Source organism: Dyella sp. KRB-257, assembly GCF_049445995.1.
Lineage (GTDB): Bacteria > Pseudomonadota > Gammaproteobacteria > Xanthomonadales > Rhodanobacteraceae > Dyella_A.
Window position 1 is genome coordinate 1 of the sequence record NZ_JBMSDZ010000018.1, and the last position, 55,450, is coordinate 55,450.

At 67.4% G+C, this 55,450-nt stretch carries 58 protein-coding genes (1 of these 58 cut by a window edge); 35 read left to right on the forward strand and 23 right to left on the reverse strand.

Annotated elements, in window-relative coordinates; genetic code table 11:
- The first annotated feature begins 104 nt into the window (after window positions 1-104).
- The 20 genes from ACO2Q2_RS13275 (at window position 105) to ACO2Q2_RS13370 (ending at window position 19,493) form a co-directional block, all read left to right on the forward strand.
- The gene (locus tag ACO2Q2_RS13275; protein WP_423256262.1) at window positions 105-320 is read left to right on the forward strand and encodes a hypothetical protein; all 216 of its coding nucleotides are present in this window, start codon (window positions 105-107) and stop codon (window positions 318-320) included.
- Complete coding sequence (locus tag ACO2Q2_RS13280) at window positions 317-511, forward strand: hypothetical protein (RefSeq protein ID WP_423256263.1); 195 nt, start codon at window positions 317-319, stop codon at window positions 509-511. The genes ACO2Q2_RS13275 and ACO2Q2_RS13280 overlap by 4 nt, the downstream gene beginning before the upstream one ends.
- A 112-nt stretch (window positions 512-623) precedes the next feature.
- Complete coding sequence (locus ACO2Q2_RS13285; RefSeq protein ID WP_423256264.1) at window positions 624-917, forward strand: hypothetical protein; 294 nt, start codon at window positions 624-626, stop codon at window positions 915-917.
- 3 nt (window positions 918-920) lie between these two features.
- Window positions 921-1,385, forward strand: coding sequence for a hypothetical protein (locus ACO2Q2_RS13290; RefSeq protein WP_423256265.1), 465 nt, complete (start codon window positions 921-923; stop codon window positions 1,383-1,385).
- Complete coding sequence (locus ACO2Q2_RS13295; RefSeq protein WP_423256266.1) at window positions 1,378-2,955, forward strand: hypothetical protein; 1,578 nt, start codon at window positions 1,378-1,380, stop codon at window positions 2,953-2,955. The genes ACO2Q2_RS13290 and ACO2Q2_RS13295 overlap by 8 nt, the downstream gene beginning before the upstream one ends.
- A gap of 11 nt (window positions 2,956-2,966) precedes the next feature.
- Window positions 2,967-5,417: a hypothetical protein gene (locus ACO2Q2_RS13300; protein WP_423256267.1), complete on the forward strand. Its 2,451-nt coding sequence runs from the start codon at window positions 2,967-2,969 to the stop codon at window positions 5,415-5,417.
- Window positions 5,414-6,610 carry a hypothetical protein gene (locus tag ACO2Q2_RS13305; RefSeq protein ID WP_423256268.1) on the forward strand — a complete coding sequence of 399 codons (1,197 nt, stop codon included), beginning with the start codon at window positions 5,414-5,416 and terminating at the stop codon, window positions 6,608-6,610. Before ACO2Q2_RS13300 ends, ACO2Q2_RS13305 begins: the two co-directional genes overlap by 4 nt.
- Window positions 6,611-6,787: 177 nt before the next feature.
- The gene (locus ACO2Q2_RS13310) at window positions 6,788-7,840 is read left to right on the forward strand and encodes a phage major capsid protein (RefSeq protein ID WP_423256269.1); all 1,053 of its coding nucleotides are present in this window, start codon (window positions 6,788-6,790) and stop codon (window positions 7,838-7,840) included.
- Between the two features lie 60 nt (window positions 7,841-7,900).
- Window positions 7,901-8,248, forward strand: coding sequence for a hypothetical protein (locus tag ACO2Q2_RS13315; protein ID WP_423256270.1), 348 nt, complete (start codon window positions 7,901-7,903; stop codon window positions 8,246-8,248).
- Window positions 8,248-8,604: a hypothetical protein gene (locus tag ACO2Q2_RS13320; protein WP_423256271.1), complete on the forward strand. Its 357-nt coding sequence runs from the start codon at window positions 8,248-8,250 to the stop codon at window positions 8,602-8,604. The genes ACO2Q2_RS13315 and ACO2Q2_RS13320 overlap by 1 nt, the downstream gene beginning before the upstream one ends.
- Before the next feature lie 72 nt (window positions 8,605-8,676).
- Window positions 8,677-9,207 (forward strand): hypothetical protein, encoded by a 531-nt coding sequence (locus ACO2Q2_RS13325; RefSeq protein WP_423256272.1) that lies wholly within the window; start codon window positions 8,677-8,679, stop codon window positions 9,205-9,207.
- Window positions 9,200-10,546, forward strand: coding sequence for an Ig-like domain-containing protein (locus tag ACO2Q2_RS13330; RefSeq protein WP_423256273.1), 1,347 nt, complete (start codon window positions 9,200-9,202; stop codon window positions 10,544-10,546). The genes ACO2Q2_RS13325 and ACO2Q2_RS13330 overlap by 8 nt, the downstream gene beginning before the upstream one ends.
- Window positions 10,546-11,319, forward strand: a complete 774-nt coding sequence (locus ACO2Q2_RS13335) for a hypothetical protein (protein WP_423256274.1) — start codon at window positions 10,546-10,548, stop codon at window positions 11,317-11,319. The genes ACO2Q2_RS13330 and ACO2Q2_RS13335 overlap by 1 nt, the downstream gene beginning before the upstream one ends.
- Window positions 11,316-13,142, forward strand: coding sequence for a hypothetical protein (locus tag ACO2Q2_RS13340; RefSeq protein ID WP_423256275.1), 1,827 nt, complete (start codon window positions 11,316-11,318; stop codon window positions 13,140-13,142). The genes ACO2Q2_RS13335 and ACO2Q2_RS13340 overlap by 4 nt, the downstream gene beginning before the upstream one ends.
- A 70-nt stretch (window positions 13,143-13,212) precedes the next feature.
- Window positions 13,213-13,689: a hypothetical protein gene (locus tag ACO2Q2_RS13345; protein WP_423256276.1), complete on the forward strand. Its 477-nt coding sequence runs from the start codon at window positions 13,213-13,215 to the stop codon at window positions 13,687-13,689.
- A gap of 3 nt (window positions 13,690-13,692) precedes the next feature.
- Window positions 13,693-14,316: a hypothetical protein gene (locus ACO2Q2_RS13350; protein WP_423256277.1), complete on the forward strand. Its 624-nt coding sequence runs from the start codon at window positions 13,693-13,695 to the stop codon at window positions 14,314-14,316.
- A gap of 2 nt (window positions 14,317-14,318) precedes the next feature.
- The gene (locus ACO2Q2_RS13355) at window positions 14,319-14,843 is read left to right on the forward strand and encodes a hypothetical protein (RefSeq protein WP_423256278.1); all 525 of its coding nucleotides are present in this window, start codon (window positions 14,319-14,321) and stop codon (window positions 14,841-14,843) included.
- A gap of 3 nt (window positions 14,844-14,846) precedes the next feature.
- A complete protein-coding gene (locus ACO2Q2_RS13360; protein ID WP_423256279.1) occupies window positions 14,847-15,512 on the forward strand; it encodes a hypothetical protein in 666 nt (221 codons plus the stop codon).
- Window positions 15,513-15,522: 10 nt separating this feature from the next.
- Complete coding sequence (locus tag ACO2Q2_RS13365; protein ID WP_423256280.1) at window positions 15,523-17,067, forward strand: hypothetical protein; 1,545 nt, start codon at window positions 15,523-15,525, stop codon at window positions 17,065-17,067.
- Entirely contained in the window at window positions 17,067-19,493 is a 2,427-nt protein-coding gene (locus ACO2Q2_RS13370; RefSeq protein ID WP_423256281.1) for a hypothetical protein, read from the forward strand. The genes ACO2Q2_RS13365 and ACO2Q2_RS13370 overlap by 1 nt, the downstream gene beginning before the upstream one ends.
- Here the strand turns inward: ACO2Q2_RS13370 and ACO2Q2_RS13375 are convergent.
- Complete coding sequence (locus ACO2Q2_RS13375; protein ID WP_423256282.1) at window positions 19,425-19,667, reverse strand: hypothetical protein; 243 nt, start codon at window positions 19,665-19,667, stop codon at window positions 19,425-19,427. The genes ACO2Q2_RS13370 and ACO2Q2_RS13375 overlap by 69 nt on opposite strands.
- 82 nt (window positions 19,668-19,749) lie before the next feature.
- Here ACO2Q2_RS13375 and ACO2Q2_RS13380 point away from each other — a divergent pair, with 82 nt between their 5' ends.
- From ACO2Q2_RS13380 to ACO2Q2_RS13410, 7 genes are all read left to right on the forward strand, one after another.
- On the forward strand, window positions 19,750-20,352 hold the full coding sequence (locus ACO2Q2_RS13380; RefSeq protein WP_423256283.1) for a hypothetical protein: 603 nt from the start codon (window positions 19,750-19,752) through the stop codon (window positions 20,350-20,352).
- 197 nt (window positions 20,353-20,549) lie between these two features.
- A complete protein-coding gene (locus ACO2Q2_RS13385; protein ID WP_423256284.1) occupies window positions 20,550-21,104 on the forward strand; it encodes a hypothetical protein in 555 nt (184 codons plus the stop codon).
- Window positions 21,101-21,400, forward strand: coding sequence for a tail fiber assembly protein (locus ACO2Q2_RS13390; RefSeq protein ID WP_423256285.1), 300 nt, complete (start codon window positions 21,101-21,103; stop codon window positions 21,398-21,400). The genes ACO2Q2_RS13385 and ACO2Q2_RS13390 overlap by 4 nt, the downstream gene beginning before the upstream one ends.
- A gap of 61 nt (window positions 21,401-21,461) precedes the next feature.
- Entirely contained in the window at window positions 21,462-21,674 is a 213-nt protein-coding gene (locus tag ACO2Q2_RS13395) for a hypothetical protein (protein ID WP_423256286.1), read from the forward strand.
- Window positions 21,671-21,916 (forward strand): hypothetical protein, encoded by a 246-nt coding sequence (locus ACO2Q2_RS13400; RefSeq protein ID WP_423256287.1) that lies wholly within the window; start codon window positions 21,671-21,673, stop codon window positions 21,914-21,916. Before ACO2Q2_RS13395 ends, ACO2Q2_RS13400 begins: the two co-directional genes overlap by 4 nt.
- Window positions 21,913-22,413: a lysozyme gene (locus tag ACO2Q2_RS13405; RefSeq protein ID WP_423256288.1), complete on the forward strand. Its 501-nt coding sequence runs from the start codon at window positions 21,913-21,915 to the stop codon at window positions 22,411-22,413. The genes ACO2Q2_RS13400 and ACO2Q2_RS13405 overlap by 4 nt, the downstream gene beginning before the upstream one ends.
- On the forward strand, window positions 22,410-22,919 hold the full coding sequence (locus ACO2Q2_RS13410; protein ID WP_423256289.1) for a hypothetical protein: 510 nt from the start codon (window positions 22,410-22,412) through the stop codon (window positions 22,917-22,919). Before ACO2Q2_RS13405 ends, ACO2Q2_RS13410 begins: the two co-directional genes overlap by 4 nt.
- A 136-nt stretch (window positions 22,920-23,055) precedes the next feature.
- On the opposite strand, the gene ACO2Q2_RS13415 is transcribed toward ACO2Q2_RS13410, so the two are convergent.
- On the reverse strand, window positions 23,056-23,661 hold the full coding sequence (locus ACO2Q2_RS13415) for a DUF1415 domain-containing protein (RefSeq protein WP_423256290.1): 606 nt from the start codon (window positions 23,659-23,661) through the stop codon (window positions 23,056-23,058).
- A 102-nt stretch (window positions 23,662-23,763) separates the two neighbouring features.
- Here ACO2Q2_RS13415 and ACO2Q2_RS13420 point away from each other — a divergent pair, with 102 nt between their 5' ends.
- Entirely contained in the window at window positions 23,764-25,326 is a 1,563-nt protein-coding gene (locus tag ACO2Q2_RS13420) for a protein adenylyltransferase SelO (RefSeq protein WP_423256291.1), read from the forward strand.
- A 40-nt stretch (window positions 25,327-25,366) separates the two neighbouring features.
- Here the strand turns inward: ACO2Q2_RS13420 and trxC are convergent, their stop codons facing one another.
- The 12 genes from trxC to ACO2Q2_RS13480 form a co-directional block, all read right to left on the reverse strand.
- The gene (gene trxC, locus ACO2Q2_RS13425; protein ID WP_423256292.1) at window positions 25,367-25,804 is read right to left on the reverse strand and encodes a thioredoxin TrxC; all 438 of its coding nucleotides are present in this window, start codon (window positions 25,802-25,804) and stop codon (window positions 25,367-25,369) included.
- 162 nt (window positions 25,805-25,966) lie between these two features.
- Window positions 25,967-26,902 carry a hypothetical protein gene (locus ACO2Q2_RS13430; RefSeq protein ID WP_423256293.1) on the reverse strand — a complete coding sequence of 312 codons (936 nt, stop codon included), beginning with the start codon at window positions 26,900-26,902 and terminating at the stop codon, window positions 25,967-25,969.
- Window positions 26,899-29,292 (reverse strand): LTA synthase family protein, encoded by a 2,394-nt coding sequence (locus ACO2Q2_RS13435; RefSeq protein ID WP_423256294.1) that lies wholly within the window; start codon window positions 29,290-29,292, stop codon window positions 26,899-26,901. Before ACO2Q2_RS13435 ends, ACO2Q2_RS13430 begins: the two co-directional genes overlap by 4 nt.
- Window positions 29,292-30,584, reverse strand: coding sequence for a YaiO family outer membrane beta-barrel protein (locus ACO2Q2_RS13440; protein ID WP_423256295.1), 1,293 nt, complete (start codon window positions 30,582-30,584; stop codon window positions 29,292-29,294). The genes ACO2Q2_RS13435 and ACO2Q2_RS13440 overlap by 1 nt, the downstream gene beginning before the upstream one ends.
- Window positions 30,581-32,092: a glycosyltransferase gene (locus ACO2Q2_RS13445; RefSeq protein WP_423256296.1), complete on the reverse strand. Its 1,512-nt coding sequence runs from the start codon at window positions 32,090-32,092 to the stop codon at window positions 30,581-30,583. Before ACO2Q2_RS13445 ends, ACO2Q2_RS13440 begins: the two co-directional genes overlap by 4 nt.
- Complete coding sequence (locus ACO2Q2_RS13450) at window positions 32,089-33,144, reverse strand: HEAT repeat domain-containing protein (RefSeq protein WP_423256335.1); 1,056 nt, start codon at window positions 33,142-33,144, stop codon at window positions 32,089-32,091. The genes ACO2Q2_RS13445 and ACO2Q2_RS13450 overlap by 4 nt, the downstream gene beginning before the upstream one ends.
- Window positions 33,145-33,315: 171 nt before the next feature.
- Window positions 33,316-34,818: a S10 family peptidase gene (locus tag ACO2Q2_RS13455; RefSeq protein WP_423256297.1), complete on the reverse strand. Its 1,503-nt coding sequence runs from the start codon at window positions 34,816-34,818 to the stop codon at window positions 33,316-33,318.
- 86 nt (window positions 34,819-34,904) lie between these two features.
- Complete coding sequence (locus ACO2Q2_RS13460; protein WP_423256298.1) at window positions 34,905-35,333, reverse strand: FKBP-type peptidyl-prolyl cis-trans isomerase; 429 nt, start codon at window positions 35,331-35,333, stop codon at window positions 34,905-34,907.
- Window positions 35,334-35,548: 215 nt separating this feature from the next.
- Window positions 35,549-36,019: a peptide-methionine (R)-S-oxide reductase MsrB gene (msrB, locus tag ACO2Q2_RS13465; protein ID WP_423256299.1), complete on the reverse strand. Its 471-nt coding sequence runs from the start codon at window positions 36,017-36,019 to the stop codon at window positions 35,549-35,551.
- 81 nt (window positions 36,020-36,100) lie between these two features.
- Window positions 36,101-37,378, reverse strand: a complete 1,278-nt coding sequence (locus tag ACO2Q2_RS13470; RefSeq protein ID WP_423256300.1) for an amino acid permease — start codon at window positions 37,376-37,378, stop codon at window positions 36,101-36,103.
- Window positions 37,375-38,463, reverse strand: a complete 1,089-nt coding sequence (locus ACO2Q2_RS13475) for an aromatic ring-hydroxylating oxygenase subunit alpha (protein ID WP_423256301.1) — start codon at window positions 38,461-38,463, stop codon at window positions 37,375-37,377. Before ACO2Q2_RS13475 ends, ACO2Q2_RS13470 begins: the two co-directional genes overlap by 4 nt.
- 273 nt (window positions 38,464-38,736) lie before the next feature.
- The gene (locus tag ACO2Q2_RS13480; RefSeq protein WP_423256302.1) at window positions 38,737-40,608 is read right to left on the reverse strand and encodes a 3'-5' exonuclease; all 1,872 of its coding nucleotides are present in this window, start codon (window positions 40,606-40,608) and stop codon (window positions 38,737-38,739) included.
- A gap of 211 nt (window positions 40,609-40,819) precedes the next feature.
- Here ACO2Q2_RS13480 and ACO2Q2_RS13485 point away from each other — a divergent pair, with 211 nt between their 5' ends.
- Window positions 40,820-41,995, forward strand: a complete 1,176-nt coding sequence (locus ACO2Q2_RS13485) for a GGDEF domain-containing protein (RefSeq protein WP_423256303.1) — start codon at window positions 40,820-40,822, stop codon at window positions 41,993-41,995.
- Window positions 41,996-42,139: 144 nt separating this feature from the next.
- On the opposite strand, the gene ACO2Q2_RS13490 is transcribed toward ACO2Q2_RS13485, so the two are convergent.
- Entirely contained in the window at window positions 42,140-43,093 is a 954-nt protein-coding gene (locus tag ACO2Q2_RS13490; RefSeq protein WP_423256304.1) for an oxygenase MpaB family protein, read from the reverse strand.
- Between the two features lie 328 nt (window positions 43,094-43,421).
- Between ACO2Q2_RS13490 and ACO2Q2_RS13495 the strand changes: the two genes are divergently transcribed.
- Entirely contained in the window at window positions 43,422-44,492 is a 1,071-nt protein-coding gene (locus tag ACO2Q2_RS13495) for a 3-deoxy-7-phosphoheptulonate synthase (RefSeq protein ID WP_423256305.1), read from the forward strand.
- Between the two features lie 18 nt (window positions 44,493-44,510).
- Here the strand turns inward: ACO2Q2_RS13495 and ACO2Q2_RS13500 are convergent, their stop codons facing one another.
- Window positions 44,511-44,936 carry an OsmC family protein gene (locus ACO2Q2_RS13500; RefSeq protein ID WP_423256306.1) on the reverse strand — a complete coding sequence of 142 codons (426 nt, stop codon included), beginning with the start codon at window positions 44,934-44,936 and terminating at the stop codon, window positions 44,511-44,513.
- Window positions 44,937-45,083: 147 nt separating this feature from the next.
- On the opposite strand from ACO2Q2_RS13500, the gene ACO2Q2_RS13505 reads away from it, so the two are divergent.
- Window positions 45,084-45,374: a GNAT family N-acetyltransferase gene (locus ACO2Q2_RS13505; protein ID WP_423256307.1), complete on the forward strand. Its 291-nt coding sequence runs from the start codon at window positions 45,084-45,086 to the stop codon at window positions 45,372-45,374.
- Between the two features lie 29 nt (window positions 45,375-45,403).
- Window positions 45,404-46,096 (forward strand): DUF1345 domain-containing protein, encoded by a 693-nt coding sequence (locus tag ACO2Q2_RS13510; protein WP_423256308.1) that lies wholly within the window; start codon window positions 45,404-45,406, stop codon window positions 46,094-46,096.
- Between the two features lie 110 nt (window positions 46,097-46,206).
- Here ACO2Q2_RS13510 and ACO2Q2_RS13515 read toward each other — a convergent pair whose 3' ends face one another.
- On the reverse strand, window positions 46,207-46,689 hold the full coding sequence (locus tag ACO2Q2_RS13515; protein WP_423256309.1) for a YajQ family cyclic di-GMP-binding protein: 483 nt from the start codon (window positions 46,687-46,689) through the stop codon (window positions 46,207-46,209).
- Window positions 46,690-46,865: 176 nt separating this feature from the next.
- Here ACO2Q2_RS13515 and ACO2Q2_RS13520 point away from each other — a divergent pair, with 176 nt between their 5' ends.
- From ACO2Q2_RS13520 to ACO2Q2_RS13530, 3 genes are all read left to right on the forward strand, one after another.
- A complete protein-coding gene (locus tag ACO2Q2_RS13520; protein ID WP_423256310.1) occupies window positions 46,866-48,047 on the forward strand; it encodes an NAD(P)/FAD-dependent oxidoreductase in 1,182 nt (393 codons plus the stop codon).
- Between the two features lie 81 nt (window positions 48,048-48,128).
- Window positions 48,129-49,019 (forward strand): NAD(P)-dependent oxidoreductase, encoded by an 891-nt coding sequence (locus ACO2Q2_RS13525; protein WP_423256311.1) that lies wholly within the window; start codon window positions 48,129-48,131, stop codon window positions 49,017-49,019.
- Window positions 49,020-49,135: 116 nt separating this feature from the next.
- Entirely contained in the window at window positions 49,136-50,515 is a 1,380-nt protein-coding gene (locus ACO2Q2_RS13530; RefSeq protein ID WP_423256312.1) for a class II fumarate hydratase, read from the forward strand.
- A gap of 26 nt (window positions 50,516-50,541) precedes the next feature.
- On the opposite strand, the gene ACO2Q2_RS13535 is transcribed toward ACO2Q2_RS13530, so the two are convergent.
- The 6 genes from ACO2Q2_RS13535 to ACO2Q2_RS13560 form a co-directional block, all read right to left on the reverse strand.
- Window positions 50,542-51,252, reverse strand: coding sequence for a DUF4386 domain-containing protein (locus ACO2Q2_RS13535; protein ID WP_423256313.1), 711 nt, complete (start codon window positions 51,250-51,252; stop codon window positions 50,542-50,544).
- Window positions 51,253-51,400: 148 nt separating this feature from the next.
- Window positions 51,401-51,829, reverse strand: coding sequence for a DUF6326 family protein (locus ACO2Q2_RS13540; RefSeq protein ID WP_423256314.1), 429 nt, complete (start codon window positions 51,827-51,829; stop codon window positions 51,401-51,403).
- A 32-nt stretch (window positions 51,830-51,861) separates the two neighbouring features.
- The gene (locus ACO2Q2_RS13545) at window positions 51,862-52,584 is read right to left on the reverse strand and encodes a DUF4386 domain-containing protein (RefSeq protein ID WP_423256315.1); all 723 of its coding nucleotides are present in this window, start codon (window positions 52,582-52,584) and stop codon (window positions 51,862-51,864) included.
- A 216-nt stretch (window positions 52,585-52,800) separates the two neighbouring features.
- A complete protein-coding gene (locus tag ACO2Q2_RS13550) occupies window positions 52,801-53,508 on the reverse strand; it encodes a hypothetical protein (protein WP_423256316.1) in 708 nt (235 codons plus the stop codon).
- Window positions 53,509-53,777: 269 nt separating this feature from the next.
- Complete coding sequence (locus ACO2Q2_RS13555; RefSeq protein WP_423256317.1) at window positions 53,778-54,773, reverse strand: hypothetical protein; 996 nt, start codon at window positions 54,771-54,773, stop codon at window positions 53,778-53,780.
- A protein-coding gene (locus ACO2Q2_RS13560) for an ABC transporter ATP-binding protein (RefSeq protein WP_423256318.1) crosses the window boundary here: on the reverse strand, window positions 54,770-55,450 show its 3' portion. Its footprint extends 177 nt past the window's final position; only the last 681 of its 858 coding nucleotides appear in the window; the start codon falls outside the window, past its right edge — the gene reads right to left on this strand; it ends in the stop codon at window positions 54,770-54,772. Before ACO2Q2_RS13560 ends, ACO2Q2_RS13555 begins: the two co-directional genes overlap by 4 nt.

The window sequence follows — 55,450 nt, forward strand, 5'->3', positions numbered from 1 at the left end:
CCTGCGCGACGAGCTGGCAAAGCCGGTGCTGACGAAAGCGGACGCTGCGGCAGACATCGCCGGAATGCCGCGTCCGGATCATCCGAGCGCCTGACGCTCTGACCATGCCGCGCAGCGCCGCCCACGACCACCAGCTGCGCCAGTGGCTCGCCGAGCTGGATCGACCAGCCCGGCCGGCCCTGGCCACGGTGTCGTGCGCGCGCTGCCGGCACTACGTGCCCGATTCCATCAACCCAGCCGCCGGCGCCGGACGCTGCGCGCCGCGCGGCCACCACTTCCCGATCGATCTGCACTGCCGCCACTACGAGGTCAACGCATGACCACGAGGCCCTGCACGAAACGGCGCTACGGCTCGGAGCGATCCGCGAAGCAGAAGCTGAAGGAACTGCGCAAGTCGCGGCGCCGTCGGCACGCGATCAAGGTTGAGGATCACGCCTACCACTGCCCGCACTGCGGCGCCTGGCACCTGACCAGCATGCCGCGTGAGGTCGTGAGCCTTGAGCGGCCTTGATCGTCCCGGGCGTCGCCGTATACGTGCCGCCTACAAGCGGCCCAACGCCGGGCCGCATCGGCGGTTCGCCGGAACGCTTACGCCCATCGGGCGCATGGACCCCTGCGACGACATGACTCCTCTGCTGCAAATCATCGCCGCGCGCATCGCTCGCTACCGCCACCAGACGGTGGCCGGAACATTTGTGCTCGGCGACGAGCAGGGCAACGTCTACGTCCTGGCCGAGGGCGCCAACTGCACCGCCTCGCTGGTGAGCCAGCACATGGACTGGTACGTCGGCAGCTACGGCTGCGGCGACAAGCCCATCTTCCCGACGGTGGAGGACCTGCTGGACGACCTGCGGGCCCACTTCGCGGAGATCGCGCCTGCGCTGCTGATGCGCAAGATCCGCAGCGTGGAGGGCTGAACCATGGCACCGCCGCGCAAGTACGACCGAAAGAAGATCGTGGACCGCATCTGCAAGGATCTTATCAACGGCAAGCCGATGACGATCGCATGCCGGGCGATCCCCATTCCGGTTCGAACGGTCAATCAGTGGCGCGAGGACGACATTGAGATCGCCAACCAGCTTGACGACGCCTTCGATGAGGGCATGGACTCGCTGGCGTGGCGCATGCGCATGACGGCGCGCGGAAAGAAGGCGAAGCAGGGCGGCGATTCGACCGGAGACACCGACCGCGACAAGCTGATCATCTACACCGAGGAGAAGCTGCTGGCGAACTGGAGCACGCGCTATAGCCGCCGCGTGACCCTGTCGGGCGACCCGAAGAACCCGCTGATGCCGCCGCCCACCCAGATGACCGAGGCGCAGCTGCTGGCGATCGCTGCACAGGGTGTGCGCGATCAGGGTGAAGACGGTGGCAAGGATGGCTGATGGCGGCATCACGCCGGCCGCAGCTGCCCGCGAGCTGCTTCGGCGCAAGCGCGCACGGCAGTCGCTGGTGGAGTTCAGCCAGGCGATCACGATCCCGGGCGCGCCGGTGAGCGAGGACGTGGACGAGTGGCTGTTCAAGCCCATCGAGACGCAGGTCGCCAAGCACCACATCGTGACGATGGAGGCGATCGAGCGCTGCATCCGCACCGACTACGGCCGCCTGATCATCTGCGAGCCTCCGGGCTCGGCTAAATCCACGTATGGCAGCGTGGTCGCCCCGACCTGGGCCATGGGTGCGTTCCCCGGCATCCGCGTGCTGATGACCAGCTACGCCGGCACGCCGATCATCCGCGCCAGCAAGAAGGCCCGGCAGATCGTGGCCAGCGCCGAGTACTCGAGCATCTGGGAGCGCGAGACGCGCCTGGTGGGAGGCAGCAACGCGGCCGACGAGTGGGAGCTGACCAACGGATCAGGCCTGTACGCCGCCGGCCTGCTGGGCGGCATCACGTCATCGCGTTGCGACCTGGGAATCATCGACGACCCGGTCGCCGGCCGCGAGGAGGCGGATTCGGAGACCATCCGGAAGAAGACGCGCGCCGCCTACGACGACGACTTCCTGACGCGCCTGAAGCCGAAGGCCTCGATCATCCTGATCCAGACGCGATGGCACGAGTCGGACCTGGCCGGCAGCATCCTGCCCGAGAACTACAAGGGCCAGTGCGGGCCCGTCGAATGCCGCGACGGCCAGGTGTGGGAGGTACTGAGCATCCCTGCGCAGTGCGAGAGCGCCGACGACCCGCTCGGCCGCCAGATCGGCGAGTACCTCTGGCCGGAATGGTTCAGCGAGCGGCACTGGAAGATCTTCAAGGCCAACTCGCGCACCTGGTCGAGCCTCTATCAGCAGCGCCCCGTGCCCGAGGACGGTCTGCATTTCAAGCGCGACCAATTCCACCGTTTCGCGCATGCGCCCGAAGGCTGCGCCTGGTACGAAGCCAGCGACTTCGCAGTGACGGAAGCCGCCGGCGACAAGACGGGGCACCTACCGTTCGGCATCGACGAGCAGGGCGACATCTGGATCGAGGACGGATTCAACGGCCAGGTCGCCTCGGACGTCGCGGTCGCCGAAGGCCTGAAGCTGGTCAAGCGCTACAAGCCGCAGCTGTGGCTGGGCGAGAAGGGTGTGATCGAGAAGGCTATCGAGCCCGAGATCCGCCGGCAGATGCGACGCACGCGCAATTTCGCCGCCCGCGAGCTGCTGCCCAGCGTGCACGACAAGCTGGCCCGTGTGCGTGGCTTCCAGGCGCGCGTGAGCGCCGGGACCGTGCACATCAAGGAGGGGCCATTCGGCGATGCCTTGATCGACCAGCTGATCGCCTTTCCGGCAGGTCGATTCGACGACTTGGTCGATTGCTGCGGCCTGATCGGCCGCGCGCTGGATCTGCTTCTGGATGGCCACGGAACCAGCGACGACGAGGAAGACCGCGTCGAGCCGTTCAGCCGCCGCCACATCGAGGGCCTGTATCGCCAGACCGAGCGCGAACAGATCCGCCGCCGCCGCTATTACGACTGAGGACCACCACGATGACCACCGAGAACACCCAGCCGCTGGAGCAGGGCATCGCCACGGCGAACGCCCAGGCGAATGGCCAGGATACGCAGGCCTACGCGCAGGAGTGCGCGGACGTGAAGCGATGGCAGAAGGCTATCAGCGACGCCCGCGAGTTCGACAAGGTGGCGCGCAAGCGCTACGCCCGGGATCGCAGCTATGCCCGCGCGGACAAGACGCACTTCGAGGTCGACGTGCCGATCGCCCAGAGCTACGTGGACGTGATGCGATCGTTCCTGTACGCGCAGGATCCGGATGTCGACGTCACGCCGTCGCCGCTCACCGAGCCGCCGCCGCACAAGGCGATCCTAGCGATGGCTGCCAAGGGCATGCAGCCGGGCCAGCAGCTTCCCTCGGCGATCGCCTCGCTGCTTGGCACGCAGGGCGGACAGGGTGCATCGCCAGCGCTCCCCGGCGGCCCCGCTCCGGCCGAGCTGGCGCAGGCTGGTGCGCAGGGGGCCGGCGGCGCCGATGCGGCCGGCGAAGACCAGTTGCGCCAGATGGTGTCCACGCTGCTGGAGCCCTACCAGCGCATGCGCGAGAACGCCGAGCAGTTCGCCGCGACGCTGGAGATCATCGTGCCGGCGCTCTGGCGCAAGGCGAAGCTGAAGGCGCAGGCCAAGGAGCTGGTCGGCTCGTCGCTGACGATCGGCCCGGGATGGCTGAAAGCGGTGTGGCTGCAGCGCATGGGGCGCGACCCCGAGATCGAGGCGCAGATCAACGACATCCAGGACAACCTCGCGCGCATGGCGCAGCTGCGCAAGGAGATCGCCGACGGCTCGGCTTCCGACATCGACGCCAGCGAGGCCGAGCTCAAGCGACAGGCCGAGGGGCTGGAGGCGAAGGTCGAGATCGTGGTGGCCAGGGGGTTCGCGATCGACTTCGTGGCCGGCGAGGACATCCAGGTGTCGATGGACTGCCGCGATCTGGCGTCCTACACCGAGGCATCGTGGATGGCGCACCGCTCGTTCCACCGGGTGGAGGATGCCAAGGCCGAGCACCCCGACATCGCCGACAAGATGAACAGGGCGATTACCTACTACCCCGTGAAGCCGCGCGACACCGACAAGGCCCGCGACAGCGGGTCGATGGACACGGGTGCCACCGCAGCCGACGCCGACGCCTTCACCACCAGCACCGGCAACACCAGCGAAGCTTCGACCATGAGCGGCGAAGCCTTCCTGTGCAAATGGGAGGTGTGGGACCGCACCACCAGCACCGTCGTGCAGTTCTTCGAGGGCATGGACTGCTACGCCAAGCCGCCGTTCCCGCCGTATCCGGCGACGACGCGGTTCTACCCGTTCTTCGGCTACTTCATCGGCCACGTCAACGGCGAGCGCCATCCGCGCTCGCTGATCACCCGGTCCGAGCGGCTGTTCGACGAGTACAACGCGATCCGCAGCAACTACCGCAAGCACCGCCGGCGCGCCATCCCGAAGTGCGGATTCGACGCGACCAACTACGACGACCAGCAGATCGCCAAGCTGGAGGGCGCAACGACCGGTGAGCTGGTGGGCCTGAAGCCGGTCAGGCCCGGCGAGCCCATCGACAAGTCGATCGTGCCGATCCAGTACAACCAAGTCGACATGGCGCTCTACGACACCGGCGTGATCCGCGCCGAGCTGGAAATGATCTGGGGCATCCAGGAGGCGCTGTCCTCGTCGATCCACACGGCCAAGACGGCCACCGAGGCCGAGATCCAGCAGCACGGCACCGAGTCGCGCACCGGCTACATGCGCGACGATCTGGACGAAATGCTGAGCGACCTGGCCACCTACACGGCCGAGGTTGCGCTGCAGGTGCTCGACGAAAACGACGTGACGGAGATCGCTGGGCCGTGGGCGCTGTGGCCCACCGGCATGACCGTCGAAGACCTGCAGTCGCTGGTGAAGGTGTCGATCCATGCCGGCTCGACGGGCAAGCCGAACACCGCGGCGCGCCGGCAGGCATGGGCCGCGATCCTGCCGCCGCTGCAGAACGCGATCGAGCAGGTGGCCAAGCTTCGCGGCTCGTCGCCCGACGACGTGGCCGACTGCATCGAGGCCATGATCGAGGAGACGATCGCCACCACGGGCGAGCGCATCGACGCCAACAAGTTCCTGCCCGACCCGCCGCGCACGCCGCCGGCACCCGTGCCGCCACCACAGCCGCCGATTGCCGAGACGGCGCTCAACGGCCTGCAGATCCAGGCGCTGACGCAGGTGCTGGCCGATGTGCGTGGTGGCGTGATCACAGGCGACTCGGCCATCGCGCTGATCCACGCCTCTGCGCCGCAGATCCCCGAGGACATCGTCACGCGCATGGTCAATGGATCCCTGCCGCAGCCCGGCGATGCACCGACTCAGCTGAAGGCACCGCACGCCACCACCGCAAACCCTCCGCCGGCCGCCGCGCCGGCCATGCCGACTGAAGGAGCTCCCGCATGAGCAAACAAGCCGCCACCCCCGCGCCGGACGAGACGCCGACCGACACCCAGACTGCCGCCGCGCCGGCGCCTGCCGCCGATGCCACGGCTGCTGATGCGGCCGACAACCCGCCGCCAGAACCGTCCGCCGATGGCGATGCCGCCGCGCTCGCTGCGTTCGACGAGGGCCTGAAGAAGCTGTCGGGCGAGCCGAAGACCGCGGCGGACGTGGCCGCCAAGGCTGCCGACGGCAAGGACACTGCTGCCGCACCCGCCCCAGCGGATGCGCCGGCCGCTGCACCTGCTGCTGCCGCACCCACGCCGGCTGCTGCCGAGCCCGACGAGGAGACGGAGAGGGCCGTCAAGGAGCTGGGCCTGAAGGGGCGCGCCGAGGAGCGCTTCCGCGAAATGGCCGGCACCATCCGTGAGGTCACCCCGCTGCGTGATGCCCTGGCCGAGCTGAAGATCACCAGTCCGGAGCAGATCAGGGAGCTGGCCGAAACGTCGCAGCGGGCGATCGAGTGGGAGGAGACGGTGATGGCCTCGACGGCCACGCCCGAACAGTTCGGCAGCGCCCTGAACGTGATCCGGGCCGTCAACTCCGGCGACCCCAAGGCCATGGGGGTGGCGTTCGACGCCATGCTGAACGAGGTGGTCGAGCTGGGCCGCAAGATCGGTCGCGAGGTGCCGGGCTTGGTCGACCCGCTGGCCGCGCACCCGGATCTGGCCGAGGAGGTCGAGCAGGGCGACATCACGCGCAAGCGGGCGCTGGAGATCATCAGCCAGCGCGTCAGCGCGCAGCACCTGCAGGAGGCGAACACGCGGCGCGAGACGCAGGAGCAGTGGAACACCGCGCGCGACGCGGCGCTGACCAACATCCAGCAGCTGAACGACACGCTCAAGGCGGCCGACCCGGACTTTGCCCGCAAGCTGCCGCTGCTGCAGCCGGCGCTGGACCTGATCACCACCACCATGCACCCGTCGCAGTGGCATGCGGCCGTGCAGCAGGCCTACGCAAAGATCCCGGCCCTGCCGCCGGTCGCCGCGGCACCTGCGCCGGCGCCAGCCCCGGCCCGCAGCAATGCTCGGCCGCCGGTGTCGCACATGCCGGCCAGGCCGACCGGCATCAATGCCTCGATGCAGGCCAAGCCCAAGACCGACCTGGAGGCGTTCGAAATGGGCCTCAACCGGTTGAAGGGCGTCGTCGAGCAGTAGGCCTTGACAGTCCCTCGCGGTGCGGCACTTTCGCGCCACACCACGCGGCCAGGTGGCCGCACCGCGATAGCTGTACGCCGGGGTCGCTGCCGGTAGCGCTGCAAGAGGGTTCGCGCTCCTCGAACGCGGAGAGAAACGGGCCGAAGGGCCCGCCCTTTCCATTCGAGGACGACGACGATGCCCGTCAATACCCAGCAGCTGTTGGCCGGTGCCAACTACCAGCTCGAGAGCTACGCCACCGGCGATCCGGTGGACCAGATCAACACCGCGCACGTCACGCTGAAGTGGTTCATGGACCACAAGCAGCCGGTGATCTTCAGCAACGGCATCTTCAACGAGAAGGTGCGCATCACCAACGACAGCAACTACCAGCGCTACACGGGCGACGACCAGGTCACCTTCAAGCGCAAGGACACCGCGCGCAAGGCGCCGTTCCAGCACTACGAGCAGCACGACGGTTTCACGCTCAACGAGACCGAGCTGGCGAACAACGGCATCGTCATGACCGACGACGACGAGGCCGAGCCCACCCAGGTCGAGAAGACGCAGCTGGTCAGCCTGATCAAGGAAGGATGGACCACGCTGAAGCTGGGCATGCAGGAGAACCTGGCGCTCGACGTGTTGCAGGACGGCTCGCAGTCGAGCAAGGCGTTCCCGGGACTGGACCTGATCGTCGCCACCGATCCGACCACCGGCATCGTCGGCGGACTGGATGCGGCGTCCTACACCTTCTGGCGCAACTACGCCAAGATGGGCATCAGCACCGCCACCGCCGGCACGCTGGTGGATGAGCTGGAAAAGGGCTGGCGCGCCTGCACCCGCTACGGCGGCATGCGGCCGGACTTCATCCCCTGCGGCTCGGCGTTCTACGACGCCCTGCGCAAGGACGCCCAGTCGGTGCACTCGGTCAACGTCTACCTGCCCAACGGGCAGCAGGTGACCATGGACCCAGCCACCAAGGAGATCAAGTGGAACGGCGTCCCGGTGGTCTGGGATCCGGACTTCGATCGCCTGGATGACGTGCTGGGCGTGATCACCTACCCCTGGGCGAAGCGCTGCTATTTCCTGCAGTCCAAGGCGATCGTCATGCGCCCCTTCAAGGGCCGCTGGATGATGGTCCGCAAGCCGGAGCGCGTGTACGACCGCTACACGCACTTCTTCGGCATGACCAACGACTGCGCGATCACCACCAACAAGCGCAACGCCCACGCCGTCTTCTCGATCGCCTGATCGGGAGCGGCTCCGCCACGTGCCGGCTGCGTCGTGCAGCCGGCCAAGGAGTAAAAGACCATGAGCAAAGCAATGATCTTGGCCCTGGCCACCGCGCTGGACATCACGGCCACCGGCCCGCAGGCGCCCGTCCTGCTCAACACGTCGCCCTTCGCCGGCGGTCAGGGCAAGAACGCGTTTCTCAATCTGGCCGCGGTGCCGGCCGGCGGTGGCGTGATCAAGGTGCAGGGCAATCCGACGGCTGGCCCGTCCGCCCCGGCCGATGCCGACGCCAACTGGACCGACATCGTCACCATCGACGCCAACGCGCCGCTGCGTCAGGAAATCGAGCTGCCGCTGTGGATCCGCACCAACGTCACCACGGTGGGCACCGGCACCCTGACGGCGAACCTCGAAGGGGTTCAGTAATGGCCGCCGCCAAGCTGTTGTTCGTCACGGGCCTGATCAAGCGCACGCACGAGGCCATCCCGTTCGATGTGCCCGACTACGAGGTGCGCGTCCTGCAGGAGATCCACGGCGAGGACGACGTGATCGAGTCGGGTGAGCACGAGCTTCCCGCCGGCGATCGCACCGCGGCCAGCGAGTACGCCCGCCTGCTGAACAAGTACAAGGGCCACGAGGAGCAGGTCCACAAGTCGTTCCGCTCGGCGCGTGAGCTTGCCCGCATGAGCTGTTTGCCGTTCGACGAGGCGGCCGCACAGGAGCCGGCCAAGGGCAAGGGCAAGAACGCCCAGAAGGGTCAGGACGGCGGCGAGGACGAGTAAACCGCCAGCCCATGCAGTGATTGCCGAAACGGCCCGGCCTGATGGTCGGGCCGTTTTTCGTAGAGGAACACCATGCTCGACGTGCACATCATCGTGAGCCCCGACACGCCGCGCGACTGGGTGAGCCAGTGCCTGGACAGCGTGCACGAGGCCATTGACCGCGCGGGCTTTGCCATCGCGCTGCACCGGGCTGGATTTGTTCCGGGTCACATTGGACGCGCGCGCGCCGCCGGTTATGCGATGGGAGTGCATCCCTACGTCACCTGCGTGGATGACGACGATTACCTGCTCCCGCATGCCTTCGAGCAAATGCGCGACGCGATGCTTTCCGGGGTGGCAGCAGCCTGCACGCCGGAGATCACCCTGCAGAACGGCCACCTGCGCCCGGGCGCCGCACGCCATCACCTGGTGGCCTATCGGCGCGATCGGCTGATCGATCACACCGGATGGACGTGCTGCGGCGACGTGGCCCAGCTGAGGGCCGTGGAGACAGACGCGGTCGACCTGCCGTCGGCCGCCTACGTGCACAGGCTCTACGGCACCAGCAAAGCGCGCGTGATGCGCCGCGCCAACCCTTCCGAATTGGAGTTCGCCCGTGGCTAACATCCTGCTGACCGCTTCGCGCTGGACGGACGAATCTAACGCATCGCCGCCGGCCTACTGGAACGGTTCGACTTACGAATTTTTCGACCAGTACGACAGTGGCATTGCGCCAGCGATTTCTGCCGTGGCGAACGCTGGCGACGAGGTCTCGTTCTCACTCGACATCAAGGTTCCAGGAGCCAGTGGATTCACCAACACTGCCCAGCTGAAGGTCAACGGGGTAGCCGTATGGACGCAGGACGTCAGCGCGGTCGGAACGTTCTCTTTCACATCGGCGGCGCTTGCCGCCGGCGATGCTGTCGAATTCACGCTGTTTTCGGATTATGGTCCGATTTACAAAATCGATGCCGTACTGACACCGACGCCAGACCCTGCCGCGACCGACGAAACACTGGTGGTGGCCAGCAACACCACGAACAACCCGGTGACTACCGGGGTGACGCAGCAAGGGTCACCGGTCACTCCCGACAGCCTGGCCATCGCCACGCAGCCGCTGCACGGCAGTGCCGCGGTACAGGCCGGCGCCATCATCTACACCCCGGCCGCCGGCTACGTGGGCGCGGACAGCTTCACGTACACCGGCACCGTGGCCGGAACGGTGAGCACGCCCGGCACGGTCACGATCGACGTGCAGACGAACTTCAACTGCGATTGCGACGACGATCACCCAACCGAGACGCTGGCCGACATCCGCACCTACCTGATGGTGCGGCTCGGATTCGCGGCCATGCTGGCCTCGCCGCCGCCGGGTATGACCGAGCTGCTGAACAGCTTCGCGATCGAGGCGCAGAACCTGCTCTACCACCGCTTCCGCATGCTTCGCCTCGAGCGCTGGTTCACGTGGCAGCTGCAGCAGGGCGTGCGCTTCTACGATCTGGCGGCGAGCCTGTACGCCTGCACGAAGAAGCTGGACCCGTCGCGGGTGCGCTGGGTGGGTATCTCGCTGGGCGACAGCGTGTGGCGACCGCTGGCCTGCGGTATCGAGCCGACGCGCTACATGGCCAACCTGGTCGGCATCCCAGACAGCTACGAGATTCGGCAGTGCATCGAGGTGTTCCCGCCGCCGTCGGACAGCACCTGGCGCCTGCGCATCAAGGGCGACTTCGGCCTGCTTCCGTTTGCCGCGGACACCGACGTGACCACGATCGACCCACAGGCGATCAAGCTGCACGCGCTGGCCTATGCGAAAGCCCATTACCAGCAGCCCGATGCGGCCAACCACATGACCGCACTGACCACGTTCCTGGGCGACCTGACCGCATCCACGCACCTGACCAAGCGCTATATCCCCGGCGAGACCGTGGCGCAGCCGGCGATCCGTCCGAAGGTGGTGACCTGATGGCCCGCCGCGTTCCGATCGGATCGTTCAATACAGGCATCACGCGACTGCGCGAAAAGGGTGGCGCGCGTCCCGATTCGCTATATGACCTGGTGAACGGCTACATCAACGCCGCCGGCGCACCGGTCAGCCGGTTCGGCACGCGCGTGCAGCACACGCTTCCGGCTGGTACGAAAGGGCTGTGCATCTTCAAGGGCAAGCGGCACGTGTTCGCGATGTCGGCGATCGACCCGGGCAGCACCGACTACGTGGTCGACATCCTGATCCACCCGGACCCGGCTTTCGCCGGCACGCTGGTGGCGATCCACTTCGCCAAGCCGTTCCTAGGCTATCTGTACGTGGTCGCCGAATTCAGCGACGGGAAGGTGTTCCACTACTACCTCGAGGCGAACAACGCCTGGCAGGCCAGCACGTTCTACAAGATCGGCGACACCGTGCGGCCGACGACGATCAACGGGTTCGTCTACACACCCACCAGCCAGAGCAACCCGCCGGCGTGGTCGCCGGATACCACGTATGCGATCGGCGACGTGGTGCAGCCGTCGCAGTACAACGGCTACGAATACACCGTGGTCGACGCCACTGGCTCGCCCGCCAAGTCGGGCAGTTCCGAGCCTAACTGGACGGCATCCAGCGGCGCGCTGGTCTACGACGACAGCTCGGGCACGACGGCCCCAGCCAGCACCACCGCCGCCTCGACTGGCCACGACAGCGCCCGCTACGGCAACTTGATCGGCGCCAAGACCTACAAGACCGACGGGAGCACGCCATGACGGCCATCCCTGCCTGGGAATCGGGCAAGACCTACCCGCCGGGCTCACTGGTCGTTCCGGCCAGCGGCACCATCACGGTCGCCTCGCAGCCGACCAACGCCGATTTCGAGTCGGGCAGCCTGACCGGCTGGACCGACGAAGGCACGCTGTTCGCGATCTCCAGCTTCGATCCGTACTCGGGCACCTACGTGGCCAACGCCTCGGGCGGCGGTACCGATCGGCTGGTTTCCGACACGATCATCCCATGCACCCCTGGCGACATGGTTACCGTGACTGCGTTCGCCAAGCTGACCAACAACGGCACGGATGACCTTGGCGCGCAGACGAACATCATCTGGGTGGACGGTACCGGCACGCCGGTCGGGACCGCGTCGCTCGGAAACCTGATCTATGGGACGGGTGGCTTCTGGACTGCCTCCACCTGCTCCGACCGCGTGCCCGATGGCGCTACCGGGTTCAAGGTGGGTCTGGGTGTCAACACGGGATCGCACGGCGGCAGCGTGGCGTTCGATCACGTGTATGTCAGCTACGTCTACGCCGGTCCGCCGCTGGGCATCGCGTACAAGGCCGTGCAGGCGGCCTCGGGCAAGTCGGGAAGCACCGAGCCGGCCTGGCCCGGCGTACTTGGCGAAACGGTGGTGGACAACCAGGTCACCTGGGAAGCCGTGGTCGCCACGCGGCTGGTGTGGAAGGCCTCCCCGATCATGACGTCGGGCGCGACCGAGCCCACCTGGCCGACAGCCACGGGAGCCAGCGTGCGCGACGGCACCATCGACTGGGTCGCCTCCACCGCGCAGATCACCGACACCAACTGCCCACAATCGAAGATCGTGCAGATCGCCGCCGGCAAGGTGTACGCCGGCGACGACGACATCGTGCGCTACAGCGCGACAGTCAACCCGAAAGACTGGTCGACGGCCGATGACGCCGGCTTCCTGCCGTTCGGCATGAACACCTACGGGTCGAACCCCGTTGCGGCCATGGACCTGTACCGATCGAACCTGGTGCCGTTCAATGCCGAAGGCTTCCAGATGTGGCAGGTCGACACCGATCCGGCGAACAGCTCGCTGCTGGACGCCATGCCGCTGGCCTGCAACTACCGTCGTGCCACGTCGCCGGTATCCACCGATTTGCTGTTCCTGACTTCAGAGGGCGTTCGATCCGTTGGCATCGCAGCAGCATCGACGAATCTCGAGGCTGGTGATGTCGGCATGCCGATTGATGACCTGGTGCTTCCCTACCTGGAATCGCTCGCCTCCGATGATGATCCGCTGGCGACCTACCTGCCGGCGCTCGGCCAGTACTGGCTTGCCTTCCCCATTGCCGGGCCGCCTGAATCGACCGAAGTTTTCGTCTACACCATCAACAGGGTAGGGCAGGCCGGAAAGTGGAGCCGCTACCTGTTCCCGTTCCGGATCGACAACTTCGCGACTCAGGACAAGACGCTACTGATTCGAAGCGGCGATGACGTGCTGGCCTACGACAGCACCGCGGTGACCGACTACGCCAGCGATCCGCGCGAGGTCACCTTCGGCGGCATCGTGCAGACGCCGTGGCTCGACATGGGGCCGCCGGGCGAGAACAAGATGCTGGTCGGCTTCGACCTGGTGGCGGTCGGCTCGCCCAGCGTGGCGATCGGTTACGACCAGTCGAACACCGGTACTTTCACGACGGACTTCGCGGTACCGCCCGACACCGTGCCGGGGATGATCATCCCGCTGCCGGTGGTCGCCCCCAGCATGAGCGTGCGCATCACCTTCGCCGGTGGTTCGAAGTGGAAGCTGCAGGGGATCAACCTGTACGTCGAGGACCTGGGCACATGACCGCGCCGCGCGCCTTGATCCTCTCCGCGACTGCCCGATGCTGCCGGCGTTCCCTGAGCGAGGTTGCACCGTGACGCCTGAGCATGAAATCGAGCTGTTCCGGTGGGCGGCCCGCGGCGACGAGGCGGCGGCACACTTCCTGAAGGCGATCACGGACGCTGCGCATGCGTGGGACGACGTGGTCGATGCCGATGTGCCGCTGGACCGCTGCGCAATCCATGAGGCGTTCCGCGCGCTGGTGCTGGTGGTTCCGGCGAACCGCTTCTACCGACTGCACCGCGACAGCCTCGAGCCGCTGATCCAGCAGGCGGCGATCAACTGGCTGGTGGCGACCGACATCGAGCGCGAGCCCGGCGGCGCCATGCACGTGGCCTACATCCTGCGCTCGTCCTACATCGACCTGGTGGCGCACGTCGCGCTGCTGACCGGCGGCCCGGACTGGGCGCGCTCGGTGTGCCGCCACGTGCGCGAAATGAACCAGTCGGAGACGTTCGACGACTACCTGACCAACCTTGACCGCGAGCGCGCGGCACGCGGGGAGGGCTGACCGATGGGCATGTGTGGTGGCAGCAACAACGCGGCGAAGCAGGCGCAGGCGAACGAGGACGCGCGCAATCGCCAGATCGCGGACTCGACGGCGCAGATCAATGCGATCTTCGACAACCCGGCGCGCACGGGCGCATACGACCAGCTCGCCAGCGACACGACGAAGTACTACACCGACCAGCTGAACCGGCAGAAAGCGATCAACGACCGGCAGCTGAAGTTCACGCTGGCCCGCGGCGGCCAGGTCGGTGGCAGCGTGCAGTCGGATCTCGGTGCGCGGGCTGGCCGTGACTACCTGAACGGCGTGCTCGAGGCGACGCGCCGCGGCAATGCGGCCGGCGCCGCGCTGCGGTCGCAGGACGAACAGTCGCGCGCCAACCTGATCGCTGCTGCGCAGGGCGGCCTGGACGCCACCAGTGCCGCCTCGCAGGCTGCCGGCGCGCTGCGGACGAACCTGCAATCGGGGCAGGCCGGTGCGACCGCGAACGCCTTCGGGGATGCCTTCGGTGACTTCGCCAACATCTACCAGCGCAGCCAGGACGCCAAGGCGCTGCGCGACGGCTATGCCACGGGCGCCGGCCTGTACCAGCCGGGCTTCGGTGCTGGCGGCGTACCGAGGGGATACTGATGGTGATCGAGCGCGTCCCACTGGAATTCATCGTGCTGGGCCTTCCGCGCTCGGGTACCACGTGGCTGGCCAACTGGCTGACGACCGACGACACGCTGTGCCTGCACGACCCATTCGCCCTGGGCATGCCCGAGACGTGGCCGCTCGACAAGCGCCTGCGCGGCATCAGCTGCACGGCCGCAGCCCTGATGCGCCGCTGGCTCTCCGGCTACTGCTGTCCGATCGCCGTGATTGAGCGCCATCCGTCCGACTGTGACCGCAGCCTGCAGCGCCTCGGCCTGCAGGACACCGCGCTGTATGCAGACGCCTTGGTGCACGCCCCGGGCCGGCGCTTTCGTTTCGAGGATCTATGGAACGAGGAAGCCGCCGAGCAGCTTTGGAAGTACCTGCTGCCGACCACGGCGTTCGACCGCACCCGGTATCGGCTGCTTCGATCCATGCGCATCGAGCCGGCGCGGCTCGACGATTTCAACTACCAGGTGATGCTGCAGCTGCTGAGCGGCGGCCTGTTTGAAGGGAGGCTCTGACCCATGCCCTACCTCGCCATCGGTGCCGCGCTGCTGTCTGCCGGGCTCGGCTACTACAACCAGGAGCAGACGGCCAGCCGTCAGGACAGGACGCTGGCCAACAGCCTGCGCCAGCAGTACGCGCTGCAACATCAGGAGGACGCCAAGACGCGGCAGCTGATCCAGCAGACCGCGCAGTCCACGCCGGATGCCGCGAAAAGCGACTTGCTGGGCAAGTTCATGGCGCAGATCCAGGCCAACGGCGGCAACACGACCCGCCCGCTGGGGCAGGCTGGCGCCGTAAGCGACGCCTACACGAAGGCGGCGAACGATGCCTCGCTGGGCCTGAGCAACTACGGCAGCACGAACGCCGGGCTGGTCGCCTCCATCGACGCGCCCGCCGTGCAGCGCCAGGCCGAGGCCGCCAACCTGAGCCGCTACGGCAGCCAGCTCAACGACCTGAAGCGCCAGTCCAGCGTGCAGGACTACCTGACGCGGCTTCGCCTGCAAGGCATCCGGCCGAACCCGTGGCTCTCGGCCGTTTCGGATGGCCTGCGCGCTTACGGGCTGTCGAAGGCGGGAAGCTACAAAGCCGGCGATGGAACAGGCCCATCCGCGTGGTCGCAGGGCAACACGATTTCTGGATCAGGCGGACTCACCTACAACCTGCCGAACACTCTGGAAGGCTGAGGAAACACCGATGGCGACGAACGGATGGAGTGAGCTGGGCGCCATGCTGGGCGGCAACAGCCAGGCTCGGCAGATGCAGCTGCAGCAGCAGGGCATGGCGATGGGCATGCGGCAGGCATCCATGCTTGAGGACGCGCGCCGCAAGCGCGACGCGGCCATGGGGCTTGCACAGATCACCCCGCAGGCGATCCAGAACGCCACAAGCGGCCTTGACCCGGTCACGGGCCAACCCTTTGCGCCCGAGGTGGCCAGCCAACTGCAGAGCGAGCTAGTGTCGGCGATGCTCCATGCTGGCCGTGATCCTCGCCAGATCAGCGGATACGCCAAGGATCAGCAGGGCATTGACTGGGGAAAGCAGGCGATGGCCGCGGCTACTGGCGATCACCCCGACCTGAACCTGGTCAACCGCATCAACATGGTGCGTCAGGGAACGCCCGTAGACCTGACGACCATTCAAGGGAATACCCTGATCGACCGGATGGTGACTCCGGACCAACAGGCGGCGCAGGGCGGCAACACGCCCACGCAGATCGGCATTGCCGACATGATGCAAAAGACGGCGCAGGCGAACGAGCGTAATGCGCATGCCCGCCTGTTCGACCGCCAGACAGCAGCGGGAGGCTTCCGCCCCGATCCGAATGCTGCGGGAGTGCCCACGGCAAGCCCGGCGGGCGTGCCGGGCGGCGTGCCGCTGCCTAACAACATGCACGGCGACGCCTTCCTCGGCACGCTCTCCCCGGGCGATGCGGCGACGGTCAAGGCACTGGCCGAGGGCCGGCTCGCATTCCCGACCGGTGCAGCGCTCAAGGCACCGTACTGGCAGACCATGCTGACCAACGTGGCCACCTACGACCCCAGCTTCGAGGCGGCGAACTACCAGGCGCGGTCGCGCACGCGCAACGACTTCACGTCGGGCAAAGCGGCGCAGACGATCAATTCGCTGAACACCGTGCTCGGCCACATGGGCGACCTGAGCGACGCCGCGGACAAGCTGAACAATTCCGGCCTGCCGTGGTGGAACAAGCTGGCCAACGCCACGCTCAGCGCTACTGGCGACCCGCGCATCAAGGAGTTCGAGGCCAACAAGAAGGCCGTGGTGGACGAGATGACCCGCGTGTACCGCGGCACGGGCGGCAGCGAGCAGGACATCAAGACCTGGAGCGAGGCGCTGGACAACGCCGGTTCTCCGCAGCAGCTGCAGGGCGTGATCGGCAAAATCAGCGAGCTGCTGCAGTCGAAGATCAACGCGCTGACCGACCAGTACCGGCAGGGCATGGGGACGATCGGGCAACACCAGTCGTTCATCACGCCGAAGGCCCAGGCCACGCTGCGCAAGCTCGAGCATCGCGCCGGCATGACCTATGCGTCACCGGGCGATGAAAGCGTGCCCTCGCTCACCGACAGCGTGCGCGCGGCGGCAGGCATAAGTGCTGCAGCTCCAGTTTCGGCAGCACCTGCGCCGGCGACTGCTCCCGCGGCGCCGGTGTATCGCGCAGTCGATCCGAAAACCGGTCATGCCGTGATCTGGAATGGCTCTGCCTGGGTGCCCGAGTGATGAATGACGATCCGAACCAGCTCACCCTTGCCGACTTGATGCTGGGTCGCCGCCGCGGAGATCCGCTGCCGACCCCGGCCCCGACCGCGCCGCGACCGGCCGCCGGGCTTCCACCGCCCCCGCCGCCTGGGTATGTGCTGCAGCAGGTTGCCGAGGCTGCTCCGCGCGCGGCGTCTGAGCCGCCACCGCCGCCGCCCGGTTACGTGATGGAGCCGTCCCAGCGCCTGCCCGACGTGAACGTGTCTCCCGAGGCTGAGCCCAGCCTCATGGACCAGCTCAAGCGCAGCAGCGTGGGAGCGCTGCGCAGCTTCGCGCACGGCGTGGCAAGCATCCCCGGCATGATCAATGACCCGATCGTGCATTCGCTGAACTGGGCGGAGGAAAAGGCCGGCGTCGACCCGAGGTATCGGTTCGGTACGGCCAGCCAGGCTGCCGACTACCTGATGAACAAGGCCGGCGTGCCCGAGTACACCCCGCAGAACGCGACCGAGCGCGTCGTGAACAACATCGAGGAGGGCTTGGGCTCGGCCGTGGGTACCATGGGCACCGGCGCGCTGATGAAGGGCGCTTCCAACGGCGTGGCATCCAGCATCGGTGACATGCTCACGCAGAACGCCGGCGGTCAGATCGCCAGTTCAGCAACCGGCGCCGGCGCGGCCGGTGTTGCCCGCGAGAATGGCGCCGGAACTTCCGGGCAGATCGCGGCAGGGCTGGTCGGCGGCGTGGTTCCCGCAGCGCTATCCGCCGGTGCACAGGGTGCCGTGCGTGCAGCGATCCGTGGTGGCGAAGCTGGCCGGCAGACCGTCGAGAACAACGTCAAGGCATTCAAGGTAGCCGGAACAACGCCTACCGTCGGCCAGGCCACGCAGAGCCGCGTGCTTCAGAACGCCGAGAGCTTGCTGGCCAAGGCTCCGGGAAGCTCTGGCGTGGTCCAGCAGTCGGCCGAGCGCCAAGCTGACCAGGCATCGCAGGGTATCGATGCGCTCGCCGACCAGCTGTCCAAGGTGCGCGACCCGGCCGGGGCTGGCCGGACGATCGATCGCGGCATTTCGGGTGCCGGCGGATTCATCGACCGGTTCCGGCAGGAGTCGGGTGCGCTGTACGACAAGCTCGACAACTACATCCCGGCCGACAAGCGCATCGACGTCTCGAACACGATGGAGCTGCTTCCCGAGCTGAACCCGACGATCCCCGGCGCACCGGCCACGTCGAAGCTGTTCCAGAACGCACGCATCCGCGGCATCGAGGAAGGCCTCAAGGCAGACACCGGAGGCCCAGAGGCCGCGCTCACGCGACCGGAAGTCAAGGCGAAGGCCGACGAGCTGGCGCAGGTGCTGGGCGACAACAACGCGGCGATCGAGTCGGCCAATGCCGCCGGGAAGCAGGCTGTGGACGATGCCAACTTGCTGCGCGACGGCACGCAGAAGCAGACCTTCAACCCCGACCGACCGCTGAGCCAGGACGAGATCCAGGCGAACATCCGGCAGCTCGCCAGCACCATGGTGGACGGAAAGCTGCCCTATGAAGCGCTGAAAAAGCTACGCACGCTGGTCGGCAACGAGATGAACAACAACTCGCTGGTGTCCGACGTGCCACGCAGCAAGTGGACCGCGCTGTATGGCGCGCTGTCGCGTGACCTGCAGAACGCTGCCAAGGAGGCCGGCCCCAAGGCACAGCAGGCATGGAACCGAGCGAACGCATACTACCGGGCCGGATCGAGCCGCATCGACTCGATCGCCAGCGTGGTGGACAAGTCGGGCGGCCCCGAGGCGATCTTCAATGCGGCGACGAGCGGGACGCGCGATGGAGCGACGACCCTGCGCGCGGTGATGCAGTCGCTGAAGCCCGACGAGCAGAAGGTGCTGGCCAGCGTGATGGTGCGCCGGCTCGGACGCGCCACACCCGGTGCCCAGAATGCCGCGGGAGACGCGTTCAGCATGTCCAGCTACCTGACGAACTGGAACCGCCTCAGCCCGGAGGCGAAAAAGGCGCTGTTCGGCCGCTTCGGGCCCAAGTTCTCTCAGGACATGGACCACCTCGCCACGATGGCCGAAAACGTGCGAAGCGGAAGCAAGGTGTTTGCGAACCCCAGCGGCACGGCGGCGACGGCTGCCAACATCGCCGCCTGGACGTCCATGATCGGCTCGCTGGCTTCAGGTCAGCTGCATACTGCCGGCACGATCGCTGCGGGCGTCGGCAGCGCCAACCTGGTCGCCCGGGTGATGACGAACCCGAGATTCGTCGGGTGGCTGGCGAAGCAGACGCGTCTCGGTATTCCGCCCCAGGCGGCCAACCTGGCCAACCTGCGCAACATGGCTCAGGAGCATGACGATCCCGACCTGAAGGCGATGGCGGATCTAGTGCAGAACGCTCAGCAGGAAGAAGCGCAGGGCGCTGTGCAGACCGAAGGCCAGCAGGAGAATTGAGGCCGGGATGCCGATTAGGAGGAACGCACCGGCGAAGGTGAACTTGAGGTTGTCCCAGCCGGTGAAATGGAGGCTGTCCTCGCCCTTGCCCGGCAGATCGAGCCGAACACGCTCGGACCTGTCGAAGTCAGGATCGATGCCGAAGGCTTGACCGGTGGGCTCGGTGTTGTCCATGCCGCGAAGCCTACCACCAGCGCGGGCGCTCCGGGTAATGGCGATCCCTTGACCCTCTCGGCGCGTGCCCTACAAGGTCGGCATGACGCGCCTCGCCAAAATCCCGCTGTACGGCAACGTCGCCAAGGCGGTGACCGTCAATCTGGACGCCACGGAAGGCGCCCAGATAGGCAATAACCTGCTGATGCCCGACGGCACGCTGGCCACCACGGCGAAGCTGCAGGCGCTGTTCGGAGCTGGCATCAGCGGCTCGGGGCCTGACACCACGGATGCGCTGGACGAGGGGCAGTTCAACCTCTACTTCACCAACCGGCGCGCACAGGACGCGGTGGGCGGCATTCTGGCTGACTCGACTAACGTCTCGCTGACCTATGTCGGCGGAACGTCGATCACCGCCGACCTGACCGATCTGGCCGACACCGGCGCCGGCGCGCTGCTTGCGATCACTCGCGATGCCAAGGGCCGCGTGACGGGGACCAAGGCAGCGACGATCACCGGCACAGCCGGACAGATTGATATTGCAGATGGCGATGCCGCTGCTGGCCTGCCCACCATTTCACTTGCATCCGCCGTGCTCTCCCAGCTTTCGGCATTGGCTCAATTTCAGTCTGACCTACTGACAAGCAGTAATGGGAGTCCGCTTGTCACGAGTGGCGGCGACTTCATCACCACGAGCGCAGCGTAATGCCAAATCTAAACAATCTCACGACGCAAGACCTTCAGTGGGGAACGGCCAACTGGTCGGGCCAAGGGTACATTGATGGCCTCAAAATGGTTTGGAACAGCGCTACGTCTATCAGTGTGACAAGCGGTGCGGCTTATATCCCGTCGCTTAGCAAATGCTTGCCTAGCACGTCTACGCTTACGCTTAGCGGATTGGTGTTGACAGCAAGCACGTTTTACCACGTCTACCTTTACAACAACGCGGGCGTTGCGGCGATCGAGTGCGTGACGACTGCACCAGCGTCGCCGTATTACGGAACGGCGCGCACAAAGACGGGTGATACATCACGTCGGTATATCGGCAGCGTGCTGACAGATGCGAGCGCAAATATCTATAACTTTCTGCAAAATAACAACTTAATTTTTTATAGGGTTGCAAACGGCGTAGCCCCGTTTCGTATCGTATCGGGCGCAAATAACTCGACGGCGGCAACCGCCAATGCATCTTCGATTGTCCCGAGCACGTCGAGGATTGCGATACTGCAATTGTACAATTTTGATAATACGAACGGGTCCAACATGGCTACTGGCACGTCGGACTCTCCGGGAACTGCAATCGGAAATAGCGGGATTTATCTTGTCCGCGCGCAGGCCACAGCATCCGTAAATCATCCACTTGATTCATCCCAAGCCATGACGTACGCATTTTCTGCGCCACCGCTCGGCACAGATGGCATGTTTATTGACGTTTTCGGCTACGAGTACGAGCGATGACTGTGTACGCAATTACTCAAACAGGCTGGCGTGCCATTGCGAGCGCCGATGATCTTCAGGCAGGCGAAACCGCATCGGAGAAGATTCCGCAATCGGTCATGGATGCCATCGCAAAGGCCGAGCAACGCAGCACACGCGATGCGCTCATTTCCGCGTGCGACTGGACGCAGATACCCGACTCGCCATTAACCGCCGATCAGCGCACCGCCTGGGTCGCTTATCGCCAAGCGCTGCGCGACGTTCCATCGCAGGCGGGTTTCCCGGAAACGATCGACTGGCCGATCAAGCCGGCATGAACTTTCTTCTATTCATGGCGTGCGGATTCGATGCCCGCCTTTCTATGTTGGAGGCAGGCAAGTGAGCGATCAAACCGAAATCGACCTGAAGCATGAAGTGCGCGACCTAACGGGAAAGGTCGAAAAGCTTACACAGCAAGTGAGCGGCCTTGTTGAAGCATGGAACACGGCCAATGGCGTGCTCAAGTTCGTGAAGTTCCTCGGCGGCATAGCGACTGCTGGTGCGGCTATATGGGCCTTAGTGAAATTAGCAATGCAGGATAAATTACGATGAAGCTTATCGACGACTGGAAACAAGCGCACAAGTTCGGCTCAGTGCAGATTGCTGGCTCCGGCGCATTGCTTGGCTACCTTGCGGCAGGCTTGATCGCGTCCGGTGCTGCTGCGCAGTGGGTCGGGCTCATTCCGATGTGGGCCGTTTTCGGCCTCGGCGCATTCATCTGCACGCTGGTTGTGCTGGCTCGCATCCTTCAGCGCAGCCCCAAGCATGACGAAACGGACGAGGCTGGGGCATGAAGCGCTGGCAGAAGCTGGCCATGTCCGGCGCTGGGGCGGCTGCGATTGCGGTCGGCATGTCCATGGACTGGGAAGGCACCGTGCACCGCGCCTACTACGACCGGCTCGGGCAGGTGTGGACCATCTGCACCGGCCACACTCGCGGCGTTAAGCCCGGCGATACCGCCACCGACGCCCAGTGCACCGCCTATCTGCAGCAGGACCAGGCCGAGGCGCGCGCAGCCGTCGATCGCTGCATCCATGCCACGCTCACAGATGGGCAGCGCGCCGCGTTCACCGATGCCTCCTTCAACCTCGGCCCGGCTGTGGTGTGCGGATCCACCCTGCAGCGCAAGGCCAACGCCGGCGACGTGATCGGCGCCTGCCTGCAGCTCACCGATGCCATGGACAGGCGCGGAAACGTCGTGGGATGGACATCGCCCGGGTCGTCGGCTGAGCAAGGCCTGCGAAACCGCCGAACCGATGAACGCAACCTCTGCCTGGGGTACCTGAAATGAACCTCGAGACCAAGCTGATCGCCTTTCTCGTGCTGCTCGCCGCCTTTCTTGCTGGCGTCTTGGCATTCGGCGCTCACGAGCGCGCCATCGGCGCCGCCGGCGTGCAGTCCAAGTGGGACGCCGCTGTCGCCAGCGCGAAAGTCACCAGCGCCAAGCAGACGCTGGAATGGACCCAGCAGTTCAGCACCATCGCCACCCACTACCAGGAGCAGAGCCATGCGCAAGTACCTTCGATTGCTGACACCGTGGCTGCTGACGTGCGCGGCGGCTCTATCCGGCTGCGCGACGAGCCGACCCAAGCCTGCCCCGGGCGTGTGCCCGACGCTTCCGCCGGTGCCCGAGCTGCTGATGCAGCCGCCACCGCCGCCCTTGCACAGCGCGTCGCAGATTCGATCGCTGCTGTTCGAGTCGGTGATGCCGCTGACGCCCGAGAGCAGCAGCTCAGGGAGCAGGTGATCGCGCTGCAGGCTGCGCTACGTGCCGAGCGGTCACCTTCGGGAATGTGAGTAAGGATGGGAGTAACCCGGCGAGCTGGCCGGGTGGGCGCAGCCGTGCAATGCGGCCTGCGCGCTCCCGATAGATCCCCGCCCCGGGCATTCTCAACGCGCGCAGCGGGCGTTTGCCCCGGTCGCAACCCGTCGTTCACGACTGCTCTTGCGCTGCCTCCGGGGCGCCGGTGCCCAGCGCCTTCCATCCGTCCGGGCCGAGCTTGCGCAGCGTGTCGATGTTGCGGCGATAGATCTCGTCCGGGTCGCTCATCGCCTCGGCGGCCCGCTCCACGCTGGCTTCGCGCAGCAGGTGCAGGGTCGGGAAGGGCGAGCGGTTGGTCGCGTTTTCCACGTCGTCCGGCGTGGTGTCGGCGAACTGGTAATGCGGGTGGAAGCTGGCTACCTGCAGCACGCCGTCGAGCTTGAGCGTTTCCACCGCGGCATCGGCCACGTCGAGGAAGTCGTTGTAGTCGAGAAAGTCACCCAGCACGTGCGGGTGGATCAGCAGCGTGGTCTCGCACTCGGCGGCATCGGCCGCGGCCAGGCTCTGCAGCTCGCCGCAAAGGTCGTCGAGCAGCGCATCGGTGTCGCGCGCGTGACTGACCGCGTAGCGGATGCGGCCCTGGATGAACGGCGCCCGCGCGAACGGGCACAGGTTGAGCCCGACCACCGCGCGCGCCACCCAGCGACGGGTCGCCTCGACGTAGGGGGCATCCTCCAGCGTCAGGCCGGCGGTGATGAGGGAAGGCACGCCGGACATGGCAGGTTCCTCGCAGCGGGGCGGCGACTATAAGCTGCCGCTTGGAACCCGTGCGGGTGCTGGCGCTTGCATGTGCTCGCGCCCGCCTCAACCATCCCCTGCATGACCGAACTGCATTTCGACAACGCCTTTCTCCGCGAGCTGCCCGGCGATGCCGAGACCGGCTCGCGCCCGCGACCGGTCGAAGGCGCGCTGTATTCGCAGGTGTCGCCCACGCCGGTGGCGGCGCCCACGCTGCTGGCGCATTCGGCCGAGATGGCGCAGGCGCTGGGTTTCAGCGAGGCGGACGTGGCGCAGCCGTGGTTTGCCGAGGTGTTCGGCGGCAATCGCCTGCTCGATGGCATGCAGCCCTGGGCCAGCAATTACGGCGGACACCAGTTCGGCCACTGGGCCGGGCAGCTCGGCGACGGCCGGGCAATCTCGCTGGGTGAGGTGGTGACGGCGGGCGGCGAGCGCTGGGAGCTGCAGCTCAAGGGTGCCGGGCCCACGCCGTATTCGCGCACGGCCGACGGCCGCGCGGTGCTACGCTCGTCGATCCGCGAATTCCTGTGCAGCGAGGCGATGCATCACCTGGGCGTGCCGACCACGCGCGCGCTGAGCCTGGTTGGCACCGGCGAGCCGGTGCTGCGCGACATGTTCTATGACGGCCACCCGGCATACGAACCGGGCGCGGTGGTGTGTCGGGTAGCGCCGTCGTTCATTCGTTTCGGCCACTTCGAGCTGCCGTTTGCGCGCGGTGATCATGCCCTGCTGCGCCAGCTGGTGGAGTTCACCATCCGTCGCGATTTTCCGCACCTGCACGGCGAGGGCGAGGCGCTCTACGCCGCATGGTTCGGCGAGGTGTGCGAGCGCACGGCGCACACCATCGCGCACTGGATGCGGGTGGGTTTCGTGCATGGCGTGATGAACACCGACAACCTGTCGATCCTCGGTCTCACCATCGACTACGGCCCCTACGGCTGGATCGACGACTACGATCCGGGGTGGACGCCCAACACCACCGACGCCGGCCGGCGCCGCTACCGTTTCGGTCAGCAGATGCAGGTGGCGTGGTGGAACCTGTCGCGGCTGGCCTCGGCGATCTCGCCGCTGTTCGCCGGCGTCGAGCCGCTGCAGGCCGGGCTGGACGGCTACGCCAGCACCTGCGCCACCGCCGAACGGCGCCACGCGGCGGACAAGCTGGGCCTGGCCGAGCCACGCGGCGAGGACGACGCCCTGCATGCACAGCTGCGCAGCCTGATGGCGCAGGCGCAGATCGACATGACGCTGTTCTACCGCGCGCTGCTGGACTTCGATCCGGCAGAGCCCGTGCCGACCCCGGCGATGGGGGAGGCGTTCTACGACGCCGACCTGCGCCGCCAGCACGACGCCGCGCTGCGCGACTGGCTGGCCCGCTACGCGCAGCGGCTGGTGCAGGACCCGCAGACGCGCCAGCAGCAGCGCGAGCGGATGCGGCGCGTCAATCCGCGCTACGTGCTGCGCAACTACCTGGCGCAGGAGGCGATCGATCAGGCCACGGCCGGCGATCTCTCCGGCGTGCATACCCTGCTTGAGGTGATGCGCCGGCCGTACGACGACCAGCCCGGCCGCGAGCACTACGCGCAGAAGCGGCCCGACTGGGCACGCGAGAAGGCCGGCTGTTCGATGCTGTCGTGCAGCTCGTGAGCGTCGGCGCGCGTTCCGCCCGTGGGTGAGGTGCTGCCGCTCAGCGCAGCGCCCCATCCACGAACTGGCGCAACTGGCCGGCGTTGAGCGCACCGGACTGGCGCGCGATCTCGCGCCCCTCGCGCAGCAGCACCAGGGTGGGAATGGAGCGGATCGCGAAGCGCTGCGCCACCGCCTGCTGTGCGTCGGTGTCCACCTTGGCCAGCCGCACGCGCGGTTCCAGTTCTTTCGCTGCCGCGGTGAACACCGGGGCGAAGCCGATGCACGGTCCGCACCAGGTGGCCCAGAAATCCACCAGCACCGGCAGGTCGCCGCGGCCGGCGATGGCGTCGAAGTTGGCGCTGGTCAGCTCCACCGGATGGCCGGTGAACAGCGGTCGATGGCAGCGCCCGCAGTTGGGATGCTGGCCGAGGCGTTCGGCAGGCACGCGGTTGAGTGCGCTGCAGTGCGGGCAGGGAACGGCGAGAGGCGAGGTCATGGCGCGATCCGGAGACGGGAATGCTCCCCAAGATGATGGCCGGCGCGCCGGGAACAAGTCCCCGGCAGTGTTCGCGTTGTCAGCTGCCTGAACGGCCGCCCGCCCGCCCAGCGCGTCGCGGCCAGCGCGATCGATCACGTACGCGCGGGTTGATGGATCGCGCTATTCCCGATGGCGCGCGACCCAGTTCCGGTAGGTCCGGTAATGGTGAATCGCGAAGCCGGCGAACGACGGATGGTCGCGCAGCGCCAGCTCCACCGTCCGCAACGCCTGCCCGAACACTTTCGGCCCCGCCTTGTCGAACGTGATCTTCTCAAGCTCATTGGGCGAGACCTCCAGGCCGATCACCACCTTTTTGCCGACACGTTCGGCATAGGCGATTTCGCTGGCGGCGTGGGACAGAATGCTGTCACTGCCCTCGACCTTGTGGCGGTAGTCCATCAGGGCGACGTAATCGAACACGTCGATGGCGTGTTCGCTAGCCGGCTTTTTGACGCCCCGCCAGTCCAGTGCGATGCCGTCCAGCCAGAACGGGATGGCCGGACCTACCGTCAGCGTGGCGTGGTGGTCGCGCTTGATCTTCATCAGCGCCCTGCCCATGTCGAGGAACCCGGCGAGCAGGCGCTCGCGGGTGTGGTCGTTCCATTCGTCGAGGATGTGCGGCTCGATGTCCAGGTTGGCGCCGTCGAAGCGCGCCGCGGCCGGCGCGGCGACGTTGTATTTCACCACGCGGTGGAACATCTCCTCGGCCTGCCTGCGATAGGCGGGCAGCACGTAGCGCTCGGTGTGCAGGTAGCTCGAACCCAGCAGCGCGTACACCTTCATGTGCTGCCGATGCAGGCGCTCGATGAAGGTGCGATACAACTCCGGACGCTCGACGATCAGGTTGTGGCCCTGGTACGCATCGGCATAGAGGTACACGGTGTCGATATGCTGCGACTGCAGGTAGGCCACCGCTTCCCGCGCGACGGCCGGATCCTTGACCATGGCATAGGATTCGGCTTCCCAGGTCCATATGGCGCGGCTGGCGCCGGCCATCGCAGCGAACGGCAGCACGCACAGCAGCCCCATCAGGCACCAGCGGGACGTGCGGCTCATGGCGCACTTCCGACCGCGGCGCCGGCATCCACCGGGATATGGTAACGCCCCTGTCCGACCGGTTTGCCGGTTTCCGGATCGGACGGGAACACCGAGACATAGCAGCGACTGCTGCAGGCGTCGGCATGCCGCAGGGCCAGTTGCACCTGCTGGTGGCCATGGGCGGGCAGCTGCAGGGCCTGGCCGGAGGTTTCCTGCAGCTCCCGACCATCCCCGGCGCTCAGCACCAGCAGCGGCACGAAAGTGCGGCTTGCCTGCGCATCGCCGTTGTCGAACCGGGCGGTCAGCCGCAGGTCGTGGCCCGCCCGCGCCACCGTGACCGATCGCGTCGAGAGGCCGGGCACGACCGGCGCGCTGCCGACCGGCTGCAGCGTCGGCGGGGCCGCCGCGTAGGCCACCAGCTCCGGCCTTGCGCCGTCCGGAGCCAGCGCCCGTTGCTGCATGAAGATCGCATTGGCGCGCTCGTAACGCCGCAGGCGGCGCACCACCCAGTCGCGCGCCGTCGCATCGTCGCTCGGCAGCAGGTGCATGCCTTCCTGCAGCTCGAACAACTGCCCGTCGTGCAGCCACCAGAGGCCGGCGAGGTAATCCGGCGCGCTGGTCTTGGTCTGCTGCAGGGGCCACTGGTGGATGTTGCGGAAGCTGTCGTCCGTGTCCAGGGCGCCGCCCAGCCACGGCGTCTGCGCCGGTCGCTTCAGTCCGTAGGTATGCGACAGCAACGCCATCAGCGATGGCGTGACGTCCAGCTGCGAGGACACGGCGCGAAAGTGCCTGGCCTGCGTCAGCAGCGGCGAGAAGATGAGCAGGGGTACGCGATAGCGGTCGATGTGCTCGCCCATCGGGATCTCCGGCAGGCGATGGTCGCCGGTGATCACGAAGATGGTGTCGGCGTACCAGGGCTGCCTGGCCACCGCATCGAAATAGCGGCGCAACTGGTCGTCGGTGTAGAGGATGGTGCTGTAGATGTCGGCATGGGCCCGATAGGCGGCCAGCTCGCCGTCCGGAATGTGCAACTCGCGCAGGCGCCGTTCGAAGCGTGCGCGATAGGCATCCTGGCCCGGAAACCTGTAGACGGGGTGCATCGAGATGGTCTGCATCGCCAGCAGGAACGGGGTTGGCTGTTGCGCGCTGTCGGCCAGCACGCGCGAGACCAGCTCCTGGTCCGGGTAACCCCATTCGCTGAAGGGGTTGAGCGCGTAGCCGGAGCCGAAGTTCGTCCTGTCCACCAGCTTCTGCACGCCCTGCAGCTGCATGAACTGGCGTTCGTGGTCGAAGCGGGTGTCGGTGCCGTTGTAGAACGCGCTGTGGTAGCCCTGCTCCTCCAGCAGGTTGAACAGTCCCGGGCTCGGCGGCATGCGCGCGTCCAGCGCGGTGAAGCCCTCCCGCGCGAACGGCGCCGAGTTGAACAGGCTCGGCAGCACGCCGAAGGTGCGGCCCTGGGTGGCGAGGAAATGGTCGAAATACAGGCTGCGCGTCGCCAGCTTGTCGAGGAACGGCGTGAAGCTTCCCAATGACGCCTGCACGCCGGAGAACGAGCGGCCGAGCCCTTCGACCACGATCACCACCACGTTGGGCGGGCGGCCGTCGGCGGTGGGCGCGAAGTATGCACCGAGCGTGTCCGGCGTCTGCTCGGGGTGCAGGAACGGAAACCGCGGATCCAGCGGCGGCCCGTCGGTGCCGGCAACTGCCGCCGCTGCCTCACCGGATGCGGGCAAGGGTGCCGTGGCGGCACGGCGGCTGGACCAGCGCCAGAGGTCGGCACCGAACCACGCCAGTTTGTTGCTGGCCAGATCGCGCGCGGCGTCGCTCTTGAGCACCTGCGTACCAGTGGGGAGCGATGGCAGCCATGCCAGCAGGCCGACGATCAGCAGCGCGCCGGTCCACCGCATGGAGCCTTCGGATCGCCGCGCGAGCCCATACACGCCGGCCCAGAGCAGCAGCAACGGCAGGCCGCAGGCCAGCACGCTGCGCAGGCCGAACGGCGTGCCGGACACGGTGGTGTGGATTTCCGCCACGCTGTATCCGAACAGATCCGCTCCCAGCGGCACGCGCGCCACTTGGAAGTACTGGTCGAGCGCGGCCTGCGCCACGACAGGCAGCGACCACAGCGCGGTCAATGCCGCGATGCGCAGCCGCTGGCGCCGCAAGGCCAGCAATGGAAGCGACAGCAGCAGCAGGATCGGCACCGCGCGCAGCAGCACCAGAGCCGCCTGCGCCATGGCGATGCCGGCGATGGCCCACTGCTGGCTGCCGTCCGCGGTGATATCGGCGACGCCATCGACCACCGCCCACACCACCAGCGCCAGCTGCGCCAGCACCCATGCCGGGTATGCGGCGGAGAAGCGCGACCAGGCGTTGCCCGCACGCGGGGAGGACGCGGACGGCGCCATCACCACAACCTGTACAGCGTCATCGAAACGATCCGTTCGTTGATGCCAGCCACGTCGCTGCCCCTGCCGTAACCGGCACTTGCCTTGAAACCCCAGCGCGGCGACAGGTAGTGGCTCCAGGCGACGCCGAAGGCGGCACTGTGGTTGACCACCTGGGTGTCGAAGCGATTGATGTCCGTGCTGCGGCCGTTGCCGACGCTCAACTCCACGTAGTCGAAGGCATCGCCGCGGTAGTAATTGCGCACCAGCAGGCGATGGCTCCAGCTGCCTGAGCCGACGCCGGGCACGTATTGCAGCTTGTAGCGCGCGTACCAGTTGCCCCAGTAGCGGCCGACGCCGACGCCGTAGAACCGGGTGTCGCTGGTGAAACGCAGATGATCGACGCTGGCCGACAGCTCCCAGCCCCGGCCCACGCCCTGGAACACCTCCGCGCGCCATGCCTGTCGCGGCAGGACGCCCGAGCGGGGACCCTGCTGGTAGCGCAGGTTGACGTAGGCGCGCGACCAGAGCGGCGCGTAGCCATCCAGCGCCAGCGCATGGTCGCGGCTGCCGAAATGATCGGCGCGCAGCAGTTCCAGCCCCAGCGAGCCCCGGCTGAAGTAGCGGCGCAACGACAGCTCGGCATCGTTCCAGCCCTGCCGCCCGCCGGTGAAGCCGGTGTGGCTCCAGCCCAGCGAGGTGCCCCAGTGGTAACCGCCGCCGAGCTCGGCGGCGCGCGGCAGCAGGCTCTGCCGCAGGCTGTCGATGTCGGTGGGATCCGCCCCGAGCGCCGCGGCGGCATCGAAATCGGCGCGCGCCGCGTCGAGCTGCCCTAGATCGCGCCGGACACGTCCGCGTGCGATGTATGCGCGCGGCTCGCGTGGTGCCAGTGCGATCCAGTGCGCATAGGCATCGACCGCCTGTCGCGGGCGATCGCTCCAGCGATAGAGGTCGCCCAGCGCCGACCAGGCATCGGCGTATTGCGGACTTTGCCGGACCACCGTGCGCAGGTCGCTCTCGGCCGCGTCGTATTGCCCGTCCCAGGCATAGGTGCGTCCGCGCGCCAGCAGCAGGTCGCCGTTCCCCGGGTGTTCGGCCAGCAGCGCCGTATAGCGCTGGATGGCCAGCTTTTTCTGGCCACTGGTGGCGAGCTGCCGTATCTGCACCATCTCCGATGCCAGTGAGTCGGGAGCGGCGGGCTGCGCGACCAGCCAGGGCGGGAACGTCGCCATCGCCAGCAGTACCAACCACCGGCTGCGGAACCACCGGGACGGGGGGTGCCGCGCGATGGCGGTCGGATGCGCGGGTGTCATGGGCGGCGGTTTCCATCGGCATGCCAGTCGGCCGGCGTCGTTTCGTTTTCCGGCGGCTGGTGTTGCCACGATCCGTCGCGATTGATGTGGCCCCATCGATGATGTTGGCGCAGTCCCAGCAACCACAGCACGGTGCCGTAGAAGCGCCAGCACGAATTCAGCTGGCGGTAGCCGAAGTTCTCCAGCACCGCCACGGCGAACAGCCGCAATTGCTGCGATGGCCGCGCGTACAGGCCGAAGGACAACTCTTCCAGCAGCATCGCGTTGACCGAAAGCAGTATGCCCATGCCCACCGCTGCCGCCAGGAAAATCAGGAACACCTGCAGCGGCACCATGCCCGCCAGGGCCAGCACGATCATCGAGACATAGCCGACCACCTCGATGAGCGGGCCGAGGAACTCGAACACCAGCATGAACGGGAAGGCCAGCCATCCCGCCGCTCCGCCGCGACGGCTGAACATCAGGCCGATGTTGGACCACAGGCTTTCGGCCAGGCCGCGCTGCCAGCGCACGCGCTGGTGGCCCAGCGAGGTGATGTCCGTCGGCACCTCGGTCCAGCACACCGGATCGGGCACGAACACGATGCGGTAGTCGCGCCCTTCCTCGCACAGGTTGCGGTGCAGCCGGACCACGAGATCCATGTCCTCGCCCACCGTATCGTCGCGATAGCCGCCGATGGCGATCACGCGCTCCTTGTAGAACACGCCGAACGCGCCGGAGATGATCAGCAGCGCATTCATGGGCGACCAGCCCATGCGTCCAAACAGGAAGGCGCGCAGGTACTCGACCACCTGGAAGCTGGGCAGCCAGCGGTCGGGCAGGCCCACTTTGGACAGCATGCCGTTGCTGACCGTGCAGCCGTTGAGCACGCGCACGACGCCGCCGCTGGCCACCACGCGCGCGTCCTCCAGGAATGGACGCACCACCCGCGAGAGGCTCTCCGGTTGCAGGATGCAGTCGGCGTCCACCACGCAATACAGCGGATAGCGCACGCAGTTGATGCCGGCATTGATGGCATCCGACTTGCCGCCCTTGGCCTTGTCCACCATGCGCACGCGCGGGTAGCGCGCCGAGCCGTAGACGCCTCTGACCTCCGCCGTTTCCAGCCGGTCGCGGTAGGCCTCGGGCACTTTCACCAGGCCAAAGGCCTCGATCAGCACATCGCGGGTGCGATCGCTGGAGCCGTCGTTGACCACGACGATCTCGAACATGGGGTAGTCGGTCTTGAGCAGCGAGTGCACCGAGGCCACGACCGACTTCTCCTCGTTGTGCGCGGGCAGCACGATGCTTACCGGAGGCTGGTATTCGCGCAGTCCGGGCGGCAGGTAGTTGGCCCGGAATTCGCGCATGTAGCGCACGATCTGGTAGGCGGAGATGTAATTGAGGATCAGGTAGGCCAGATTGATCGCCACGAAATAGACCATGAAGATCCATTGCGCCGACGCCAGCGCAGGTCCCCAGGAATCGTAGGGATGGCCGATCGCGGAAGCATCCCAGTGACTGTTCACGCCACGATCCCCAGGTCGTGTTCGCCGAGCACCTGGTCGATGATGTCCCGGCCAAAGGCATCGGTCTGGCGCTGCTGCAGCCGGCGCAGCGCCAATGCATCCATGCCCGGCAGCGCCAGCAGCGCCTGTGCGGCCCGATAGCGCACCCACCACACCTTGTCGGCCAGCAGCGGCTCCAGGCGGTGCGAGTCGGCAGCTTCGCCGATCCGCCCGAGCGCCGCCGCCGCATGCATGCGCACGTGCCAGCGGGAGGAGTCGAGGAAGCCTGCCACCCGTTCGCGGTCCTGCTTCTCGCTCACCAGTTGCAGGCAGACCGAAATGGCATGGTCGTCCAGCGCACTGTCGAGCAGCCGCCGGATCACTCCGGCGGCATGTCCGGGATCGATGTCGGCAAGGAACCTCACCAGCTTCACCATCGTGCCGGTGTTGGCGTGCAGCAGGGCGTTGTCGAGTTCGCGTATCGCGCTGCCGTCCTCATTGCGGGCCAGGATGCGCGCCACGTTGCCCGGCATCCAGTCGTCCCGCTCCATGATCATCGGCACGAACATGGCCATGGCCTGCGGCGGGTCCACCTTGCCCAGCGCGTAGGCCGCGCACAGCGAGACGATCGGGCTGTGATCCTTGAGGAACGGCACCAGTTCGTCGAACACCCGGGGATCGCGCAGGTGCCCCAGCGCCATGATTGCCATGGCACGGTCGTGGTAATTGCCGGACAACATCTGTCGCGCTGCGTCCATCAGGCAGGCCCGATGCCCCAACGGCAACAATCGCGCCGAGTCCGGCCGGGACAGCGATTCGTGGGCGGCGTTCCACGCTTCGATGAAACCGGCCACCTCATCGCGTGCCAGGCGCCGAACCGGTACCTGTTCCCCCGCCAGCGTGTGCCGCATCACCTGCGTCCAGTGCTGCAGCGCGCGTTTGTCGCGCAGCTCACGCCTTTGCGAACGGACCCGCAGGAGGACGATCAACATCAGCAGGGTCGCCGCAAGCAACAGGGTGAGCGACGCCACCCAGTAGGCCACAGTCAGCAGCGTCGCCCCATGGGTAGCCATTTCCTTCACGCGTTCTCCCTCGTTGCCCGGACATCGCGTGGTCGAAACCGCAGTGGGCGCCAGTGTCAAGCATGATCCGTACCAGGCGCTGGCGGCAGCGTCTGGCTAATACGACGCAAGCGGCCCGCCGGTTGCCCGACGGGCCGCTGCATGGCGGGATCGACCGGTGGCTCACCTGGCGTCGTACAGTGCCTGCACGTCGGCACGCAGCTGCGCCTGACTGTCCGGGCGGGCGTAGAACATGTGGCCGCCAGCGTAGCTCTTCACCTGCACCCGCGTGGGATCGCCCATCGCCGGCATCTGGTCGACCACCAGCACCGAGGCCATGAACGGGCAGGACAGGTCGTCCCAGCCGTGGGCGATCAGCACGCGCAGGCCCGGGTCGTTGGCCACCGACTCGCGCAGCTCGTTGACCGAGCCGCGGTTGGCGTCCTTGTCCCGGTGCCACAGGCGGTTCACCCGGTAGCTGAGCGCGTTGTAGCGCGCGTCCACCTTCCAGCCGACGGTCTTGGTGACGAAGTTGACCATCGCCGTGGTGGTGGGCGCGATGATGCCGTTGAGGATCGGGTCGCCGGTCATCTGGCGCGGCGCGTACGGGAACGGATCCCACGCGGTGACGTTGGAGTCGTAGCGACTGCCCAGCTTGCCTTCGGCGCGATAGACCTCGCGCAGGTAGGCCTGGGTTTCCAGCCGCCCGCCCGAGCGCTTGACGAACAGCGGATCGAGGCCGGTCAGCTCGGTCACCTTCTTGATCATCGCCGCGGTGGCGGCCGGATCGCTGCGACCCTTCATCAGCGTGGTGGCGTATTCGCCGCGGGTGTAGGCGACGATCGGCGCCATCGCCGCGGCACTGAGCTTGTGCTGGCGCTCCAGGTTGGCCGCGGCGATCGAGGGCAGGGTGAGCATCCACGGCAGCGGCGAGACGTTCTCGTCGTCCGACGCGGCCGGGTCGAGGTAGGGCGATACCAGCACCAGGCCGTTCATCGCCACGCCGAGCCGGGTCTGCAGGTAATCGGTGACGCGCGGGCCGCGGAAGCCGCCGTAGCTCTCCCCCACCAGGTACTTGCGCGAGTCCATGCGGCCGTTCTTCACCAGCCAGTCGTAGACGATGCGCGAGAGATACTTGATGTCGTTGTCGGTGCTGTAGAACAGCTCGGTGGCTTTCTTGTCGTCCACCAGCGCGCGGCTGTAGCCGGTGCCGATCGGATCGATGAAGACCAGGTCAGTGAAGCCCAGCCAGGTGCCGGGGTTGTCGCGCAGCGTGGCCGGGTCGGACGGATTGGCGCCCTCCACGCCGAAGTTGACCCGCTTCGGGCCGATCGCGCCGAGGTTGAGGTACACCGACGACGCGCCGGGTCCGCCGTTGAGCGCGAAGGTCACCGGGCGGTCCTTGCCGGGCATGGTGTAGGCGGTGAACACCACCTCGCCGGTGATCTCGCCCTGCTCGTTGCGCACCGGCAGCGAGCCCACCGTGACGGTGTACTTCAATGTCTTGCCGTCCACCGTGGCGCTCTGCGTGATGTGCGCGTCGGCCGGCAGCGGCGGCAGGTGGAAATCCTTGTCGGCGACGGCGGGCGCGTCGGCGGCGGCAGTGGGTTTGTCGGCGGCGACGGCGGTAGCCGACACGCCGACGGTCAGTGCGGCGAGCAGGGCAAGCGGGAGGGCGTGGCGCACGGTGGAGTCCTGGCGGGGAAAGTCCCCGACCGTAGCGGTGGGGGTGCGCCGGCGACCGTGCAGGAAGTCATGGTCCGGGCAACTCCCTACTTGATGCCGACCAGCTCCACGTCGAATACCAGCGCCGCGTTCGGCGGGATGTCGCCGCCGGCGCCGCGGCTGCCGTAGCCCATCGCCGAGGGCAGCAGCAGGGTGCGCTGGCCGCCCACCTTCATGCCGACCACGCCCTGGTCCCAGCCCTCGATCACCTGGCCGGCGCCGAGCGGGAAGGTGAAGCTGCCGCCGTGGTCGAACGAACTGTCGAACTTCTTGCCATGGTGGTCCGGCGCCTTGGGGTCGTACAGCCAGCCGGTGTAGTTCACCTCCACCGTGTCGCCGGCTTTGGCTTCGGCGCCGGTGCCGACGGTCCGGTCGATCGTCTGCATCGCCGGGATGTCGGTCGCCGTGGTGGCGTTGCCCGAAGGGCTGGAACAGGCGGCGAGAAGCAGCGGAAGCAGGCAGAGCAGACGGCGCATGGGAGAGACTCGCTTCTGATTGAGCCGGCATTGTAGCCGGCGCCCTCGCGGCAAGGCCGCGCCTGCAGCGGGTAGCCCAGCGACACCGTCAGGCTGTTGTTCCAGCAGCTGGCGCCACCGTTGCTGCCGGAGATGACACGGGTCAGGCGACGAATGACACGAATGTGAGGCTGCCGGACTTGTCCGGTTGTCCGGTTGCCCGGGCGATCCGGAGATCAGCCGGCGTCCGCCACGCCTTCGGGGGCGCCGCGGCCCAGCATGTCGGGCAGCGGCTGGCCCTGCTCGGTGAAGCTCAGCGACACCGAGTTCAGGCAGTGGCGCTGGCCGGTGGGCGGCGGGCCGTCGGGAAAGACGTGGCCAAGGTGGCTGCCGCAGCGCGCGCACACTTCCTCGGTGCGCAGCATGCCGTGGCTGGTGTCGCGGATGGTGCGGATGTGCGCCTCGTCATACGGCTGGAAGAAGCTCGGCCAGCCGGTGCCCGAGTCGAACTTGGCGCTGGAGCGGAACAGCGGCAGGCCGCAGAAACGGCAGGTGTAGATGCCGGTCTTCCTGTTGTCGAGGAACGCGCCGCAGAACGCGGCCTCGGTGCCGTGCCGGAGCAGCACGCGGTGCTCGTCGGGCGTCAGGCCGGCAGTGATCGCCTGGCGCTGCGTGTCGGTGGGCGGGGTGAGATCGAATCGGCTCATGGCAGCTCCGTGCAGTCAGGTTCGTGCAGCCTGTGCGAGGTGGGGTCGTTCGCGCGCGAGGCAAGCGAGACGGTGCGCGGCTCACTGCCGGCGGCGCTGCCAGCGGTACACCGGCCAGCCCATCGCCACCAGCACCGCGCCCCAGCCCAGCGACTCCAGTCCGGTGCCGACCAGCGCCCACGCCGCGTAGGCGAGCGCGGTGGCCGCCACCAGCCTGCGCGCGATGCCGGCAGTGCGCTCGATGCGCCACCAGCCCAGCACGCTCATCAGGTAAGGCAACAGAGTGGTGGCGGTGGACAGCAGGATCGAGAACGTGAACAGCACGACCAGGCTGCGGGTGAAGTTGGCGGCGATCAGCACGCTCGCCAGCACGCTGCTCGCCAGCAGGCCGAACACCGGCGTACCGCGCGCGTCGACGCGCGCGAACGCGGCGGGAAACAGGCCGTCGCGTGCGGCCGGAAGCGGCGTCTGCGCCTGCAGCAGCACCCAGCCGTTGAGCGCGCCGAAGCACGACACCACGGCGACCGCCGCCAGCGCCGTGCCGGCCAGCGGCCCCCAGGTCTGGCTCGCCGCCTCGATCATCGGGGCCGCCGAGTGGGCCAGCCGTTCGCCGGGCAGCAGCCCGATCACCACCGTGCAGGCCAGCATGGTGGCGACGCCGGCGATCAGCATGCCGGCCACGGTGGCGCGGGGTACCGTGCGCGCCGGATCCCGCACCACGCCGGTGGGTACCGTAGCCGCCTCGAAACCGAGCATGGCCCACAGCGTGAGCGCGGCCGTCGCACTGGTCACGCCCACCAGCGGCAAGCCGCTGGGATTGAACGGATGGAATGCTGCCAGCCGCACCGAGGCCAGGCCGAGCACGCCGAACAGCAGCAGCGGCACCAGCTTCAGCAGCGTGGTGAACAACTGCACCCGGGCCGCCTCGCGCACGCCGGCCAGATTGATTGCGGTGCACAGCCACAGCGCGCCCAGCGCGCAGGTGGCGCCGCGCAGCGGCGTGGCGGTGGCCGGCGGCCACAGCGCGCCCAGGCTGCCGGCGAAGGCCACCGCGATCGCCGCATTGGCGCTCCAGGTGCACACCCAGTAACTCCACGCCACGGTGAATCCGGCGCCGTCGCCAAAGGCGCGATGGGCATAACCGTAGGCACCGCCGTGATTGGGCACGGCCCGGGCCAGCCACGCGTAGACCACCGCCAGTGCCAGGGCGCCGCCCAGCGTGATCGCCCAGCCGAGCAGGCTGGCCGCGCCGTAGGGCGCGAGCGTGGCGGGCAGCAGGAACACGCCCGAGCCGATCATGTTGCCCACCACCAGGGCGACCAGCGCCGCCTGGCCGAGCGGGCGGCGACGGTCTGTCACGCGTCGCTGCCGACGGCGCGGTAGGCGCGGCGCAGGATCTCGTGGAAGTGGTGCACCGCGTTCTCGCGCAGCGGGTTGAGCCGCCCGGCGCTGTACGAGCCGCAGGCGAGCCCGCGCTGCACGTCCTCGCAGATGGTCACGTCCTCGTCCTGTACCTGGTCGCTGAAGGCGACGTCCCGGGCGCGGCGCGCCATCGCGGCCTCGCCGCTGCCGGGCGCGTAGTAGAAGTCGAACTCCACCCGGCAGCGGTCCACGCCCAGCGGCAGCACGCGGTTGGTCTGCAGCCGGCCCGGCAGGATGTTGAGCATGGTGTTGGGGTAGAGGAAGTAGTACAGCGCCTCGCCGCTGCCGTAGAGCTCGTCGGCGCTTTCCAGCGGGCTGAACTGGAACGAGTACCACGGCGCCGTCTCGGTGACGTAGCTGCGGTAGTCCAGCACGCTGTTGAGGCCGGGATGGATATGCGGCACGTGGTAGCCCTCCAGGTAGTTGTCCACGTACACCTTCCAGTTGCAGGCCACTTCCCAGCTGGCGCGGTGGTGGAAGACGAAGCCGTCCATCCCGCGTCCGGCGCCCAGCCGCGCGTCGATGCCGTGCACGAATTCGTCGAACGGCGGCGCTTCGCCGGTGGCCACGAACACCAGCCCCTGCCACACCTGCACGCGCACTTCGGGCAGGCGGATCCGCGCCGGGTCGAAGTCGGGCGTGCGGCCCATTTCCGGCGCGCCGCGCAGCACGCCGTCCAGGCCGTAGGTCCAGCCGTGGTAGCGACAGCGCAGCGCGGTGGCGCCCTTGCCGTCGCAGCTGGCGACCGGGCCGGCGCGGTGGCGGCAGACATTGTGGAAGGCGCGGATGGTGGCCGCGTCGCTGCACACCACCAGCAACGGCAGGCCCGCGATGCTGGTCACGCGATGGTCGCCGACTCCGGCAATCTCCGACTGGTGGCAGACCAGCTGCCAGCTTCGGGCGAACACGGCGGCGGCGTCGATCACCGGCATGCGGGGGTCGACGTAGTAGCGCGCGTCCAGCGCATGCGCGTGGTCGAGCGGCTGCGGGGCGAGGGTGTCGGGGGAGAGCAGGTTGGTCATGGGATCGAAGGCAAGGCAAGGTCATGGTGGATTCCCGCTTTCGCGGGAATGACGAGCAAAATACTCAATTCCGCGGCGCTTCCGGAACCGCCAGAAGAATCCGACGTCATTCCCGCGAAAGCGGGAGGCGCTTTTTCAACGGCGGCAGCCGGTCATTCACCTTGGCCCTGGACCGGCCAAAAGCGGATTTTCGGTCCCGATGTCGGGAAGCGCCCCCATCTGTTCGGGCGCGGCGCCTAACCCTTGCGGAATCGCGGGTGCCAGACGTTCCACTCACGCCAGCGCCTCCAACTGTCCCTGCACGTCGTTGATGGCGTGGCGGATGCGCTGGCTGAAGACCGAATCCTCGTGGTGGATCAGCACCAGCCGTTCGGTGGCGCGGGTCATCGCCACGTAGAGCAGGCGCGCCTCCTCGGTCTCGTCCTTGCCCGGCTTGGGCAGCGAGCCCAGGCCCGGGATGATCACGAACGGGAATTCCAGACCCTTGCTGGAATGCATGGTCACCAGCTTCACCGCATCCTCCACCAGGAACAGCGTGCGCTTGGCGTCGCCTTCGGCCAGGCGGCTGGCGATGCCTTCGCGCTTGAGCGCCTCGTGCAGCTTCTCGCCCTCCCACTGGTTGCGGAAGATCACCACCATGTCCGACAGCCGCCGGCCATTGGCGGCCTCGTCGCGGATGCACTGGATCAGCACGGTGAGCTGCGCGGCGGCGGTGTCGGTGCGGATCAGCTCCGGCACCGCGCCGCGGCGGCCGGCGCTCTCCGGCGCGATCAGCGGCACGCCGTCGTCCTCGCCGGCGCGCTCGATCAGCAGGTCGCTGGCAAAGCCGCGGGCGACGGAGAGGATCTCCAGCGTGTTGCGGTAGTTGAGCTTGAGGATGGTGGTGCGGCCCTGCGCCTGCACGCCCAGTTCCTTCCAGGTGAACTTGCGCCGGTCGCTCTTGCCGTAGATGTTCTGCGCGTCGTCGTACAGCACCAGCAGCGAGTTGGTGCTGGGGTCGACCATCTGCACGATCAGCTTGTACCAGTCCGGCTCGAAGTCGTGGCCCTCGTCGACCAGCACCGCGCCGTACTGGAAGCGCGGGATCTGCTCGCGCTCCACGCCCGTCATCACCCGCTCCACCATCTGCGCGAAGAAGTTCTCGCTGCCTTTTTCCGGCAGGTCGACGTGGTAGGTCACCAGCATCTGCCGGCACCAGGCGTGGAAGTTGCGCACGCTGACCTTGTCGGCCAGGCCGCGCTCGCCCACCAGTTGATCCAGCCGCGAGGCGAGCGTCTTGTTGTAGCAGAGCACCAGAATGGGCTTGGCCATCATCCGCGCCAGCTGCAGCGCGCGGAAGCCGAGGATCATCGTCTTGCCCGAGCCGGCCACGCCGTGGATCAGCCGGTGGCCGTCGCCCAGCGAGCGCGCCAGCTGCTCCTGCTGGGCGTCCATCACCTTGATCAGCTCGGGGATCTCGATCGCCTTGGCCGGCGCGTCGGCGGCCGGGAACAGGCCGAACTGGCCCGCGGCGGGGTCCACCCGCAGTTCGGGGAACAGGTGCCAGCGCACCCGGTCGATCTGCGGCAGGGTGAGCGCCACCGGAAACACCTGCGGGAACATCGCCCACAGCCGCTCCTGGAACGCTTCGGCCTCCACCGTCTCGTAGATCTCGTCGCGGCAGATCACCAGGTGCGGCGGCATCACCGCCTCCAGTCCGGCCTCGTCGAACTGCTTGCGGCTGATGTTGGCCAGCACCACGCCCCAGCCCCACGGCATCACCAGCTTGCCGGCGTGGCGATGGCCGGGCGGAAAATGCAGCGCCGGGTCGCGCTGCAGCACCACGCCCACTTCCAGCGCAAAGGCGCGCGCCTGCAGCAGCGGGTTGTTCTCCTTCACCGTGCCGCGGTCGGTGATCAGGGTGAACTGGGTGCTGTCGGCCTGCAGGACGGTCTCGGCCTTCCAGTCCTTCACCTCCAGCACCAGCAGGCCACGGCGCGGGTGCACGATGACGAAGTCGGGGTGGCGCTGCTTCGGGCCCACCGGCACGTCGTACCAGATCAGGTAGTCGTCTTCGAGCTTCTGTTCGAGTCGTTCCGAGACGCGTTTCTCGCCGCTGGTCATGCGCGGCAGGCAGCTGTTGCGGGTGGGAATGAGGGTGGCCATCCAGCGTCCGGCGAGTTTTCCTACGGCGAAAGTAGCGAAACCCCGCGGGCTGTCAACGGCGGGTATTCGCCCGTCAGCCGCGATCCGGCGCGTGTTGCGCGCACGCCGCTTCGCGCAGCGCGGGCGTGGCGGTTACCATGCGCAGGCCGCCAGGGCAGCGCACGGAGCGGGCAGCACGTCACGCCCGTGAAGATCGGTCGAGGGGGAGAGGATGCCGGTTCAGATCGAAACGCTGTCGCTGATCAATGCGGTGCAGGTCCTGGCCCTGGGCCTGATGCTGTGGGCCGGCACCCACGGCGACAACGGGCCCACCCTCATGGCGATCCGCCTGCGCGCGCTCGCGCTGGGCATCGAGGCGGCGGGCTACGCGGTGCTGGCGCTGCAGGCGTTCATTTCGCCGGCCACCCTGCTGATGGGCGGCAACGCCCTCAATCTGCTCGCGCAGGCGATGGTGGTGGTATCCATCCGGATGCTGCTGGGCAAGCCGCTGCGCATCAAGGCGGCCACGGCGATCGCCGTGCTCGGCTGGGCCGGCGTGGTGTGGCTGGGCATCGTGTATCCCGATTACCGCCTGCGTGTGCTGTGGGGCTCGCTGGCGATCGCCGCCAACGTGCTGCTCAACATCGAGGCGTTGCAGGGAGGCTGTCACAGCAGCGGCAACCGTGCACGCTGCGTGCTGCTGTGGGTCTACCTGCTGGCGCTGGCGCTGGTCCTGTGGCGCAACGGCGCGCTGTGGTTCGCCGCCAATCCACCCGACGAGATCGCCACCCCTTCGCCGGTGAACGTGTTCTACGTCCTGCTTTCGGGCATGCAGCCGCTGCTGGCCAGCATCGGATTCCTGTTGCTCTACAACGAGATCCTGCGCCGCGAGCTGCACGACCTGGCGCGCATCGACCCGCTCACCGGCGTGGCCAATCGGCGCGCCATGAGCGAAGTCTCTGAGCGCATGCTGCGCGAGGCGCGCGCCTGGCGCGGGTCGGTGGGCGTGCTGCTGATGGACGTCGACCACTTCAAGGCCATCAACGACCGCTTCGGCCACGACGGTGGCGACAAGGTGCTGCAATCGCTGGTGACCGGCATCCAGGGCATCCTGCGTCCCGACGACGTCGTGGGTCGCGTCGGTGGCGAGGAGTTCCTGGTGCTTTCGCCGGGGGTCGATGCGGAAGGCGTGCTCCTGCTCGGCGAGCGCATCCGCAGCTCCGTCGAGCGCGAGGTGCTGCAGATCGACGGCGAGAGCCTGCGGCTGACCGTGTCGATCGGCACGGCGGTGGCCGGGTCCGGCGAGTGGGACATGAACACGCTGCGCCGCCGCGCCGACGCGGCGCTGTATGCCGCCAAGCGCGCGGGCCGCAACCGGGTCGTGGCCGGTGGCGAGGTGGTCGCCTAGGAGCGGGGGCCGTAGAAATCTTTGGGCTGCGATTGTGCTCTCATCCATAGGCTGCGCCTCTCGTCGGGCTTGCATAGTGTGGCTATGCGCACCCTCCGATAGACGCATCCCATGGCGATAGCCCCATCTCGCTATCCAAAGTTTCTACGGCCCACGCTCCTGGCAGCCTGTCGGCGCATTCCAGCGATGCAGCGAGCGCGGATCGCGCCCCAGCCGGCGGCAGGCATGCGCGGCGATGCCGTCGGTGAGCGCAGCGCGGAACACCGGGGCCACCGCCCACAACGCGTGCGCGGCCATCCGCGCCTGCACGCGCTGCAGCGGCGTGCGGCGCAGCATCCGCAGCGCCCATTCCGGCAGCAGGGCGGCACCGGCGTGCAGGAACACGTCGCGCGACAGACCCGCCGCCGGCACCGGCAGGCGCACGTTGCCCAGCACCTCCAGCACCACGCGGGTGCGCCCGGTCCAGGCGAGGGTGGGGCGCACCTGGCGGAAGTAGGCCAGCACCTCGGCTTCGCTGCGCGGCACCTCGCGCGCGCCCAGCGCCTCGGCCACGCGGCGCGACTCGTCGTAGTAGCGGTCGGCCGCGCCCGCGGGCAGACGGATGTGGCTGTAGCGGCGGTAGCCCTGCAGGAAGCTGTACGCCTCGGTGACATGCACCCAGGTGAGCAGGGCCGGATCGTTGGCCTGGTATGGACGGCCGTCCTCCGCCACGCCGCGCACCTGGTCGTGGATATGCCGCACGCGTTCGATCAGCGCCTCGGCGGCGGCGCGCGGGGCGTAGGTGGTGCCGCCGACGAAGGTGGTGGTGCGGCGCAGCCGACCGACCAGATCCTCGCGGAAGTTGGAGTGGTCCCACACGCCGGCCAGGGCCAGCGGATGCAGGGTCTGCAGCATCAGCGCGGCGAGGCCGCCGGCCAGCATGCCGGGGAAGTCGGCGTGGATGCGCCAGGTGGCGCCGTCCGGGTCGAACAACCCCGGATCGCCCACCGGCGCGTCGTAGTCCACCACGCCACCGCCGTGGCGCGGAAACGCCTCCACCACCCAGCGGCGGATCGCCGCCTGGGCCGGGCGCGTGACGAGGTGCAGGGGTGTGGGCATCACGCGATCTTAGCCGCCACGCATGCGGCAGCCGCACCGCGGCGGCGGGCCTGCGGCAACCTGCGTCGGCGGCGCAGGCGCGAGCCGCGGCGGCTTATGCCATTTTCGACGTTTGCATCGGCGGCGCGATGTGTTATCCATAGCTGCATGTCGATCCGCACCTTCCACGCCTACGTCTGGTTTTATGGCTATCCGAAGCCGCAGGCGGAGCCAGGGGCGCGATCGTAGGCAACACACCGATCCCACCGAATCCTGAAAGCCGCCAGCCCACCACTGGCGGCTTTTTTCATGGCTGCCGTGGACCCCGAACCCCGAGGAGCCCCGCCCCATGCATCCGTCCACCGACGACCTGCGCATCCGTGAACTCAAGCGCCTGAGCACGCCCGCCGAAGTGATCGGCGACTGCGCCAGCCCTGATGCGGCGCATCGCACGGTCAGCCGCGCCCGCGAGAAACTCCACGCCATCCTGCAGGGCCGCGACGACCGCCTCGCCGTGGTGATCGGCCCATGCTCGATCCACGACACCCGCGCCGCCATCGAGTACGCCCAGCGGCTTGCCGCCGAGCGCGAGAAGCACGCCGATGCGCTGGAAATCATCATGCGCGTGTACTTCGAGAAGCCGCGCACCACGGTGGGCTGGAAGGGGTTGATCAACGATCCGGATCTGGACGGCAGCTTCCGCATCGACCGCGGCCTGCGCCTGGCGCGCGGCCTGCTGATCGGCATCAACGAACTGGGCGTGCCGGCCGGCTGCGAGTTCCTGGACATGATCACCCCGCAGTACATCGCCGACCTGGTGAGCTGGGGCGCGATCGGCGCGCGCACCACCGAAAGCCAGGTGCATCGCGAGCTGGCGTCGGGGCTGTCCTGCCCGGTGGGCTTCAAGAACGGCACCGACGGCAATGTGAAAATCGCCGTGGACGCGGTGCAGGCGGCGTCGCAGCCGCACCATTTCCTGGCCGTGACCAAGGACGGCCGCACCGCCATCGCCGCCACCGCCGGCAACGGCGACTGCCACGTGATCCTGCGCGGCGGCAGCGCGCCGAACTACGACGCGGCCAGCGTGGAGGCGGCCAGCGCCGCGATCGCCAAGGCCGGCCTCGCGCCGCGCCTGATGATCGACGCCAGCCACGCCAACAGCGGAAAGAAGCCCGAGAACCAGCCGGCCGTGCTGGCCGACGTTGGCGCGCAGATCGCCGCCGGCGAGTCGCGGGTGATCGGCGTGATGGTGGAAAGCCATCTGGTCGCCGGTCGGCAGGACCTCGTGCCCGGCCAGCCGCTGACCTACGGCCAGAGCATCACCGACGGCTGCATCGACTGGGACGCCTCGGTGACCGTGCTGGCGCGGCTGGCCGAGGCGGTGCGGGCGCGTCGCCAGACCGTGCGACAGGTGGCCTGAGCAAAACCTCGCGGCAACTCACGATTCCAGCGTGGCATCCAGCGTGATGTTGGCCTTGAGCACCTTCGACACCGGGCAGCCGGCCCTGGTCGCCTGCGCGATGCGCTCGAAGGTGGCCGCATCGGCGCCCGGCACTACGGCCTTGCAGGTGAGGTGCACCGCGGTGATGGCGAAGCCGTCGCCGTCCTTGTCCAGCGTCACCACCGCCTTGGTGTCGATGCGGTCGGCGGTGAGCCCGGCTTCGCCCAACCCCAGCGACAGTGCCATCGAGAAGCAGGCGGCGTGGGCGGCGCCCACGAGTTCTTCCGGATTGGTGCCGGGACCGTCCTCGAAGCGAGAAGTGAAGCCGTAGGGCGCCTCGCGCAGGACGCCGGTTTCGGTGGAGATGCTGCCGGTGCCGGTGCGCAGGTCACCGGACCAGTGGGCGGAAGCGGACTTCTTCATCGGGGAATCTCCTCACCATGGCGGGCCGCGGCGGCCCGGTTCGACGCGCCATGGTGCGCGCCGGGGCATTCATGAAACGCGAAATCCTGCGACCGCGACGCTGATGCCGCAGGCCGTATGCTTGCGCTTTGCCATGGAGCGCCCCGCATGACTGTCTCCTTCGAAATCCAGCACGACGAGCTTGCCCACCGCTTCCACACCGTCGTCGACGGCCAGCATTGCCAGCTGGACTACAGCCTGGGCGGCCCCGGTGGCGCGGTGATGAGCATCGACCACACCGGCGTGCCGGCCGCCGTCGGTGGTCGCGGAATTGCCGCGGCGCTGGTTCAGGCCGCGTTTGCACTGGCGCGCCAGCGCGGCTGGAAGGTCGATCCGGCCTGCTCGTACGCGGTGGTGTGGGCGCAGCGCCATGCAGACGTCGCCGATCTGCTCGTCTGACCCTCAACGTCGCCGTCCGGACCCATCGCATGAGCGCCAGCCTTCCGCCGGATTCATCCCAGTCCACTTCATTGCCGCGCCGCTGGCGGCCGTGGCGTTCGCTGCGCGCGCGTCCGCGGCTCAGCCTGTCCGCGGCGATCTTCGTGCTGGTCGGCGCCGTACTGGTCGGTGGCGGCATGTCGCTGGCGCCGGCGCTGCTGCTGGGCTTCGATGCGGGCGCGGCGATCTTCCTCGGCGGCACGTGGCGGCTGTTCGACCGGGCAACCACGGCCACCATGCGCGAACAGGCGCGTCGGCAGGACGCCGGGCGCTGGGGCATCCTGTGGAGCGCGATTGGCGTGACCACGGTGGTGATGGTGGCGCTGGGCACCGAACTGCATGCGGCCGCGAGCGGCGGTGCGCTGACCCTGGCGGTGGCTGCACTCAGCATCGTGCTGGCGTGGCTGTTCATCAACGTGATGTTCGCGCTGCACTACGCGCACGGCTTCTACGGCGACTACGGCAGCCAGCACCAGGGGCTGGACTTCCCCGGCAAGCAGGAGCCCGACTACTGGGACTTCGCCTATTTCTCCATCGTGATCGGCATGACCTTCCAGGTCTCCGACGTGCAGATCAGCAGCCGCACGCTGCGCCGCATGGTGCTGCTGCACAGCGTGATCGCGTTCTTCTTCAACGTGTTCATCATCGCCGTGACGGTGAACATCGTCGCCGGGCAGGCGTAGGAGTGAGGAGTGAGAGGGAGCTTGCCCCGATTCGATGCCCGCCGCGGCTTCTCTCTCACTCCTCACTTCTATTCACTCACTCCTCGCCTTACCGCCGCCCGGGCGATGGTTCAATCGCGGAAGTTGTCGAACTGCAGCGGCACGTCGACGTCGCTGTTGCGCAGCAACGCCATCGCCGCCTGCAGGTCGTCGCGCTTCTTGCCGGTGACGCGCAGCTTCTCGCCGTTGATCTGCGCTTCCACCTTGAGCCTGGCCGCCTTCAACGCGGCGATCAGCTTCTTCGCGGCCGGCTGCTCGATGCCTTGCTTCACGGTGATCTTCTGCCGCGAGCCGACCACGTTGGTTTCAGGATCGGCGATGTCCAGCGCACGCAGGTCGATTCTGCGGGTGGACAGGCGCGTGGTGAGGATGTCGCGCATCTGCTTGAGCTGGAACTCGCTGGCGCCCGCCACCGTGATCACCAGGTCGTCCAGTTCGAACTTCGCGTTGCTGCCCTTGAAGTCGAACCGCGTGGTCAGCTCGCGGTTGGCTTGGTCCACGGCATTGGTGAGCTCGTGCCTGTCGACTTCGGAAACCACGTCGAAAGAGGGCATGGCAGCATCTCGGGCGGTGAGGGGAGGATCGCCAGTGTAAGCCAGTCGCCGCATGGGATAATCCTCGCCCGTCCCCTCGACCCGTCATTCCAGCGTACGCTGGAATCCAGCGCCTTCATGTCCGCATTCAGCCGCAGCCGCCGATTTCTCCCCAGCCAGCCCGCGAGCGACCGCCCATGAACGTCGACGTGCTGGTGATCGGCGCCGGCGCCGCGGGCCTGATGTGCGCGATCACCGCCGGCCAGCGCGGCAAGCGCGTGCTGGTGGTCGATCACGCCAACCGGCCCGGCAAGAAGATCCTGATGTCCGGCGGCGGGCGCTGCAATTTCACCAACACGGGCACCACGCCGGCGAACTTCCTCTGCGCCAACCCGCACTTCGCCAAGTCGGCGCTGGCGCGCTACACGCCGCGGGATTTCATTGCGCTGGTGGAGAAGCACCGCATCGACTACCACGAGAAGGAACTCGGCCAGCTGTTCTGCGACGAGTCCTCCAAGCTGATCGTGCGCATGCTGCTGGACGAGTGCGCGGCGGCCGGCGTGGAAGTGCGCATCCGCTGCGCGGTGAGCCGGGTACGCAAGGTCGAGGGCGGCTTTCGCGTGGCCACCGCCACGGGCGAGGTGCAGGCCGCCGCGCTGGTGGTGGCTACCGGCGGCCTGTCGATTCCCGCCATGGGCGCCACCGGCTTCGGCTACGAACTGGCCAAACAGTTCGGCCACGGCGTGCTGCCGACCCGTGCGGGACTGGTGCCGCTGACGCTCAGCGGCAAGCACCAGGAGCGCTACCGGGATCTGGCCGGGCTGGCCCTGCCGGTGAGCGAGGCCAAGCTCGGCAAGCGCGGCTTTCGTGCCGGCCTGCTGTTTACCCATCGTGGGCTCAGCGGGCCGTCGATCCTGCAGATTTCCAGCTACTGGCAGCCGGGCGACGACCTGCGCATCGACCTGTCGCCCGAGGTCGATGCCGGCGACTGGCTGATCGGCCAGCGCTCCGATCGCCCTGCCGCCGAACTCAGGACCGTGCTCGGCGAGCTGCTGCCCAGGCGCCTGGCGCAGCGCCTGTGCGAGCTGTGGCTTGAGAGCCGGCCGATGCGCCAGTACCGCGAGGCCGAGCTGGTCGACATCGGCAAGCAGCTGCATGACTGGCCGATCGTGGCCAGCGGCACCGAGGGCTATCGCACCGCCGAGGTCACGCTGGGCGGGGTGGACACCAACGAGCTCTCCTCGACCACGATGGAGTCCCGGCGCGTGCCCGGGCTGTACTTCATCGGTGAGGTGGTGGACGTCACCGGCTGGCTGGGCGGCTACAACTTCCAGTGGGCGTGGGCCTCGGGCCACGCGGCCGGCGAAGCGGCCGGCTGACGCGGCCACGGGCCGCGCTTCGCGGGGACTGAACGCATCGCGTGCTTTCATGCGTGGCTGATTCCTCGCAAGGAGATCCGCATGAAAGTCGGCTTTATCGGTCTGGGTGCCATGGGCAGTGCGATGGCGAGCAACCTGCTTGCCGCCGGCCACGGCGTGACGGTGTGGAACCGCTCGGCGGCGGCAACCGAGCCGCTGGCCTCGCTGGGTGCGAAGGTCGCCCGGACGGCCGATCGCGCCGTGCTCGGCGAGGTGGTGTGCTCGATGCTGGCCAACGACCAGGCGGTGCGTGCCGTGTTCCTCGACAGCGGCCTGCTGGACGCGATGGACCCCGGCACCGTGCATGTGAACCACGCCACCATCTCGGTGGCGCTGGCACGCGAGCTGGCCGAGGCGCATGCGGCGCGGGGGATCGACTACGTCGCCGCGCCGGTGTTCGGTCGGCCGGATGCCGCGGCGGCGGCCCGGCTGCAGATCGTGGCGGCCGGCAAGCCGGCCGCGGTGGACACGGTGCGGCCGCTGCTCGAAGCGATGGGCGCGAAGATCTGGCCCATGGGCGAGGCGCCCGAGCGCGCCAACGTGGTGAAGATCGCGGGCAATTTCATGCTCGCCGCGGCGATCGAATCGATGGCCGAAGCCTGTGCGCTGACCCGTGCCCACGGCGTGGGCGCCGCGGAGTTCCTCGAGATGATGACCTCGACGCTGTTCGCTTCACCGGCCTATCAGGGCTACGGCAAGCTGATCGCCGAGGAGCGCTACAGCCCGGCCGGCTTCGCCATGCCGCTGGGCCTGAAGGACGTGGGGCTGGCGCTGGACGCCGGCGAGGCCACGCGTGTGCCGATGCCGTTCGCCGGCGTGCTGCGCGACAACTTTCTCGACGCGCTGGCCCACGGCGGCGAAGCACTGGACTGGTCGGCGCTGGCTTTGGTGGCGGCGCGGCGTGCCCGGCTCGAAGACCCTGCCGAAGCCTGAGCATGTACCGCCGCGCCATGCGTGATCGGATCCGCGTAGCGGACCGGACGGTCTGGCTTGTCGCATGGCTGGCGGCACCCCACCTGTACTGAATCCCTTTTCCCCAGGAGATGGTCATGAGCGGCTTTCGCATCGAGCACGACAGCATGGGCGAGTTGAAGGTACCTGCAGAGGCGCTGTACGGCGCGCAGACCCAGCGGGCGATCGACAACTTTCCGATTTCCGGGCTGCGGCTGCCGCGCGGTTTCATCCGCGCGCTGGGGCTGATCAAGGCGGCGGCGGCCGAGGCGAATCTCGCGCTGGGCCATCTGAAGAAGGGGCAGGCGGCGGCGATCCGCAAGGCCGCGCTGGCGGTGGCGGACGGCCAGTTCGACGACCAGTTTCCGATCGACGTGTTCCAGACCGGCTCGGGCACCAGCACCAACATGAATGCCAACGAGGTGATCGCGCACCTGGCCGCCAAGGCCGGCAGCAAGGTGCACCCCAACGACCATGTGAACTACGGGCAAAGCTCCAACGACGTGATCCCCACCGCGATCCACGTCAGCGCCACGCTGATGGCCACGGAAGAGCTGCTGCCGGCGCTGAAGCACCTGAAGAAGACCATCGAGCGTCGCGCCCGGGAACTGAAGAACGTCGCCAAGACCGGCCGCACGCACCTGATGGACGCGATGCCGATCACCTTCGGCCAGGAGCTCTCCGGCTGGGCGGCGCAGGTCGGCGCGGCGATCGAGCGTATCGAGGATGCGTTGCAGCGCATGCGCCGACTGCCGCAGGGCGGCACCGCGGTGGGCACCGGCATCAATGCCGATCCGAAGTTCGGCGCGGTGGTGGCGAAGGAGCTGAAGAAGCTCAGCGGCGTGAAGTTCGAATCGGCGGCCAACTACTTCGAGGGCATGGCGGCGCAGGACGCGGCGGTGGAGCTTTCCGGTGCGCTGAAAACGCTCGCCGTGGCGCTGATGAAGATCGCCAACGACCTGCGCTGGATGAATTCCGGCCCGTTGGCGGGCTTAAGCGAGATCGAGCTGCCCGCACTGCAGCCCGGCTCCTCGATCATGCCGGGCAAGGTCAATCCGGTGATCCCCGAGGCCGCCGCGATGGTGGCCGCGCAGGTGATCGGCAACGACGCCACGATCACCGTGGCCGGACAGTCCGGCAACTTCCAGCTCAACGTGATGCTGCCGGTGATCGCGTACAACCTGCTGCAGTCGATCGGCATCCTGGCCAGCGTGTCGCGCCTGCTGGCGGACAAGGCGATCCTCGGCTTCAAGGTCAACACCAGGCGGGTCAACGAGGCGCTGGCGATGAACCCGATCCTGGTCACCGCGCTGAACCCGGTGATCGGCTACGAGAAGGGTGCCGCCACGGCGAAGCAGGCGTACAAGCAGCAGCGGCCGATCATGGACGTGGCGCTGGAAACCACCGGGCTGTCGAAAGACGAGCTGAAGAAACTGCTCGATCCGCTGACGCTGACCAGGGGCGGTATCCATGGGTAATGACCCGATGACATGCCGCGGCTCGGCTACCCGGCGATCGTGGTGGCCGGTGCCGGCCGCGCACCGCGAACCATCAGCAGGATGCCGATCGCGATTTCGGCGATGAAGATCGGTATCCAGCCGACTTGCGAAGCGTTGCCCCATGCCGGCATCACCAGGCCGGTGACTGCCACCACGAACGTAAGCGCCGAGGCGAACATGCCGAACGCGGAGAGCGCGCGCGGCAGATAAGACGTGCGCAGGAACAGCCGGTAGAACAGCGTCGAGCCGAAGCTGAAGAACACGATGCTGATGTTGAAAGATGCGAAGTCCGCAGCGCGGGCCAGATCCACCAGCGTTTTTACCTGCGAGGCGCCCAGGGATTGCGCGAATTCCGGCTCCGTGCGCAGCGCAAGCGCTGCAAACGTGACGAACGTGGTCAAGCCGCCGAAGGCCTCGCCCAACCTGAAATACAGGGCCAGCCGAGCGAGGTGCTCGTCCACGGGTTTGAGCACCACGTACAGCGAATACGCAAGCAGCACCGTGAATACCGATGCCAGCAATTGCACCACGAGCGCCGCGCGATAGAGCGGCAAGCCAGCGACGATATGGGCGGTGCGCTCGGCGAAGGTCCCGCTGCCGGTGACGTGGCCAATCAGGAACTGCCCACCCATGAACAACACGATCAGCAGCAGATATACGAAGCCGGCGATGCGCGCATAGCGCATTTGTGTGGCGCTTTCCGAAGCGGTGGACATGCGTTGAACTCCTGTTCGTGGATGGTCGCGGAAAAACGCCTGCGGGCGCTTCAGCGCCGCGTTCGGGATATATCCGCTGGCGGGATACTGCTACGGCATTCTGAAAAATACCTCTAGGTTTCAAACCGATACGCGCGCAGTGCCTGGCTCAGGAAGCGGAGGCGTTGCGCGGCCAACGCCACGCGTACCAGACGGCCAGTGACTGCAGCACCACTTCGATGACGCTGAGGAAAATGTAGAACGCCCATGATCCGGGAATGGTCATCAGCACGATTGCGGTCAACAGCAAGCCCACGAGGATATTCAGCCAGCGAGTCAGTCTGGGCGGCAGCGCCAGCGACAGGAAGATCATCACAGCGGGCACGGCAATCAGGATGGCCACGGCAAGCAGCGAGCCCTGGCTGGTCGGCCCAAGCAGCCCCTCTCCGGCCAGGATCCCTTTGATATCCCCGGGCCGGTAAAGCCCGAGAAAATCGCCGTAGATGTAGCAGAACATTACCGACGTCCACAGCGCGGCCAGCTTCAGTTGCACGGGCGCGCGCCAATGGTCGAGCGGCGGTCGGGTGGTGATGTCCAAGGTCGGTCTCCGTTTGCGATGGAAAGGGACGCTCACGCGCCAGTCGGTGCGGGGGGCGCCGCACGCGCTTGCCGCAAGCCGGGGCGTGCGCCCAGCACCAGCAGCCACAGCATGAACAGCACCTCGACGAACTGCAGCGGGCCGAGCAGGCCGGATAGCTGGTCCTGCCAATCCGGCAAGAGCGCCCATGCAAGGCTCTGCAGCACGTAGGCCAGGCCGTTGAGGATCAGTCCGTAGCCGAACAGGCGCGGCAGGAAACCGGAGCGCTGCACCAGCAGCGCCAGCGGGAACAGCCACAGTCCCCACAAGGTCTCGGCGGCACTGACGGTCTGTCCATGCAGTTGCAGGAACAGCATGGCCAGCGCCGTGCGTTGCGCCGGATCGAATGCGGCCAGCGCTTTGCCGTTATCCACCAGCAGCAGGACGGCCGCGTCGTTGAGTACATTGAAGAAGTACAGCGCCGGCACCAGCGCCCCGCCCAGCAACAACATGGCGATGCCATGTTGCCGATGCACCTTGCCGAGCAGGCGGAAGAGCACCAGTACCATGAAGGCCTGCAATGCGCCGCAGACGAGGTCGGCGGCGAGTCCGAACCGGAACAGCGTCTCGTGGCTCGCGATGTTCGCGATGGTGGCCGCTGCATCGCCGCTCACAAACAGGGCGGTTGGCACGTAGATCAGGCGATATGGCGCGATCAGCACTACCAGCAGGTAGAGCAGGCCGGCCAGCCGTGCGCTTCGATTACGCGGACTCATGTGCGCTCCATATTCACGAAAGGCGGGGGCGAGGCTCAGAGGCTGAGAAAAATTCGACCGCCGTAGCGAGAGCGCCGCCAGGCGTTCGTGACAAGGTGCGTTGTGGGCCAATCCGGGGAGTTTGGTGAACCAAATGACCCGGATTGGCCCGCAGCGCGCCGCCGGCACGGGCGTTTGGCGACGGTCGCAGTAGGCGGGCGATTTTTTCTCAGCCTCTCAGTCGGAGAAAATGGCGAAGCCCTTCTTGCCGTTCGAGTCGATGTCCTTGCCGCAGTCATCCACATCCTTCTGCGTCATGGTCGCGTAGGGGCGAAACTCCGGCATGGCCGCGGCGAGCTTCTGCTGCGAGGCGAGCATGTCGGGCAGGCGCAGGCAGAGCTTGGCGGCGGCGGCCTTGATCTGCTCGGTCTGCGGCTTGATGCGGTCCTCGATCTGCTTGTCGCTCTTGCCGGTGAGTGCGCCCCAGATCGCTTCCTTGGCGGCCTGGGTGCCCAGGTTCGCGCCGTGCTCGCCGATCTCCATGCCGGCTTCGGCGATGCCGATGATCTGCTGGCGGTAGTTCACCAGCATCGTGTGCTGCTCCGGCGTGGCCGGCACGGTCTTGCCGGCGATCACCAGGTCGCCCTGCGGGGTGATCACGGCCTTGGGCAGGTCGCTGTGCTTGGTGTGCTCGCCGTGGCCGACGTGAACGTTGTTGAGGTCGATGTCCCTGGTGGCCAGTTCCTGCCTGGCCTGCTCGATGCCCTTGTGGATCTCGGCGGAAATCATCGAGGGGGAGGTCTGTTCCTGGGCTTCCTTGACGGCCTGGGTTGCGTTGTCGGCGCTGTTCGAGCCGGTCTGGTCGGTCTGGCTGCACGCGGCCAGCGGCAGCAGCAACGCCAGCGCCAGGACACTGGTGGTGATCATGCGGTTGGTGTTCTTCATCGGATTTCTTCCTGCTTGGGATGATGGAGGTGTTCGCCTCGCCGGGACGCATGCGGGCACGCCGCTGCAGCCTGGACGTGGCTGCGGGCCGGGTAACTGGTCGCTGTGGCCTTTGTGGCACTCGCTCGCGCTGTCGGCGGCGATCGGCTGGCCGTAGGGCTTGAATGCATCCAGTCGGATGGGAAGAAAGCGCAGGCGCATGGGAGGTTTCGTGAGATCCGTCGTCGGGAATGGGGTGGCGGCCGTGCGGCCGCCGTCGTGCAGTGATGTCAGCTGTCGTCGCGCCAGCGACGGAACCAGATGGCGGCGGCAATCAGGCCGATGCCGACGGCCACGCCGATCCACAGGTCGGGGGTACCCATCGCCGCCCAGCTCTGGCCGAGGTTCATCACGTCCAGGCCGTTGCCGCTGTTGATCATCACGCCATGGCCGTTGCCGCGGTTGGCGGTGAAGCTGCCGCCTGGGAACACGCTGAACAGGCCGCGCAGCACGATCTCTTTCCAAAACCACGTGGCGGGCAGGTTGAACAGGCCCATGATGCCGAACCAGCTGATCAGCAGGCCGGTGGCGACCGGCAGGGCGACCGCCCACAGGAAGGGCTTGCTGCGCGCCCAGGCCGAGCAGAGCAGCAGCCAGCCGGCGGAGGGCAGGGCCCAGAGCACGTACACCGGGATGTAGCCGAGCAGGTTGCCCATGACGCGCAGCGGATGGGCCTGCGTCAGCAGCTGCCACACGTTGACGCCGTGGAAGGACAGGGTGATCGCCACCATCAGCAGCTGCGCCATGCCGGCGACGATGCCCACCACCACGGCGATCGCCGGGGCCAGCACGGTGGCGCTGAGCACCTTGGACAGCACGGTGCCGGTGTCGGAGATCGGCAGCGACTTCCAGAACAGGATGCTGCGGTCGCGACGGTCGTCGTACAGCGCGCCGAGGCAGTAGAAGAACACCACGAAGCCGAGCACCACGGTGATCAGTGCCATCGAGGAGTACATCGCCACATCCAGCACCATGCCCACCTTGCTCATGTCGCCGGCGTCCATGCGGGACATGACGTCGCGCAGCTGCCCGCTGGCGCCAAAGCGGATGCCGTGGCGGGCGCCCAGCACTTCGGCGGTGATGATGCCCATCAGGTTGAGCAGCAGGAAGATGCCGCCGGTGATCACCGGCGCCCACAGGAAGCCGCCGCGGTGTTCCCAGAACTCGCGCTTCACCAGCCAGTACATATTCGTCAGGGCGGAGTTTTTCGGGGCCAGGGTTTTCATGCGTAGGTTCCCTTCATGGTGGCGACGAACAGGTCGCTGACCGAGGGCCGGCGGGTTTCGCCCAGCGCCTCCAGCTGCGCGCGTTCGACGCCGTCGAACAGGAAGATGCTCTTGCCGAAGACCTGGCGCTCGTCGATCGGGCGCAACTGCCGGGCGGCATCGGTGCGGTCGGCCGCCACCATCACCTCGATGAAGCGCTCGCCGACGGCGTCCATGTCGGCGTCCAGCACGATCCTGCCGTCGCGGATGAACATCAGGTCGGTGAGGATGTGTTCCACCTCTTCCACCTGGTGGGTGGTGACGATGATGGTCTTGTCCTCGTCGAAGTAGTCTTCCAGCAGGTTCTGGTAGAACTGCTTGCGGTAGAGGATGTCCAGGCCCAGCGTGGGTTCGTCCAGCACCAGCAGGCGGGCGTCGATGGCCATCACCAGCGCCAGGTGCAACTGCACGATCATGCCCTTGGACATCTGCCTGACGCGCATGTCCGGGGTCAGCTTGGTGCGCTTGAGGAAGGCCTCGCACCTGGCGCGCTCGAAGCGCGGATGGATCGCGGCGACGAAGTCCACCGCGTCGCGCACCTTCAGCCAGCGCGGCAGCACGGCGACGTCGGCGATGAAGCACACCTGCTCCATCAGCTTGTTGCGCTCGGTGCGCGGGTCCATGCCCATCACGCTCAG

Coding starts and splice junctions, on each gene's coding strand:
- ACO2Q2_RS13275 (WP_423256262.1), top strand. CDS start 105: ATGCCGCGCAGCGCCGCCCACGACCACCAGCTGCGCCAGTGGCTCGCC.
- ACO2Q2_RS13280 (WP_423256263.1), top strand. CDS start 317: ATGACCACGAGGCCCTGCACGAAACGGCGCTACGGCTCGGAGCGATCC.
- ACO2Q2_RS13285 (WP_423256264.1), top strand. CDS start 624: ATGACTCCTCTGCTGCAAATCATCGCCGCGCGCATCGCTCGCTACCGC.
- ACO2Q2_RS13290 (WP_423256265.1), top strand. CDS start 921: ATGGCACCGCCGCGCAAGTACGACCGAAAGAAGATCGTGGACCGCATC.
- ACO2Q2_RS13295 (WP_423256266.1), top strand. CDS start 1,378: ATGGCTGATGGCGGCATCACGCCGGCCGCAGCTGCCCGCGAGCTGCTT.
- ACO2Q2_RS13300 (WP_423256267.1), top strand. CDS start 2,967: ATGACCACCGAGAACACCCAGCCGCTGGAGCAGGGCATCGCCACGGCG.
- ACO2Q2_RS13305 (WP_423256268.1), top strand. CDS start 5,414: ATGAGCAAACAAGCCGCCACCCCCGCGCCGGACGAGACGCCGACCGAC.
- ACO2Q2_RS13310 (WP_423256269.1), top strand. CDS start 6,788: ATGCCCGTCAATACCCAGCAGCTGTTGGCCGGTGCCAACTACCAGCTC.
- ACO2Q2_RS13315 (WP_423256270.1), top strand. CDS start 7,901: ATGAGCAAAGCAATGATCTTGGCCCTGGCCACCGCGCTGGACATCACG.
- ACO2Q2_RS13320 (WP_423256271.1), top strand. CDS start 8,248: ATGGCCGCCGCCAAGCTGTTGTTCGTCACGGGCCTGATCAAGCGCACG.
- ACO2Q2_RS13325 (WP_423256272.1), top strand. CDS start 8,677: ATGCTCGACGTGCACATCATCGTGAGCCCCGACACGCCGCGCGACTGG.
- ACO2Q2_RS13335 (WP_423256274.1), top strand. CDS start 10,546: ATGGCCCGCCGCGTTCCGATCGGATCGTTCAATACAGGCATCACGCGA.
- ACO2Q2_RS13340 (WP_423256275.1), top strand. CDS start 11,316: ATGACGGCCATCCCTGCCTGGGAATCGGGCAAGACCTACCCGCCGGGC.
- ACO2Q2_RS13350 (WP_423256277.1), top strand. CDS start 13,693: ATGGGCATGTGTGGTGGCAGCAACAACGCGGCGAAGCAGGCGCAGGCG.
- ACO2Q2_RS13360 (WP_423256279.1), top strand. CDS start 14,847: ATGCCCTACCTCGCCATCGGTGCCGCGCTGCTGTCTGCCGGGCTCGGC.
- ACO2Q2_RS13365 (WP_423256280.1), top strand. CDS start 15,523: ATGGCGACGAACGGATGGAGTGAGCTGGGCGCCATGCTGGGCGGCAAC.
- ACO2Q2_RS13370 (WP_423256281.1), top strand. CDS start 17,067: ATGAATGACGATCCGAACCAGCTCACCCTTGCCGACTTGATGCTGGGT.
- ACO2Q2_RS13375 (WP_423256282.1), bottom strand. CDS start 19,667: ATGGACAACACCGAGCCCACCGGTCAAGCCTTCGGCATCGATCCTGAC.
- ACO2Q2_RS13380 (WP_423256283.1), top strand. CDS start 19,750: ATGACGCGCCTCGCCAAAATCCCGCTGTACGGCAACGTCGCCAAGGCG.
- ACO2Q2_RS13390 (WP_423256285.1), top strand. CDS start 21,101: ATGACTGTGTACGCAATTACTCAAACAGGCTGGCGTGCCATTGCGAGC.
- ACO2Q2_RS13400 (WP_423256287.1), top strand. CDS start 21,671: ATGAAGCTTATCGACGACTGGAAACAAGCGCACAAGTTCGGCTCAGTG.
- ACO2Q2_RS13405 (WP_423256288.1), top strand. CDS start 21,913: ATGAAGCGCTGGCAGAAGCTGGCCATGTCCGGCGCTGGGGCGGCTGCG.
- ACO2Q2_RS13410 (WP_423256289.1), top strand. CDS start 22,410: ATGAACCTCGAGACCAAGCTGATCGCCTTTCTCGTGCTGCTCGCCGCC.
- ACO2Q2_RS13415 (WP_423256290.1), bottom strand. CDS start 23,661: ATGTCCGGCGTGCCTTCCCTCATCACCGCCGGCCTGACGCTGGAGGAT.
- ACO2Q2_RS13420 (WP_423256291.1), top strand. CDS start 23,764: ATGACCGAACTGCATTTCGACAACGCCTTTCTCCGCGAGCTGCCCGGC.
- trxC (WP_423256292.1), bottom strand. CDS start 25,804: ATGACCTCGCCTCTCGCCGTTCCCTGCCCGCACTGCAGCGCACTCAAC.
- ACO2Q2_RS13430 (WP_423256293.1), bottom strand. CDS start 26,902: ATGAGCCGCACGTCCCGCTGGTGCCTGATGGGGCTGCTGTGCGTGCTG.
- ACO2Q2_RS13435 (WP_423256294.1), bottom strand. CDS start 29,292: ATGGCGCCGTCCGCGTCCTCCCCGCGTGCGGGCAACGCCTGGTCGCGC.
- ACO2Q2_RS13440 (WP_423256295.1), bottom strand. CDS start 30,584: ATGACACCCGCGCATCCGACCGCCATCGCGCGGCACCCCCCGTCCCGG.
- ACO2Q2_RS13450 (WP_423256335.1), bottom strand. CDS start 33,144: ATGGCTACCCATGGGGCGACGCTGCTGACTGTGGCCTACTGGGTGGCG.
- ACO2Q2_RS13460 (WP_423256298.1), bottom strand. CDS start 35,333: ATGCGCCGTCTGCTCTGCCTGCTTCCGCTGCTTCTCGCCGCCTGTTCC.
- msrB (WP_423256299.1), bottom strand. CDS start 36,019: ATGAGCCGATTCGATCTCACCCCGCCCACCGACACGCAGCGCCAGGCG.
- ACO2Q2_RS13475 (WP_423256301.1), bottom strand. CDS start 38,463: ATGACCAACCTGCTCTCCCCCGACACCCTCGCCCCGCAGCCGCTCGAC.
- ACO2Q2_RS13480 (WP_423256302.1), bottom strand. CDS start 40,608: ATGGCCACCCTCATTCCCACCCGCAACAGCTGCCTGCCGCGCATGACC.
- ACO2Q2_RS13485 (WP_423256303.1), top strand. CDS start 40,820: ATGCCGGTTCAGATCGAAACGCTGTCGCTGATCAATGCGGTGCAGGTC.
- ACO2Q2_RS13490 (WP_423256304.1), bottom strand. CDS start 43,093: ATGCCCACACCCCTGCACCTCGTCACGCGCCCGGCCCAGGCGGCGATC.
- ACO2Q2_RS13495 (WP_423256305.1), top strand. CDS start 43,422: ATGCATCCGTCCACCGACGACCTGCGCATCCGTGAACTCAAGCGCCTG.
- ACO2Q2_RS13500 (WP_423256306.1), bottom strand. CDS start 44,936: ATGAAGAAGTCCGCTTCCGCCCACTGGTCCGGTGACCTGCGCACCGGC.
- ACO2Q2_RS13505 (WP_423256307.1), top strand. CDS start 45,084: ATGACTGTCTCCTTCGAAATCCAGCACGACGAGCTTGCCCACCGCTTC.
- ACO2Q2_RS13510 (WP_423256308.1), top strand. CDS start 45,404: ATGAGCGCCAGCCTTCCGCCGGATTCATCCCAGTCCACTTCATTGCCG.
- ACO2Q2_RS13515 (WP_423256309.1), bottom strand. CDS start 46,689: ATGCCCTCTTTCGACGTGGTTTCCGAAGTCGACAGGCACGAGCTCACC.
- ACO2Q2_RS13520 (WP_423256310.1), top strand. CDS start 46,866: ATGAACGTCGACGTGCTGGTGATCGGCGCCGGCGCCGCGGGCCTGATG.
- ACO2Q2_RS13525 (WP_423256311.1), top strand. CDS start 48,129: ATGAAAGTCGGCTTTATCGGTCTGGGTGCCATGGGCAGTGCGATGGCG.
- ACO2Q2_RS13530 (WP_423256312.1), top strand. CDS start 49,136: ATGAGCGGCTTTCGCATCGAGCACGACAGCATGGGCGAGTTGAAGGTA.
- ACO2Q2_RS13535 (WP_423256313.1), bottom strand. CDS start 51,252: ATGTCCACCGCTTCGGAAAGCGCCACACAAATGCGCTATGCGCGCATC.
- ACO2Q2_RS13545 (WP_423256315.1), bottom strand. CDS start 52,584: ATGAGTCCGCGTAATCGAAGCGCACGGCTGGCCGGCCTGCTCTACCTG.
- ACO2Q2_RS13550 (WP_423256316.1), bottom strand. CDS start 53,508: ATGAAGAACACCAACCGCATGATCACCACCAGTGTCCTGGCGCTGGCG.
- ACO2Q2_RS13555 (WP_423256317.1), bottom strand. CDS start 54,773: ATGAAAACCCTGGCCCCGAAAAACTCCGCCCTGACGAATATGTACTGG.